Raw genomic sequence first — 56,923 nt, forward strand, 5'->3', positions numbered from 1 at the left:
GCAGACGACGTCATACGAGATCGCCTAGCGGCTCGTGGGCTCGGAGCTGTGTACCAGAGACTGCCCGTCGACAACGTCGTCGACGAGGCCGAGCAAATGCTCGACGACGCCGAGGACTGAGCACGCCTGGCCGCTCAGGGAAAATGAAAGGGCGCGGCCAACTGGCCGCGCCCTTTGCGTCACCGAGACTTACGCCTCAGAAGATCGGATCTTTTCTCAGGCGATGGTAATGCTGTCGTCGAGATACACATCCTGGATGGCGTTGAGCAGCTCGACGCCCTCGGCCATGGGCTTCTGGAAGGCCTTGCGGCCAGAAATCAGGCCCATGCCGCCAGCACGCTTGTTGATCACCGCGGTACGCACCGCCTCGCCGAGATCGGAATGGCCCTTGGAGCCGCCACCCGAGTTGATCAGGCCGATACGCCCCATGTAACAACTGGCCACCTGGTAGCGCGCCAGGTCGATGGGATGGTCGGAGGTCAGCTCGTCGTAGACCTTGTCGTGAGTATGGCCGAAGCCGACGGCCCGATAGCCACCGTTGTTCTCCGCCAGCTTCTGCTTGACGATGTCAGCCTTGATGGTCGCCGCCATATGGATGGCCTGGCCGGTAAGGTCGGAAGCGACATGATAGTCGCTGCCATCCTTCTTGAACTCGGGGTTGCGCAGGTATGCCCACAGCACCGTGACCATGCCCAGCTGATGAGCCCGTTCGAAGGCCTCACTGATCTCGGTAATCTGGCGGCGACTCTCGGGCGAGCCGAAGTAGATGGTCGCGCCCACCGCTGCGCAGCCCATGGCGTGCGCCTGCTCGACCTGACCGAACAGCGTCTGGTCGTAGACCGCCGGATAGGTCAGCGTCTCGTTGTGATTGAGCTTCACCATCATCGGAATCTTGTGGGCATAACGCCGCGCCACCGAGGCCAGGCCGCCGAGTGTCGAAGCCACGCAGTTGCAGCCCCCTTCGATCGCCAGCTCGACGATGTTGGCGGGGTCGAAGTAGAGCGGGTTGGGGGCGAACGAGGCACCCGCCGAATGCTCGATGCCCTGGTCGACCGGCAGGATGCTGACATAGCCGGTGCCACCCAGACGGCCATGGTTATAGATAGCCTGCAGGTTGCGCAGCACCTGAGGGCTGCGATCACTGTCCGCCATCACGCGATCGATGAAGTCCGGGCCCGGCTTGTGGATCGACTCGGCCGGCACGCCCCGGCACTCGTGATTCAGCAGGCTGTCCGCTTCATCGCCGAGCAGCCGTGTAATATCAGTCATTGTGCGTTTCCTCTCCTTGGTGGTTCGACGGATAACAGGGATGCACCATCTAGCCTAGGACTTGTACGAGAAGTCGACGAGTACAGGCATCGTTCGTGGCAGCCTCAGTGCCCCGTCCCAGGCCCGGCCATCGAATGCGGGTAGCCCGCCACAGACTGCCGAAGCCAGGCGAGCGCGTCCAGTCCCGGCTCCGGGACGCCCGACCGGATTTGCGCTAGAATCGCGAACTCGAGTTTTTCCGGCGCCAGCATATTCGAGGCTTTCCATGGCTCACCGCATCGCCATCAACGGTTACGGCCGCATCGGCCAGTGCGTACTGCGCGCGCTCATCGAGCGACGCGAGTCCGACCTCGAGGTGGTGGCCATCAATGAACTGTCGGGGCTGGACACCATTGCCTACCTGACGCGTTACGACACCACCCATGGCCGCTTCCCCGGCCAGGTCGAGGTCGATGGCGACCGCCTGATCATCGATGGCCACCCGATCCGGGTGCTGTCGGAACCCGATCCAGACCAACTGCCTTGGGACGCGCTCGACATCGATCTGGTACTCGAGTGCTCGGGCAGCTTCAAGGATCGCGCCACTGCCGAGCGCCACCTGAACGCCGGCGCCGGCCGACTGCTGTTCTCCCAGCCCGCCGAGAGCGATGTCGACGCCACCATCGTCACCGGTATCAACGATGCCGACCTGACGGCGACGTGCCGCATCGTCTCCGCCGCCTCCTGCACCACCAATTGCCTGGTGCCGGTACTGACCGAGCTCGACGCGGCGCTGGGCCTGGAACACGGCGTGACCACCACCATCCACTCGGCGATGAACGATCAGCCGGTGATCGACGCCTACCACCAGACCGATCTTCGCCTGACGCGTTCGGCCATGCAGTCCATCGTGCCCGTCGATACCGGGCTGGCCCGAGGCATCAACCGCCTGATGCCACACCTGGCCGAGCGCTTCGAATGCCTGCACGTGCGCGTGCCGACCATCAACGTCTCGGCCATGGACCTGTCGCTGTGCGTACGCACCGACACCACCGCCGAAGCAGTCAACGCCCTGCTCCGTGAGGCGAGCCACACCCGGCTGGCCGGGCTGCTCGGCTATACCGAGGAGCCCATGGCCTCGATCGACTTCAACCACGACCCACGCTCCGGTATCGTGGACGCCACCCAGACCCGAGTGGCCGGCGGCCGCTTGATCAAGATGCTGTGCTGGTTCGACAACGAGTGGGGGTTCGCCAACCGCATGCTCGATGTCGCCGGCCGGATCGCCAGGCTGGGCCCGGTGCCACCTCCCAACGCCTGACTCCCTTCGGCTTCCCAGACGAGGAATCTGCTTCCATGAACGTGCGCAAGATGACCGACCTCGACCTCCGCGGCAAGCGTGTCCTGATCCGCGAGGACCTGAACGTACCCGTCAAGCACGGCAAGGTGACCAGCGATGCCCGCCTGCGGGCCTGCCTGCCGACCATTCGGGCGGCCCTGGAAGCCGGTGCCCGGGTGATGCTGATGAGCCACCTGGGACGCCCCACCGAGGGCGAGCCCGCCGAGGAATTCTCGCTGGCCCCGGTGGCGGATCACCTCGGCGAGCTGCTCGAGCGTCGCGTGCGCCTGGTCAAGCACTACCTCGACACTGAGGTCGAGCTCGCCGACGGCGAAGTCGCGCTGCTCGAGAACGTCCGCTTCAACAGCGGCGAGAAGAAGGACGACGAGGCCTTGGCCAAGCGGTACGCGGCACTCTGCGACGTCTACGTGATGGACGCCTTCGGCACCGCTCACCGCGCCCAGGCATCTACCCATGGCGTGGCACGCTTCGCGCCCGAGGCCTGCGCCGGCCCCTTGCTGGCCGACGAGCTCAGCGCCCTCGAGAAGGCCCTGGCCACGCCGGCCCGCCCGATGACGGCCATCGTCGGCGGTTCCAAGGTCTCCACCAAGCTTGAGGTGCTGACCGCCCTGGCCGAGAAATGCGATCGCCTGATCGTCGGTGGCGGCATCGCCAACACCTTCATCGCCGCTGCCGGCTACAACGTCGGCAAGTCACTGCATGAAAGCGACCTGATCGAGCAGGCCAAGGCCCTGATGAACAAGGTCGAGATCCCGCTGCCCAGCGACGTGGTGGTGGCCACCGAGTTCTCCGAAAGCGCCACTGCCGAAATCAAGCCGGTGGATCAAGTGCAGGATGACGAGATGATCCTCGACATTGGCCCCGACACCGCCGGGCGCCTGGCCGAGCAGCTCAAGGCCGCCGGCACCATCCTGTGGAACGGCCCGGTCGGCGTGTTCGAGATCGACCAGTTCGGTCGCGGCACCGAGGCGCTGTCCCAGGCCATCGCCGAAAGCCCGGCCTTCTCCATCGCCGGCGGCGGGGACACCCTGGCCGCCATCGACAAGTACGGCATCGCCGACCGGGTTTCCTACATCTCCACCGGCGGCGGCGCCTTCCTTGAATACGTGGAAGGCAAGACACTGCCCGCCGTGGCTGCCCTGGAAGCCGCGGCCGACAAGGCCTGATACACTACGCGGATTCTAAACGATCGACTCTCGGTGCGGCGCCGTCCCAGGACGGCGCCGCCGTCACGCTAGACAGGTACGAAACATGGCACTGATCAGCATGCGCCAGATGCTGGACCACGCCGCCGAACACGGCTACGGCGTTCCGGCCTTCAACGTCAACAACCTCGAACAGATGCGCGCCATCATGGAAGCCGCCGACGAGACCGACTCTCCGGTGATCATCCAGGCCTCCGCCGGTGCCCGCAAGTACGCAGGCGCCCCCTTCCTGCGCCATCTCATCCTGGCCGCCATCGAGGAGTTTCCGCATATCCCGGTGGCCATGCACCAGGACCACGGTACCAGCCCCGCCGTGTGCCAGCGCTCCATCCAGCTCGGCTTCTCCTCGGTGATGATGGACGGCTCGCTGGGTGAGGACGGCAAGACGCCGACCAGCTACGACTACAACGTCGACGTCACCCGGCGCACCGTCGAGATGGCCCACGCCTGCGGCGTCTCCGTCGAGGGCGAGCTGGGCTGCCTGGGCAGCCTGGAAACCGGCATGGCCGGTGAAGAGGACGGCGTCGGCGCCGAGGGCAAGCTCGATCACGACCAGCTGCTCACCGACCCCGAAGAGGCCGCCGACTTCGTCAAGGCCACTCACGTGGATGCCCTGGCCATCGCCATCGGCACCAGCCACGGCGCCTACAAGTTCACCCGTCCGCCCACCGGCGACACCCTCTCCATCCAGCGCATCAAGGAGATTCATGCCCGCATCCCGGAGACGCACCTGGTGATGCACGGCTCCTCCTCCGTGCCCCAGGAATGGCTCGAGGTGATCAACGAGTTCGGCGGTGAGATCCCCGAGACCTACGGCGTCCCCGTCGAAGAGATCGTCGAAGGCATCAAGCACGGCGTGCGCAAGGTCAACATCGACACCGACCTGCGCCTGGCCTCCACTGGTGCGGTGCGCCGCTTCCTGGCCGAGAACCCTGCCGAGTTCGACCCGCGCAAGTTCCTCAAGGCCAGCACCGCGGCCATGAAGGACGTCTGCAAGGCCCGCTACGAGGCCTTTGGCACCGCCGGCAACGCCTCGAAGATCAAGCCGATCAACCTCGAAGAGATGTTCCTGCGCTACGAGCGCGGCGAACTGGACCCGCGGGTGAAGTGAGCCCCTCGACCCACCGGCCCCCGCGCCGGTGGGTCCTCCTCAGAGATCCACCATGCACAACCTATGGATTCCCGTCGTCGCCATCCTGCTCATCGCCGGCCTGATCTTCGGCAGCCAGGCAGTATCCGATGCCAAGCGCGACGCCCATATCGCCACCCGTATCGCCGAGCACCTCGAGACCCACGACAAGGGAGAGATCAGCCACCTGCGCACGGTGAACAAGGGCTACGGTCTTTGCGGCGATTACCTGAGAGACGACCGTCCCGCCATCGCCTTCTACTACCACACCGTCACCAAGAAGCTGGCAGTAGGCACCAATGCCACGCGCTACCGCGAGAACTGCGCACGCACCGCTCGCTGAGATACCGGCGAATCCTGCCCAGCGCCCACCATTCACCTCGGACATCGGCACGCTCGATTTCGAACACATGACCCTCACGCTGGACGAGGATCGTCATCTGCGTCTGGTCTATTACGCGGCCTGCGAGTCGCACTCCAGACCCTTCGAGGATTGGCTGAGGCTCCCCATCTCGCCAGGGTAGTGACGTTTCGCGAATCGGCGACACTCGGTGCAAGGATGATGAACAGTTGAAGAACACTGTTCACAAAGCGCGTCACATGGTCTTTAATTGACAGTGAGCACACTTTGACCCGCGAGGACAGCGTGTTCGCTTTCCAACATTCCCACAGAGGCTCGGTGACAATGCGTCCTCTCTGCCTGCTCTTCGATTGCGATGGCACCCTGGTCGACAGCGAACCCCTGCTGGCCGACGAGATGGCGACCAGCCTCAACGCCGTGGGCCTGCCCTTCCAGGCCAGCGATTACATCGGCGAGTTTCGCGGTGCGCGCTTCCGGCACATCGTCGCTGAACTCGAGCGTCGCCATGGCAACGTGGACGCGCAACGCCTCGAGCCCCTCGAGCGGGAAATGCGCGCCAACCTCAACCGTCGCCTGGCCACCGACCTCAAGCCGATCGACGGCGCCACCGAGGCGCTGGCGGTACTCGCGTCGATTCCCATGGGCGTGGTCTCCAATGGGCCGGAGAACAAGATTCGGACCTCCCTGAAAGCCACCGGACTGGACGAGCTTTTCGGCGACTACCTGTTCAGTGGCTATGACGCCCAATGCTGGAAGCCCGACCCCTGCCTCTATCTCCATGCCGCCAGCATGATGGGATTCGCCGCGGCAGACTGCGTGGCCATCGACGACTCCATCGTTGGCGTTCAGGCTGCACTGGCCGCCGGAATGACGGTCATTCACCTCAACCGTTTCCCGGATGTCGAAGAAACGCCCGAAGGCGCCATCTCCATCACCAGCATGTTCCAGTTACCCACCGTGATCTCGCGTCTGACCCAGGCGCAGGCCATGGCGAACTGATCGACGCGGAACCGCCGGTCTTGTGACGACCGCTCGCCCCGGGCCGCCCATGCTCGCGGGCACTACCCGCTTTCGTTTCCAATCAGCGCGTTACCCCGCCTTTCGACCTTTGTCTAGCACCGAGAACCTTGCCGCCAGCGGCACGCGCTGCCTACGATGGGAACGTTCCCATTCAATACGGAAACACCATGCCCGCGTCGTCACGCCCCGCCACCATCCTCGAAGTCGCCCGCGACGCCGGCGTCTCGAAGACCAGCGTATCCCGCTATTACAGTGGCGAGCGAGAGCGTCTCTCTGCCAGCATGCAGCAGCGAATCGCCCAGGCCGCCGAGCGCCTCGGCTACCAGCCCAACCCCATGGCCCGCGGCCTCAAGGGTGGCCCATCGGGCCTGGTCGGCATGCTGGTCGCCGATATCCGCAACCCCTTTTCGGTGGCTGTGATGCATGGCGTCGAACAGGCCTGTCGCCGACAAGGCTTGTCGCTGATGGTCTGCAACACCGATAACGATCCGACACTGGAACGCCAGAACCTGGCGTTGCTGACCTCATACCGGATCGAGGGACTGATCGTGAACGCCGCCGGTCGCCATGGCGAGGCCCTGGCCGAACTGGCCGGCGGCGGCCTGCCCCTGGTGCTGCTCGACCGCTCCCTGGAAGGCATTGATGCCGACGAGGTCGGGCTCGACAACGACCAGGCCATCGACATAGCCCTCGACCACCTGACCGAACGCGGCTACCGCCGGGTACTGTTCGTCACCGAACCGCCAGCCCGAGCCAGTTCACGCCAAGCGCGCTTGGCACGCTTCGAGTCAAATCGCGCCGCGCGAGGGCTTGAGGGCGACATCCTGCAAGCCGAACTCGACGACACGACCCGCCTCGACCATGGGCTGAGCGACTTCCTCGCTGCCTCGACCCGGCAACCCGCCGCCATTCTGTGCGGCAACGGCCAGGTCACGCTCGCGGTGACCCGAGCCCTCCAGGCCCGTCAAGTGCCGCTCGGCGAGATCGGCCTGATGGGCATCGATGAGCTCGACTGGTGCCAACTGGTCACGCCCGGCATCACCACGCTCGCTCAGCCGACCGATGCCATCGGCCAGGCCGCCGTCGATCGGCTGCGTGCCCGCCAGGCCGGACGCACCACGCCCGAGCCCCGACACGAGCGCTTCATCCCGACCCTGATACCCCGGGCCTCGACATGCCGCCCCGGCAACAAGGCCCCCGACGCCACTTGTGACGAGACACGACCATGACACGATCTTCCTCCCCTGAGCTTCTTTCCTTCGGCGAGGCCATGACCCTGTTCGTTGCCGAGACGACCGGCGACCTGGCCGAGGTGGAGCGCTTTCAGCGACGCATCGCCGGGGCCGACACCAACGTCGCCATCGGCTTGGCACGCCTGGGCTTTCATGTCGGCTGGCTGAGTCGCGTCGGCGACGACAGCTTCGGCCGCTACCTGCGTGCCACCCTGGAACACGAGGGCCTGGACTGCCGTCACCTGATCACCGATGCCGACCATGCCACCGGGCTTGTCTTCAAGGAACGCGCCCTGGACGGTGCCGATCCCCGCGTCGAATATCGCCGCCAGGGCAGCGCCGCCAGTCGGCTCTCTACCGCCGATGCCGGCGAGGTCGACTTCCCGGCCTTGCGGCACCTGCACGCCACCGGCATTCCGCCGGCGCTGTCGCCGAGCTGCCGCGAACTCTCCTGGCACCTGCTCGGCGAGGCACGTCGCCATGGCGCCAGCCTGTCCTTCGACCCCAACCTGCGCCCCAGCCTGTGGTCCAGCGAGCGCGAAATGCGCGAGACGCTCAACGACCTGGCCGCCCATACCGACTGGGTGCTACCGGGGCTCGCCGAGGGACGACTGTTGACGGGCCTGGAAACGCCCCATGACATCGCCGGCTTCTACCTCGACCGAGGTGCCGAGGCGATCTTCCTCAAGCTCGGCCCGGAAGGCGGCTACTATCGCGGTCGCCTCGGCGGCGAAGAGCAGGCCTTCAGCGTTCCCGGCATTCCGGTAGCCGAGGTGGTCGATACCGTCGGCGCAGGCGACGGCTTCGCGGTCGGTGTGATCAGCGCCCTGCTCGATGGCGGCGCGCCGCGCCAGGCCCTGCAGCGAGGCTGCTTGATCGGCGCCGAGGCCGTGCAGGTCCCGGGTGACATGGAGGGCCTGCCCCATCGCGACCGCCTTGCATACCTCGAAGCCGCCCTCGGCTAGATCTCCCGGAGGAATTCCCCATGACCAAGCGCATTCTGGTATATCGCCCGCTCAACGAGGACCAGCTCGCACGACTGGAGCGCGACTTCCGGGTCGACTACCTGCCGAAGATCGACAGCGCCGAGGATCCCGCCTTCCTCGATGCCCTGGTCAACGCTCACGGCCTGGTCGGCGCCAGCCTGCCGATCACCCCGGCGCTGCTCGACCGGGCACCGAATCTCGAGGCCATCGCCAGCATCTCGGTGGGCTACGACAACTATCCGGTGGACGAGCTGACCCGGCGCGGCATCCTGCTGTGCAATACGCCCGACGTGCTGACCGAGACCACTGCCGACACCGGTTTCCTGCTGATCATGTGCGCTGCCCGCCGCGCCATCGAACTGGCCGGGATGGTCCAGCGCGGCGAGTGGCACGAGAGCATCGGCAAGGAGTGGTTCGGCACCGACGTGCACGGCAAGACGCTCGGCATGGTCGGCTTCGGCCGCATCGGAGCCGCCATCGCGCGACGTGGTGCACTGGGCTTCGGCATGCGGGTGCTGTATTCGAACGCCTCGCCCAAGCCCGAACTCGAGGCCGAACTCGGTGCCCAGCACCGCGAACTCGATGCCCTGCTCGCCGAGGCCGACATCGTCTGCGTCACCGTGCCCCTCAACGCCGACACGCACCACCTGATCGGTGCCCGGGAATTCGCGCTGATGAAGCCCTCGGCGATCTTCGTCAACGTCGCCCGCGGCAAGGTGGTCGATGAAGCGGCGCTGATCGAAGCGCTGCGCACGGGCACGCCGCACGCCGCCGGCCTCGATGTCTTCGAGCGCGAGCCTCTGCCCGAGACGTCTCCGCTGCGCCACATGCCCAATGTCGTGGCGCTGCCGCACATCGGCTCGGCGACTCATGAAACGCGCACCGCCATGGCCGATCGCGCGGTCGCCAACATCCTCGCCGCCCTGAACGGCGAGCAACCGCCCAGTCCGGTCAACGAGGTTGGGCCGACGCACTCATGACATCGCCACGACGGCGCCCTGACCGGCCGGGCACCAGGGCGTCGCCACCGTCTTTCGGCCCGGCGGTATCCCATCAGGCAACACATAACAATCAAGAGGTAACGACATGCTCACGACACGCACACAGTCAAGACACGTCTTCAAGCACCTCATCACCGGCGCCACCCTGATCGCGGCACTCGGCGCAACGAGCCTCGCCCAGGCCGTGGAACTGCGCTTCGGCCACGGCGGTACCGAAGACACCGCCTACCATCTCGGCGCGACCCGCTTTCAGGAACTGGTCGAGGACAAGAGTGACGGTGACATCGGGGTCCAGATCATGGGCAACTCGGTACTCGGTCATGAAACCGAGATGTTCGAGCAGCAGATGGCCGGCGCGCTGGACCTGTCGATCATCAATCCCGGCCTGATCACCGACTTCTCGTCGACCGCCAATGTCTTTTCCATTCCCTTCCTGTATCGCGATCAGGAGCACTGGCAAGCCGTGCTCGATGGCGACGTGGGTCGCGAGATCGCCGACCGGATCACGGACGAAACCGGCGTGAAGGTGCTGGCCTTCTTCGGCGGCGGCAAGCGCCAGATCGTCAGCAGCCGTCCGCTCGAGAGCCTCGATGACCTGCAAGGCATGAAGCTGCGCACCAACCCGACCAAGCCCTTGATCGCCGCCTGGTCGGCCCTGGGCACCGAACCCACGGTCATGGCCTGGAAGGAGATCTACACGGGCCTGCAGCTCGGCGCCATCGATGGCTTGCTCAACGAGGCCGAGTGGATCCACCGCATGCGCTTCCATGAAGTCGCCCCGCATATCGGCCTTTCCGAGCACGACATCACGGTACGCCTGCTGACCATGTCGCAGATGTCCTGGGACCGCCTCGACGAGAGCCAGCAGCAGGCCGTGATGGAAGCCGCCCACGAGGCCGCGAGCTATGCACGTCAGGTCCAGCTAGAGCAGGATGCCGAGGCTCTGGAGCTGCTCGTCGAGGAAGGCGCCACCCTGCATGAACTGGACCGGGAACGCATGCAGGAGATCGTCAGTGAACCGCTCGCCGAAGTCGTCGAGGAAATGGGACTGACCGAGCTGCGCCAGAAGATCGCCAACGTCGAATGAGCCCTTGCCGGGGCGCCTGGTGCCCCGGATCACGCCTTCGGGAGACCCCACCATGAGACGCTTGTTGCACGGCCTGACCTGCCTCAATCGTGGCCTGGAGCGTTGCCTTCACTGGCTCCTGCTGGCCCTGCTGTTCGGCTTCATCGCCCTGATCGTCTACCAGATCGTCAGCCGCAACCTGCCGCTGATGCCCCGCCTGTACTGGACCGAGGAATTCAGTCGTTTTGCCTTCCAGTGGATGATCATGCTGGGCACCGCCATCGGCGTGCTGCATGCCGATCATTTCGTCCTGGAGGCCTTCCCCCGTGGCTCGCGGGCCAGCCTGGTGACACGCTGGATTCGCGACCTGGCCTGCCTGACCGTCGGCCTGCTCTTCGTCATCCATGGCAAGGAATTCGCCCTGTCCGGCCTGCGGCGTGAGGCCACCGCCTCTGGGCTGTCGATGATCTACGTCTATTCTGCCTTCAGCGTCAGCGGCCTGTTGATCATCCTGTTCAGCGCCCAGCGGCTGCTGCACGCCCTGCTCGATGGCATGCCCCGCATGGAGATCGACCTCGACACGCCCGACGCCGTCGAGGAAGCGCTTGAAGCGCACGCTGAACACGGCAACGAACTGGATGCCTCTCTCTCCTCCACCGACGGGAGAACGCCATGATTCCCATGGATGCCGTCTTCATCCTGCCCTGGCTGCTGTTCGGCCTGCTTGGTGTGCTGATCATCGCCGGAGTGCCGATCGCCATGGCCCTGGTCCTGACCGCCGCCGGCATGATCCTGCTCGACCCGCGCCTGACCTACTGGGTCATGTTTCAACGCATGTACAACGGCATGGACTCGTTCGTGCTGCTCGCCGTACCGTTGTTCCTGCTGGCAGGCAACCTGATGAACGCCGCCCGCATCACCGACCGGCTGATCACCCTGTGCATGCGCCTGGTGGGTCACTTCAAGGGCGCCCTGGCACATGTCAACGTGATGGTCAGCATGCTGTTCGCCGGCGTCTCCGGCTCTTCGACGGCCGACAGCGCCGGCGTGGGTACCGTGCTGATCCCGGCCATGCAGCGCGAGGGCTATCCGAGCCATTTCTCGGTAGCCGTGACTGCCGCCTCGTCGGTCATGGGCATCATCATTCCGCCCTCCATCAACATGATCGTCTGGGGTGCCCTGACCAACACCTCCATCGCCGGCCTGTTCCTCGGCGGCATCCTGCCCGGCGTGATGATCGGCATGGCCCAGCTGGCGCTCAACGTCGGCTATGTGCGTCGCTACCAGGTGCCGGTCCGCCGTCGCGCCTCGCTGATCGAACTGGCACGTTCGAGCAAGGACGGCCTGCTGGCCGCCGGCATCCCGGTGGTCATCATCGGCGGCATCACCCTGGGGCTGGTCACCCCCACCGAGGCGGCCGTGATCGCCGTCCTCTACGCCCTGGCGCTGGGCACCCTCGTCTATCGAGAACTCAACCTCGCCAAGGTGCTCGATGCCTCCACCGACACCGTGCGCCTGTGCTCACTGTCGCTGTTCAGCCTCGTCGGGGCGGCAATCTTCGGCTATCTGATCAGCTTCTACCAGATTCCCCCCAAGCTGATGGCCGGCGTCAACATCAGCGATCCCGTGATGCTCCTGCTGTTGATGACCGCCGTCATGCTGGTCATCGGCACCTTCATGGACTCCCTGCCGGCCATGGCCATCATGGCACCGATCTTCCAGCCCCTGGCCATGCAGGCCGGCGTCCATCCGGTACAGTTCGGTGTCATCGGCGTCATGGCACTGGGCCTGGGACTGATCACGCCGCCCTATGGGCTCTGCCTGATGATCTCGGCGAAGATCGGCGGCATCCCGCTGCTCAAGGCCCTCGGCACCACGCTGCTGTATCTGGCCGTCATGCTGGGCGTGATTCTGCTGCTGATCCTCTATCCGGACCTGGTCCTGATGCTGCCCAGGCTGATCGCCCCCGATTTCGTGTGAGCCTGCATCACGTCGCCTGGCCGGGTACACTGGCCGGCGGCGTCCATCCACGACCAACCCACGAGGCCCCAATGTCCGCGTCCTCGCCTTCTGCACGCCCCGCTTCGGCTCCCCTCTGCCTGCTGTTCGACTCCGACGGCACCCTGGTCGACAGTGAGATCCTGCTGGCCGAGGTCATGGGTGATGTCCTGCCCGAGTACGGGCTCCCCTTTACCGCCCGCCAGTACATGGAAGCCTTCCGGGGCGTGCGCTTCCACGATATCGTCGCCGCCCAGCAACGCCATCACGGCAACCTCACCGAAGACAGCCTGGCGCGTCTGGAAACTTCCATGCGCACCCGCATGCAGGCGCGCATGCGCGAGGAACTCATCGCCATCGACGGCATGCCCGACGCGCTCGACGCCCTGGCCTGCTACCCCAAGGCCGTCGTCTCCAACGGGCCCGACAGCAAGATCCGCTGCGCCATGGTCAGTGCCGGCCTGGCGCATCACTTCGGCGAGCACCTGTTCAGCGCCTACACCCTGGGGGTCTGGAAACCCGACCCCGGCCTCTACCTCAAGGCAGCCGAGGCCATGGGGTATCCGCCCGAGCGCTGCGTGGTCATCGACGATGCGGCAGTAGGCGTGGAAGCCGGGCTGGCCGCCGGCATGCAGGTGATTCACCTCAACCACTTCCCCGACGAGGAAACCACACCCGAGGGTGCCATCGCCATCTATCATGCCCGTGAGCTGCCCGCGGTCATTGAACGACTGGCCAGCACCGTGACCAACGCCGAGGAGGCCTGATTCATCCACAGCCCGTCGCGGGCCATGAGGCTGTGGATGAAACGGCGAAGCGGATGGCAGGAGAGATTCAGCGTGCCGGTGAGCCAAGATGCCGGACCGCCAGCTCCACGCCGCGCAGCTCGGCCAGCCCCTTGAGACGACCGTAGAGCGGGTATCCCGGTGCGGTATCACGATGCTGATCGTCGAGGATGTGGTGGCCGTGATCGGGGCGCAGCGGCAGTCGCGGGCCGCCTTCTCGCTCGCGTCGCCGTTCCTCGTCGACCAGCGCCTGGACGACACCGACCATGTCCAGGTCACCGCCCAGGTGAGGCGCTTCGTGAAAGGTCCTGGGTTCCGCCGCGTCGCGTTGCGTGGCGCGTAGATGGGCAAAATGGATCGACGGCCCGAAGCGACGCGCCATCTCCACCAGATCGAGGTCGGCACGAACGCCATAGGAGCCGGTGCACAAGGTCAGGCCATTGGCCGGGCTCGGCACTCGCTCGAGCAGCCACTGGGCATCCTCGGGACCGGACACTACCCGCGGCAGTCCGAGCAGCGGCCGCGGCGGATCGTCGGGATGAATGGCCATGCGCACGCCCGCCTCTTCGGCGACCGGGATGATCGCCTCGAGAAAGTGGCCGAGGTGCTCGCGGAGGACATCGGCATCGATCTCGGCATAATCGGCGATCACCTCGCGGAACCGCGTCAGCGTATAGTGCTCCTCGGCGCCGGGCAGCCCGGCGATGACGGTCTTCACCAGCCGCTCGCGACCGGCGTCGTCGAGGCCGTCGAGATAGTCCTTCGCCTGGGCTTTCTCGACCTCGGTGTACTCGGCCTCCGCGCCGGGACGTGCCAGAAGATAGAGGTCGAAGGCAGCAAAGGCGGTCTGGTCGAAACGCAGCGCCAGCCCCCCATCCGGCAGGCGCCAGGCCAGGTCGGTGCGTGTCCAGTCGAGCACCGGCATGAAGTTGTAGCAGACCACATCAATGCCACAGGCCGCCAGGTTGCGCAGCGTCTGCTGATAGGCGGCGAGATACCGCTCGCGCTCCGGCAGCCCCTTCTTGATCGCCTCGTGCACCGGCACGCTCTCCACCACCGACCAAGTGAGGCCGGCCGCCTCGATCATTCGCTGGCGTTCGGCGATGGCCTCGACCGGCCAGACCTCACCATTGGGGATCTCGTGCAGGGCGGTGACGATGCCGGTCGCCCCGGTCTGGCGGATCTCGTCGAGGGTGATGGGGTCGGCAGGGCCGAACCAGCGCCAGGTGTGTTCCATGTAAAAACCTCTCGATCAGGCTCGCCTGAGGGCGGCCAGCGCCCCGTCGAGCCCCTGTTTCGTCAGGGTGGTATAGGCATCGACGACCGCCTCGGTAAAGCGAGGCTCGGCTGCCAGCGCCGGCAGAAAGACGTCCTCGACGGCCAGGAAAGCCCGTACCAAGGACGCGACGTCATCGCCATGGCGAGCATGCAGGTCGGCCAGTCGTCCGGCCAGAGGATCGTCCACGGCATGGGGCTGACCGGCCAGGTCGTTGCCGGCTGTGTAGCGGATCCAGGCAGCCACGCCGAGGGCCGTGCAAGCTACGTCGCCATCGACCGCCAGACGCGCCTGGGCGCCGTGCAGCCAGCGCTGGGGAAGCTTCTGGGAGCCATCCATGGCGATCTGTTGCAGGCGATGGCGCAGGCTGTCATTGGCGAAACGCGCGAGCAGTTGCTCGGCGTAGGCGGTCAGATCGGTGCCTTCGGGCATGGCCAGCGTCGGGGCGGCCTCGTCGAGCATGTAGCGACGCAGCAAGGCCACCAGGTCGTCTCGGCCCACCGCCTCGGCCACCGTCTCGATGCCGTCCAGCGCGCCCAGGTAAGCCAGCAGCGAGTGGCTGCCATTGAGCATGCGCAGCTTCATGGTTTCGAAGGGCGCCACATCGGCGACCATCTCCACGCCATCGGCCTCCCAGGCCGGCCGCCCCAGAGGAAAGTCATCCTCGACCACCCACTGGCTGAAGGCCTCGCCGACCACGGCATTGGGGTCTTCGATACCCAGTTCGGCCAGTCGAGCGAAGTCTTCCTCGGTCATGGCTGGCACGATGCGGTCGACCATGCTGCACGGAAAGGCGACCTCGCGCTCGATCCAGGCCGCCAGTTCGGTGTCACGACGCGCGGCCAACTGGACCACGGCGTCGCGGGTGCGCTTGCCGTTGTCGGGCATGTTGTCGCAGCTCAGCACCGTGAACGGCGCCAGCTCGGCGCCACGACGCTGTCTCAAGGCCTCCACCAGCAGTCCCGGTGCCGTGCACGGCGTCTCGGGGCTCGCTATGTCAGCGGCGATCATCGGATCGTCGACAAGCAGCTCGCCACTGGCCGGGCTCAGGAAGTAGCCCTTCTCGGTCACCGTCAGGGTGACCAGGCACGTTTCGGGCGAGGCCAGGCGCGAGAGTAGCGCCTCGCGGTCGCGTCCCCATTGCCCGTCACCGTCGGTGCTCTTGTCCCGCCCCGTAAAATGCGTCTCCTCGATCACACCGATCTCGCGGATGGTGACATGCTCGCTGTCGGCGTACTCGGCCACATGATAGCGATGGCCGGCCTCGCGCAGGGCGTCCACCAGCGCCACGTTGGTCCGCAGGTTGGCGCTGCTCACGCCCCAGGCATCGTCACCGCTGCGTTGACGGTAGCGCTCCAGGTAGACCGCCTGGTGGGCGCGGTGGAAGGCGCCCAGCCCCAGGTGGACGATGCGGATCTGGCCGCTGCCGGCGCTCGCCGGCAGCCGTGTGACATTCTGCATCACGCTCTCCATGTCGGTAGGTATTTCCGCCTCACTGCCCCAGTATCAGGTTGGGCAGCCATAGCGATATGGACGGCACATAGGCCACCAGCAGCAACACCGCCAGGTTGCAGAGCAAGAACGGCAGGATGGCCCGGGCCACGGTCAGCATGGGCAGCTTGCCGATCCCCGAGACCACGAACAGGCAGACGCCCACCGGTGGAGTGGTCAGGCCGATCATCAGGTTGAGCACCGCCATGACGGCGAAATGCACCGGGTCCATGCCCACCCCGGTGGCCACGCCAAGCAGCGCCGGAAAGAGGATGATCAGCGCGGCGATGGTCTCCATGAAGGCGCCGACGAACAGCAGGATCAGATTGAGGATCAGGATGACGACGAGCGGGTTTTCGCTGATGGTCAGGATCAGGCCGGCAATCATCTGGGGAATCTGCTCGCTGGTCAGGATCCAGCCGAACAGATTGGCCAGTCCCACCATCAGCAGCAGCGCCGCGGAGGTGAAGACGGTATCGGTGAGGATCGCCGGCAGCTTGCGCCAGGTGAGCCCCTTGTAGACATACATGCCCACCACCAGGGCGTACAGGCTGGCAACGATGGACGCCTCGGTTGGTGTGAAGAAGCCACCGATGATGCCGTAGAGGATGATCGCCGTCATCAGCAGCGCCCAGAAGGCGGTCCTGGCCTCACGCAGCAACTGCAGGAAGGGCACGCGGGCTTCCTTGGGATAGCCACGCCGCACGGCGAGGATATACACCGTGATCATCATCGCCAGGCCCAGCAGCAAGCCGGGAATGGCACCGGCCAGGAACATTCGTCCCACTGACACGCCGGAGAGCGAGCCGGCGATGATCATCGGCACGCTGGGCGGAATGATCGGCCCCACGGTGGAAGAAGCGGCCGTGACCGCCGCGGCGAACGGCTTGTCGTAGCCGGACCGGGCCATGCCAGGAATCATCACCGAGCCGATGCTGGCCGAGTCCGCCACGGCCGTGCCGGAGATGCCGCCGAAGATCATCGAGCCGCCGACGTTGGCCAGGCCCAGCCCGCCGCGGATATGGCCGAGCAGCGCATTGGAGAAGCGCACGATGTTCTCGGTGATGTTACCGACGTTCATCAGGTTGCCGGCCAGCACGAAGCCGGGGATGCACAGCAGCACGAAGGTATCGATGCCCGCGTACAGGCGCTGCGGCACGACGGTCAGCGAGATGCCTTCCAGCAACAGGTAGGCCAGCGAGGCGATGCCCAGGGAGAAGGCGATAGGCATGCCGATCAGCAGCAGGACCAGGAAGGTGCTGAACAGGATGATGACTTCCATCACGGCTTCTCCGTATCGGGACGCTCAGGCGAGCGGAAGATGGCAACGAGGCCCTCCAGGAAGCCAATGGCGCCGTAGGCCAGCAACAGCACGAACATCACCACCGTGGAGAAGAAGATATAGAGCATGGGAACCCTGAGGGTCGGGGACGTCTGCCAGGCGCCATTCATGGCGTACTGCCAGGCGTGAGGCAGCACCATCCAGGCGAAGCCGGCAATCAACAGGCAGATCAACGCCTGGAAGGCCGCCCTGGCGCGGAGTCCCAGCGTATGATGAAAGAGTTCCACACTGACGTTGCGGTGCTGGCGCAGCACCACCCCCACCGACATGGCCACCATGTAGATGAACAGGTAGCGCGACAGCTCCTCGGTCCAGGAGACACTGAATGGCAGGAAGAGACGCGCCGAAATCTGCAGCAGCACCGTGCCGGCAATCGCCACCAGCGCCAGGACAGCCAGCACGGTGAACAGGGTATCGATTCCCCCGATCAGCCGCCCCAAGGCGCCCTGAAAGGTGGGAACCGAGGCAAGTGGGTCCAACTGCTCGAGCGCCTCCTGCTCGGCCACCTTCTGATTGGGGTCCATACGTCCTCCTCATGATGCCTGGGCGGCACCCATCAGCAAGCGGGCGAGCCCCGAAAGGACTCGCCCGTAAGCGGCATCACAGATCCTGGATAGCTTCGTACAGCTCGCGCTGCTCGTCGGTGAGCGCCTCCAGCACGGCCGGGCGGGCCTTTTCGGCGAACGCTTCGGTGTCGACCTCGACGAATTCCATGCCACGTTCCTTCAGGCTCTCTTGCAGTCGCTTCTGATCCGCCTCGAACAGCTCGGCCTCGTAGGACTGCATCTCCTGGGCGGCATCACGAACCACCTGCTGCAGTTCCTCGGGCATGGCCTCGAGCTGGTTCTTGCCGATCACGACATAGATCCAGCTACGCACGTGGTTGGTGAGGTTCACGTAGTCCTGGACCTCATTGAAGCTGGCACTCTCGATCAGGCTCAGCGGGTTCTCCTGGCCTTCGATGGTGTTCTGCTGCAGGGAGGTGAAGACCTCGCTGAAGGCCATGGGCGTGGGACGGGCGCCCAGCGCCTCCCAGGTGTCCACGAACAGCGGCACGTTGGGCACACGCAGGCGAAGGCCATCCAGTTCGTCGGGCGAGGTGATCGGCCGGTTGCTGGTCAATTGACGCGGCCCCCGCTCGAACCAGGCCAGCGGCACCAGGTTGGCACGCTCGGTGATCTGCGCCTCGATCTGGTCACCGATCTCGCCTTCCACGGCCTGTTGCATGTGGGCAGAATCGCGGAAGGCATAAGGCACGGCCATCAATGCCGCCTTGGGTGCCCAGTTCTGCAGGCTCTCGCCAGTGATGGTCATGTCGGCGGTACCCAGCTGAATGCTGTTGATGACATCCATCTCGGCACCGAGCTGCTCGTTGGGAAACAGCTGAACTTCGATCCGCCCGTCGGACTCGGCCTCGACCACTTCCTTGAACTTGGCGGCGGCCTGATGCCAGACGTGCTCCTCGTTGGCCAGGTGGCCGAATTTCAGGGTGAAGTCAGCAGCGAGGCTGGCCTGGCTGGCGAGCATGGCAGCCCCCAGAACGGCACTGGTCAAAAGTCGTTTCATCATGGCGTTGTCTCCTGGCACTTGCTGTTGTGGTTTTGCTTGATGTGCGATTTGCGAGCGAGCATGAATGGCCGTCAAGAACCGATCTGAATCAGTACTTTGCGGGCCCTTTCGGGATGATTGTCGAGCATTTCGATGGCACCGGGCATGTCGTCGAAGGGCAAGCGATGACTGATCAGCGCCAGCGGATCGAGACGCCCGGATGCCATCAGGTCAATCACCTCCGGAAACTTGCGGTTATTGAGCCGTGAGCCGACCAGCGTCAGTTCCTTCTTGATGACCTCCAGCTGAGCCAGATCGCTGGGCGTGGGCGTGAACCCGAGCAGGCCGATGCGTCCTGCCGGCGAGGCCATGCGCAACATCTGCGGCAACAGGGCCGGCACGCAGGCGGCATCGGCGATCAGTGGCATGCCTTCACCATCGGTCAGCGCCTGGACTTCGGCCTCGACGTCCTGTTCAGCACCGTTGAGGGTCCGGGTAGCGCCCAGCTCTCTGGCGGTTTCCAGGCGGGCATCGATCACGTCGCTGACGGTGACATCCTCGATGCCCAGGGCTCGGGCCACCTGCAGAATGGTCAGGCCGATCACCCCGGCACCCAGGATCAGCAGGCGATCGCCTGGATGCGGCTGCATGCGATCGAGAACATTGGCGGCAATGGTATAGGGCTCCACCAACGCGGCGGCGTCCAGTCCCAGGCCCTCGGGCAGTCGATGGACATTGCCTGCCGGCACGTTGACCCGCTCCTCGAAGCCCCCATTGCGATGCACCCCGATCACCTCCAGGGCGGTGCAGACATTGGGGCGTCCGATACGGCAGGGATAGCAGTGGCCACAGTTGATCACCGGGTCGATACACACGCGATCACCGATGGCAACGTCCTCGACGCCCTCGCCCACCGCCTCGACCACACCGGCAAACTCATGGCCGGTGATGCGCGGAAAACGCACGAAGGCGTTATCGCCATGAATGATGTGCATGTCCGAGCCGCAGATACCGGCGAAGGCGACGCTGACCAGCACCTCGCCGGGGGCAGCGTCGGGAACCTCTGTCTCGACCAGACGATAGTCCTGGGGAGCGTTTACCTGAAAGGCTTGCATCGGCTTACCTCGTTACCAGTGCCACAGAGTGCCGTCCTCCAGCCGATTGACCGGCAGGCTGGCACGACGATAGGGATACTTGGCGGCGGCCGCTTCGTCGATGTCGACGCCGTGTCCGGGCGTCTCGCCGACCAGGAAGTGGCCATCTTCGAAGCGGTAGTCGTGGGGAAAGACCTCGTCGGTGATGGTCTCGTGGGGCATGTACTCCTGAATGCCGAAATTGGGCACCCAGGTGTCGAAGTGGATCGCCGCCCCCAGGCACACCGGCGACAGGTCGGTGGGACCATGGAAGCCGGTACGTACGTGATAAAGGCCTGCCAGATCAGCGACACGCCGCATGTGGGTAATGCCGCCACCGTGAGCAAGCGGCGTGCGGATATAATCGATCCACTGGTTTTCGAGCAGCTCCCGGTAATCGTGGATCGAGTTGAACACCTCGCCTACCGCCAGCGGGGTGGTGGTGTGCTGGCGAATCAGGCGGAAACTTTCCTGATTCTCGGCCGGCACGCAGTCCTCCAGCCAGAACAGGTGGTAGGGCTCCACCGCCTTGCCCAGCCGCGCCGCCTCGATGGGCGTCAGGCGGTGGTGGACATCGTGCAGCACATGCAGGTCGTCGCCGAAGCGTTCGCGTACCGCAGCGAACAGTTTGGGCACATGATTCAGATACTTCTCGGTGCTCCATACATGTTCGGCAGGCAGGTCGGAATCCGCCGGCTCATAGCGCTCGCCCTCCTTCTTGGCAACCCCATAAATGGTGGGGATGCCAGGCACACCGGCCTGCACACGCACCGCGCGATAGCCCTGCTTGACGTGCGCTTCGACCTCCTCGAGACAGGCATCGATGTCCTTGCCGGTACAGTGGGCATAGGTCATCACGCGCTCGCGGCTCTTGCCGCCCAGCAACTGGTACAGCGGCATACCAGCGGCCTTGGCCTTGATGTCCCACAGCGCCAGGTCCACCGCGCCGATGGCGCTCATGGTCACCGGCCCCCGCCGCCAGTAGGCACCGCGATACAGGTAATGCCAGATATCCTCGATGCGCTGGGGATCACGGCCGATCAAGGCCGGAATCACATGCTCCTCGAGGTAGGCCACCACCGCCATCTCGCGACCATTGAGGGTGGCATCGCCGATACCGTAGACCCCCTCGTCGGTGACGATCTTGAGAGTGACGAAGTTGCGCCCCGGCGCGGTGACGATGGTATAGGCCTTCTCGATCTTCATGCCTGGCTCTCCTCGGCGAACGCTGGTGTCTGGGTGGGCTGGAACATCTCGGGGAAGCGGCGCACCAGGTCGGGCAAGGACTGCAGGATCTCGGACTGGTGAATGTGCATGGCCTCCGCCGCCGCTTCGGCATCGCGCCACTCGATGGCATCGATGATGGCCGCATGCTGTTCGACGAGCTTGTCGATGGGCGTGCTCTCGGGAACGCTCAGGTAGCGCACGCGATCGAGCTGCGCCTTGACCTCTTCGGTCACCTTCCAGGCGGCCTGCTGGCCGATGCCCAGCGAAAGGGTGCGATGAAAGCCCTCGTCGAGCTGAAAGAAACGATCGTGATCGGCCGGCTCGATGCAGCGACGCTGGCGCTCGATCAGTTCGCGCAACTCTGCGAGTACCGGCCGATCCAGTCCTCGGCTGGCGGCCTCGCGGGCCACGGCCACTTCCACCGCCTCGCGCACGAAGCGCGCCTCGAGCACCGCCTGCTGCGAGATCTTGACCACGAAGGTGCCCCGCTGCGGACGCACCTCGACCAACCCGGCTTCCGAGAGTCGAATGAAGGCCTCGCGGACCGGCTGGCGGCTCACCGAGAACGTCTCGGCGAGCTCCTTTTCCGACAGCGCCTGCCCCGGCGCCAGCTCCATGCGAATGATCGACTGGCGCAGCACCTCATGGAGGCGTTGGCGAACCGAGTCGCTGTCGCGGGTGTCCTGCCATAGCGCTTGCAATGTCGAATTCATGCGTTTTGTCCCGATTCCCTCGGCGCGGATGCAACACCACGCCTATCTGATCTAACTAGTATGGTAGTATGGTGAAAAGATCGAAAGCACTCCCGACCTAGACCTTAGTATGACTATCGATCGCTGGAGGAGCCCGTGAAACGCCGTCCCTACCCCGGTACCGACTACCGTCGGGCACTCAACATCGCCGACCTGGAGCGAATCGCACAGCGGCGGCTGCCCAACTTCGTGTTCGAGTACCTGCAAGGCGGTGCCGATGACGAGCGGACGCTACATCGCAACCGCACAGTATTCCGCGATTACCTGTTTCATCCCCGGACCCTGACTCGGGTCGACGCCCGACACCTGTCGACGACGATACTCGGCCAGCGCCATGCCATGCCTCTGGTCATCGGGCCTACCGGTTACAACGGCATGCTGACGCGCGATGGGGATCTCAAGCTGGCAGCGGCGGCATCCCGGCAGGACATTCCCTTCGTGCTGAGCAACGTCGCCACGACCTCGCTGGAAGAGATTGCCACCGTCGAGGGGCTCCGGGCCTGGATGCAGATCTACTTCTACCGCGATCGCGACTATGTCAGAAAGCTGGTCGAGCGCTGCCATGCAGCGGGCTACGAGACCATCGTGATCACCACGGACAGCGCGATCTATGGCAACCGCGAATGGGACCTGCGCAACTTTCGCCGGCCCATGCAGCCCGACTGGCGTAACCTTCTTCACCTCTGCTCGCGTCCGCGCTGGATCGCCGACGTCCTGATCCCGGATGGCCCGCCCACCTTCAAGAACCTCGACGACCTGCTGCCTCCTGGCCAGCAGTCCGTGCAGGGCGCCTCGGCCATCATCGGCCAGCAGCTGGACCCGACCCTGAACTGGGACGACATCGCCTGGCTGCGCGATATCTGGCAGGGCAAGCTGATCATCAAGGGCCTCCTGTCGCCGGAGGAAGCAGCCCAGGCCGCCGCCTCGGGCATCGACGGCATCGTGCTCTCCAACCACGGGGGACGACAGCTCGATCACGCCCTCTCGCCACTGGACATCCTCGCCGACACCCGAAAGCGCGTTGGCCAACGCTGCCAGCTGTTCGTCGACAGCGGCTTTCGGCGAGGCACGGATATCGTCAAGGCACTGGCGCTCGGCGCGGATGCGGTCTGGCTGGGTCGCGCCACCCTGTATGGCCTGGCAGCGGGCGGACAGCCTGGCGTCGAGCACGCCCTGGACATCCTTCGCCGAGAAATCGACCGGACGCTCGGCCTGCTGGGCGAGACACGGCTCGCCGATCTCGACGCGTCCCACCTCGTGAAGTGCCACGCCCCGAATGGCGAGACAGGAGAGTCCGATTGACCCGCCGCGCTTGAGATACCATGGTTCGTGAGTTTCGTTCCAGACAAGGAGCCCGACATGGCATCCCTTCAGGACCAGCTGCGCGGCCTGGTATATTCCACCGAACACGGCGATACCTGTCCCGAGTGCCGACAGCCGCTGGATAACTGCCGCTGCGCCGAGGCGGCCGAGGAAGAACGCCTGGCGACGCTCGACGGCATCATCCGTCTGCGCCGCGAGACCAAGGGCCGCAAGGGCAAGGGCGTGACGCTGGTCGAAGGCGTACCGCTCAAGAGCGCCGACCTCAAGGCGCTGGCCAAGGACCTCAAGAAGCGCTGCGGCACTGGCGGGGCACTCAAGGATGGCGTGATCGAGATCCAGGGCGATCAGCGCGAAGTGCTCAAGGGAGAACTGGAGAAGCGCGGCTACAAGGTCAAGCTGGCCGGCGGCTAGTGGGAAACGTGTCGGGGTCGTCGACTTTCCGAATCAAGCCCGATCGGCTGGGCGAAGCGCCTTTTCCTCCAGCACCTCTAACAGCGCCGTCAGCCCGGTTTCGGCACTGGTGGTCACCTTGAGGTCGAACAGCGCGTCGGCCCGGGTTCGGCCCAGATTGAGGCAGGCCATCGGTTTGCCGTCCCGAGCCGCTCGCCGAGCGAAGCGGTACCCGGAATAGACCATCAGCGAGGAACCCACCACCAGCAGGCCCCGGCATTCGTCCAGCAGGGAGAATGCCTCTTCCACGGTGTCTCGGGGCACGCTGTCACCGAAAAACACCACGTCCGGCTTCCAGATGCCATCGCCGCACCGTCCGCATGAAGGGACGCGAAAATCGGCGAAATCGCGCTCCAGGTCGGCGTCTCCATCCGGGGCGACGTTGGCGCCCAGCTCGAGCCAGTCGGGATTGAGCTCGCCCAGCTCGTCATGCAGGTCATGGCGCCTGCGAAGCGCGCCGCAGCCCATGCAACGTACCACATCGGCCCGGCCATGCAGGTCGATCACCCGCTGGGAGCCGGCTTGCCGGTGCAAACCATCGACATTCTGGGTGATCACGCCCGCCACATGCCCTCTTGCCTCGAGTTCGGCCAGCGCGTGGTGCGCCGGGTTGGCGCTCGCCTCGCGCAGGGTGCGGAACCCGACCAGGGCCCGCGCCCAGTAGCGCTGGCGGGCGGCATGGCTTTCCATGAATGTCTGGTGCTGCATGGGCGGCGAACGCTTCCAATCGCCGCTGTCGTCACGGTAGTCGGGAATGCCGCTAGCCGTGCTGACACCGGCACCGGTCAGTACCGCCAGCCCTGGCATGCGCGCCATGAACGCTGCCAGTGCCTTGATGTCTTCATGCACCATGCTGTCCTCCAGTTGTCCTGCGAGCCGGGCTGCCGCCGTTGCGCCCGGCGAGGGACGCCGCGCCATGCGACGCTCGATCATCATCCGCCCCATCGAGCCCCGAGCATGGCCTTGGAGGGGCAAGGTTGTCTAGAATGGCCGAATCTCCCCACGGGCAAGGACTCCCGATGGCCTGGCTGGAATACCTGCTTCCACTGATTTTCCTGTTCCCCCTGGCGGCGACCGCGGTGATCGTGGTGGCCCTGCGCAACCTGCACGACGCCCGGGTCAGCTCGCCTTTCGACGCCCATCGCCTGCGCGAACCGGGCCAGTCACTGCGCGACCGCCTCGACCGTGCCTTCGCCAGCCTCTTTCTCAACGGCGCCCTGGGCCCCATCATCACCTTGGTACCGATGGTCTACGGCATGGGCCGCATGCTCTTCGCCAGCCGCCAGAACTGGCTGGAGTGGGGACTTTACGGCGCACTTTCCACCCTGCTGGTGCTGGTCTTCTGCCTGCGCCTGATCCGCGATTTCCAGCGCATCCGTCGCCTCAAGCTGGGCCTGGCCTGCGAGCTGGCCGTGGGCCAGGAACTATCGCGCCTGATCCGTCCCGAAGCCCACCCCTACTATGTGTTCCATGACGTTCCGGGGGGCGACGGTACGCTGGATCACGTGGCGGTCACGCCCCATGGCGTCTTCGCTATCGAGACGCGTGCCCGCACGCCGGCCGTGCTGCCCTCGGGAGAGGAACGCAATGTCGTCGTCGTGGAAAGCGAGCGGCTGCGCTTTCCCGGCTGGAAGGAGCGCCGCCCCCTGCGAGAGACCCGACGCGCCGCGCGCTGGCTGGCGACCTGGCTGGAACGGGAAGTGGGCCGGACGGTGCCAGTGCAGGGCGTTCTGGTGTTGCCGGGCTGGCGCATCGAGGACGCCGCTGCCAGCGACCTGCTGGTGGTCAGCGGCGACGGTCTGGCGGATCAACTGCCGCTGCAACACCCCGGCGAGCTCGACACCGCGACCCACGATGCCGTGATTCGCGCCCTGCGCCAGCGCGTTGCCAGGATGGCGCTCAATCGAACGTCGCTATCCTGACACGAGAGGCACAATCGCCGCGTCCTAGCCTCACCAGGCTGCCCGAGTCGGGAAACTCCGCCAACGACCGGGCATCGATGCCGATTCGCACCTCGGTCAGCAGACGATTGCCACGCCCAGCGCACTCCAGGCGCAAGGCCCGGCCAGTGCCCGGCCCGAAGGCTCCCTCGAAGGCCTCGATCAGGGCGTTACGCGCCACCTCGCCGCCGCGATGAATCACCAGGAAATCGGTGAAGGCACTGGCATTGACGGCCTCCACCAAGGCCACCGAGGTGTCGAACAGATCTTCCGCCGTCACATCCAGACAGGCCGCATGCTTGGCGTATTGATAGCGCCCCAGGCAACTGGCCCGCCCCGGCATGACGTCGCCCAGATCCTTCGCCAGGCCCTCGGACAGTTCGAGATCAGGATGGCGACAGAAGCCACCGTCGGGCCGCGGGCGCTCGATGAAGCACCCCTGGCGCCACCAGCGTCGACGTTCGACACCACGTTCGCTCAGCCGATGTGGCAACGAGGGCCAGAGCCCGTGAAGCACGAAGCCCGCCTCAGTGCCGCGCCGCAACACCGGCTCGCGACACTCCCGGGGTAGTCGGGAACGACTGGCGCAGAAGCCGGGATGCCAGGTCAGCGCCAGGGTGTAGTGGTCGAAGCCACTCGCCTCGATCGACGGCACCTCGGCCCTGGCCTGGGAGGCGCCGGCCCAGGCCATGCCCAGCAGCAGTATCGTCAGCAGCACTTGCCAGAACCGGCCCCGCGGATAATAATCCGCCCGCTTCAAAGGAGATAATGACATTGCATCCATGAAACTCATCACATTCGATGTTTTTCGAACCCTGGGCATTCCCGGCGTGCGCTACATCAAGCCCGAGCGCATGTTCGACCATATCGAGGAAATCCGCCAGGCCGACTGGTTGTTGTTTCCCGAGTACTGGCAGGTCAACAGTCTGCTCTATGGCCTCGGCGCGCGCCTCTTCCCGAGCCCGGCCAGCTATCATCTGGGTCACGACAAGGTCGAGCAGACCCGCGCCTTCCTGGCGCTGGCTCCCGAGCATGTGCCGGCCACCGAGATCCTCGGCACCTCGCCGGCCTCCCTGGCACGGGTCGAGGCCCGCTTCGGTTATCCCTTCATCGCCAAGCGCATCAAGAGCTCGATGGGCGAAGGCGTGCGTCTGATCGCGTCCCGCCAGGACCTGCTGACCCATGTCGCCGAGGAAACGGTACTCTACGCCCAGCAGCGCCTGCCCATCGACCGCGACCTGCGCATCGTGCTCGTCGGCGGCGAGCTGATCGCCGCCTACTGGCGCGTGACGCCCCTCGGAGGATACCGCGCCAACGTCAGCCAGGGCGGCCACATCGACCACACGGCCATCCCCGAGGCCGCCATCGCCCTGGCCCGGCGCCTCGCCAGGGAACTGGATATCGACCATGCCGGCTTCGATATCGCCATGGTCGACGGGCATCCTTATGTGCTCGAGTTCAACCGGCTGTTCGGCAACCAGGGCATCGCCGACAGCAGCAAGCGTATCGGCGCGGCCATCCAGCGCGTGCTGGGCATCCATGACGATGACCGCGATCCGGACGGCGAGCCGCCGCTTTGCCTCACGGCATGAGACTCAATCGCCCTTGAGGCGCCCGCCCATCTCCTGCGCCAGGTCGACGGCGAAGTGATCGGTCATGCCGCCGATGAAATCCAGCATGCGCCGATAGCTGTCGTAGAGCGACCATGACGGCAGGGGCGTGTTCTCGCCGATCAGCGCCAGCACCCGCTGGTGCTTGAAGTCGGAATGACCAGTGTGGTGAAGCTCGTGGGCGGCACCGATGAAGGCCTCGAGCAGGATACCCAGCGTGGTGTAGGCGCCGATCTCCAGCTTGGCCTTGCGCTCGTTGCGAAAGATGCGCTTGCGCGCCAGATCCTTGGCCGACTTGACGCCCCAGTCCAGGTCCGGATGGCAGAGCTCCAGCAGGTCATGCCGCAGCGTGCCGTCGAGCAGTTCGCCCTCGTGCTGGACGAAGACCTTGGCCACCTCGTTGACCGCCTGCTCCATGGCAGCCCCGCGCAGGGCGGCGATCCGCCGGCGCTGGGAGACGCCCTCGCTCTGCATGGTGGCGTAGTCCGGGGGTTCCCCGCCGGCGATCTGGATCAGCACCTCGGCCACTTCCTCGAAGCGCAGGATGCCCATCTCCAGGCCATCCTCGAGATCGAGCAGGGCATAACAGATATCGTCGGCGGCCTCCACCAGCCAGGCCAGCGGATGCCGGCACCAGCGATTCTCGCCCTGGGGCAGCAACCCCAGGCGCTCGGCCACCTGCTGCAACAGCGGCAACTCGCTCTGATAACAACCGAACTTGCCGGCAGTCCCGCCGTGGGCCACTGTCCAGGGGTACTTGAGCAGCGTGCCCAGGGTCGCACCGGTCAGCCGCATGCCGCCGCGAAACTGGTTGTACTCGATCTGGGTGACGATGCGAAAGCCCTGGGCATTGCCCTCGTAGGTCAGCAGATCTTCCCGCTCCATCTCGGAGAGACCATCGAGCAGGCCGCTACCATCGGCCTCGGCACGCTTGAACCAGTCGCGAATGGCATATTCGCCGGCATGGCCGAAGGGCGGATTGCCGATATCGTGCCCCAGGCAGGCGGCCTGGACGATGACGCCGAGATCCGCCGGCGTGATACCCGCCGGCAGGCGATGACGCAGCTCCTCGCCGACGCTCATGCCGAGCGAGCGGCCCACGCAGCCGACTTCCAGGGAGTGCGTCAGACGAGTGTGAATATGGTCGTTGTCGGTCAGGGGATGCACCTGGGTCTTGCGACCCAGGCGGCGAAAGGAACCAGCGAAGACAATGCGATCGTGATCCTTGTGAAACGGGCTGCGACCGATCTCGCCCCGTGCCGTGCCGCGCTCGTCGTGCAGCCGGGCCGGGTCGAGCAGGCGCTCCCAGGTCATCTGCGTCATGGGCGACCTCCTTGAGGCTCCCATTCTGGCACCGGGAGCGCGACTCGCCCAGTCATCCGCCGCGCTTTTTCGCTTATTCCAGCCGTTTGCGGATCAACAGTGCGTAGACCAGCCCGGCGAGCAGCAAGGCGATGGCGAACAGATAGATGCCGATCGAGATGCCGCTGCTCCACAGGATGCTCCAGTCGCCCCCGGAGATGGACATGGCGCGCCGCAGGTTGAACTCCATCTGGCCGCCCAGCAGCAGGCCGAGCACCACCGGCACCGTGGGGATATCGAGCTTGCGCAGCACATAGCCGAGCACGCCGAAGGCCAGCATCATGTAGAGATCGAAGGGGCTGTTGTTGAGCGAATAGATGCCGACGAACGCCACCAGCGTCACCATCGGCATCAAGAACCAGGATGGTGCCTGGAGCACCTTGGCGAAGAAGCCCACCAATGGGATGTTCAGCACCAGCAGCATGACGTTGCCGATGAACAGCGCCGCCACCAGCCCCCAGACCATGTCCGGTTGCTGCTCGAAGAGCAGCGGGCCCGGCGTGATGTTCATCGACAGCAGCAGCGCCAGCAGGATCGCTGTGGTGCCGCTGCCGGGAATGCCCAGCGAGAGCATGGGAATCAGTGCGCCCCCGGCGGCGGCATTGTTGCCCGCCTCCGGTGCCGCCACACCCCGTGGGTCGCCCTCGCCGAACTTGCCCTTGGCGCCCCACCAGCGCTTCTCCAGCACGTAGGAGAGAAAGCTGCCGAGCGAGGCCCCGGCGCCAGGCAGCACGCCCGAGATGAAGCCGATCACCGAGCCCCGCCCGATGGTCGGGGCACAGGCAAACGACCGTCGCATGCCCGGAATGGCCGAACCGATCCGCATCGCGGCGGTCGCCTTGTCGCGGTCGCGCTCCAGGAACAACAGGCACTCGGAGACCGCGAACAGGCCGACCAGGGCAACGATGTAGTCGATACCGTCGTAAAGCTCGTACCAGCCGAAGGTGTAGCGAGCCACGCTCGACACCGGATCGATGCCCACGGTACCCAGCAGCAGGCCCAGGCAGGCGGCGATGAAGCTCTTGGTGAAGCTTCCGCTGGTCACCCCACCGATGGTGGCGAAGGCCAGCACGAACAGGGCGAAGTACTCAGCGGGGCCAAAGCGGATCGCCACCTTCACCAGCAGGGGCGCGAACAGCGTCAGGCCGATGGTAGCCACGGTCGCGCCGACGAAGGACGCCACGGCGGAGAGCCCCAGCGCCTCGCCGCCACGACCGGCGCGGGCCATCGGATAGCCATCCAGCGTCGTCATCATCGCCGGCTCGTCGCCGGGAATATTGAGCACGATGGAACTGATCCGCCCACCGTACATGCAGCCATAGTAGACACTGACCAGCAGGATCAGCGCCGCGGTGGGAGCCAGGCCGAAGTTGAAGGCCAGCGGAATCAGCAGCGCCACGCCGTTGACCGGTCCGAGTCCCGGCAGGGCGCCGATCAGGGTGCCGATGGTGCAGCCGATCAACGCCAGCAGCAGATGCTCGGGTTGCAGCGCCACCGCAAAACCATGGGCAAGAAACGCGAGAATTTCCATATCGGAACGCTACACACTCAAGCCGGGTATGTTGGGCAAGGGAATCCCCAGGGCGAATTCGAACAGGGCATAGAGCGCCAGCGCCAGCAGCACGCCGTACGGCAGGGCCTGGCGCCAGCTCGCCCCGAACAGGCGCATCAGCACCACGGTGGCCACCAGGGTCGAAGGCAAGAAGCCCCAGGATTCGAGGAAGGCGGCATACCCGCCCAGCAACAGCAGCACGCCGAGCTGGCGACACAGCGCCGCCGCGCCCGGCCAGCGATGATCGAGGCCGGGACGAACGATCAGGTAGACCGCCAGCAGCCCCAGCGGCACGCTGACCAATCGTGGGAAGACGCCCGGCCCCACCGGCTGCATGAAGCCGGTAACGAAGGTCTGCGCATGCCACCAGGCGCCTGCCGCCAGCACGGCGAGCACCACTCCGGCGATGCGGTCGCCGTGGGCAGTCGATGTGGCCGACACCTCATCACTCACTGAATGACTCCGATCTCTCGGGAAATGGCCTCGACATCGTCGATCGATTCACGCACGAAGTCGTTGAATTCCTCACCACCCCGCCACAGCGGCACCAGGCCGTTCTGCGCCGCGACGTCCTTCCATTCGTCGCTCTCGTAGAGGGTCTCGAGGGTCTCGACCATGGCGGCGTAGTCTTCGTCCGACACCTCGCCGCCGGTATAGAAGCCGCGCCAGTTGTAGCCGGTCACGTCATAGCCCTGAGACACGGCCGTCGGCAGCGTCTCGAAGGGCTCGGGCAGCGGCTCCTCGGAAAGCACGGCCAGGGCACGGACATCACCGGACTCGATGAAGCCGGCGATCTCGCCGAGATCGGTGGACACGGCATCCACGTGTCCGCCCATCATCTGGGTCACGGCCGGCCCTCCGCCATCGAACTGCACCCAGCGCAGCGCCCCGATCTGGTCACCGGGCAGCCCGGCCGCCTTGGCCAGCCGCAAGGCGCGAATGTGGTCCCAACCACCAGCACCGCTGGAGCCGGCCATGGCCACCGAGGCCGGATCCTCGACGATGGCCTCGAGCAACTGGTCGAGGGTCTCGTAGGGGCTCTCGTCATCGACCAGGATGACGCCCACGTCGGTTCCCAGCATGGCCAGCCAGCGCATGGTGTCGGCGCCACCTGGATAACGCCCCTGGGCGATCTGGGTCACCCCGACGGTACTGGTGGCGACCATCAGGTTGCTGTCGTCGGCCCGCTTGCCGGCCACGTTGGAAAACGCCACGGCGCCGACCCCGCCCGGCATATTGGTGACCTGGACATTGCCGTCCACCAGGTCCAGTTCGCGCATCAGCTTGCCTACCGAACGGCAGGTGAAGTCCCAGCCGCCACCCGGATCGGCAGGTGCGATGCATTCGTCGATGGGCAGCGCCTGGCTCGGCAGGCTGACCGCCAGGCCAAGCCCCAGCAAAGCCGAGGCGCCAAGGCTTCGCAACGTCTTCTGGGTCGAAATCGGCATATCGTCGCTCCTTCTTGTTGTATCGATCGTGACTTGAGCTGCTAGGTGACGCCCTTTTTCCGTAACTCCGCGAGTTCCGCGTCGCTCAGCCCCAGTTCGGCGAGAATGGCCTCGGAATGCTCGCCAAGCCCCGGCACGGGGTGATGCAACGCCGCCGGGGCCTCGCTCATCTTCACCGGGAAGCCGGTCGTGGGTACCTTGCCATGTGCGCCCTGGTCGAGCTCCAGGGTCATCTGCTGAGCCTGGACCTGGGGATCCTCGAAGGTGTCGCGCAGGTCGTGGACACGCCCGCAAGGCACACCGGCCTCGTTGAGATGCTCGATCCATTCCGCCACGCTGCGCCGCTCGATCACCCGGTTCAGGATCTCGCGCAACGCCTCGCGGTTGGCCATGCGCCGCCGATTGTCAGCAAAGCGCTCGTCTTCCAGCAGCGAGCGCATGTCCAGGGCACCGAGGAATCGCTCGACCATGATGTCGTTGCTAGGCGCGATGGCCACCTCGCCGTCGCTGGCCTGGAACAGACCGTAAGGATAGAGCATGGGATGGTCGTTGCCGGTGCGCCGGGGCACCTCGCCGGTGGCGAAGTACTCCGCCGCCAGGTAGCCCATCATGCTGATCAGACCGTTGGTCAACGCTGTCTCGACGATGTCGCCCTGCCCGGTGCGTTCGCGCCGCACCAGCGCCGCGCTGATGCCAAAGGCCAGATTCTGACTGGACACCATGTCGCTGATCGGCGGCGCGGCACGCATCGGCTCGCCATCAGCCGGCCCGTTGACGCCCATGAAACCGCTCATCGCCTGGGCGATGAAATCGTAGGCGGGGCGGTCCCGATAGGGACCGGTGGAACCGAAGCCATTGATGCGCCCGACCACCAGGTGCGGGAAGCGTTCGCGCAGCGTGGCATCGTCGAGCCCCATCTTGCCCATGACGCCGGGACGAAAGTTTTCCACCAGCACGTCGGCATCTTCCAGCAGGCGTATCAGAATCGCCCTGCCTTCTTCCTGGCGCAGGTCCAGCGTCAGCGAGCGCTTGTTGCGGTTGAACTGGGCGAAATACCAGCTAAAGCCGTTCACCATGTTGCCCTGGGAACGCACGATGTCACCGCGCCCGGGCGGCTCGATCTTGATCACCTCGGCCCCGTGGTCGCCGAGCATCTGAGTGCAGAACGGCCCGGAGATCACCCGGGTCAGGTCGATGACACGAATGCCCTGCAGGGCGCCCTCGGCGTGGGGCAGCGTATCCGACATCTTCATCCTCTTGCGGTAGGAACAGCAGAACAGTCACTGAGCGCCAGGCGTGGCCCGGCCCTGGACACCTGAGCCGGCAAGGGGCGCCCCATCAGGCGCGAGGCGGCCCCGGCGGCCTCGATCATGCCCTCGAGGTCGAGGCCCGTTTCGATGCCCATCTCGTCGAGCAGGTAGAGCAGGTCCTCACTGGCAATGTTGCCCGAGGCACCGGGCGCGAAGGGACAACCGCCCAGTCCGCCGATGGCGCTTTCATAGCGATCCACGCCCAGCGCCAGCCCCTGCATGACATTGGCCAGCCCGATGCCCCGGGTATTGTGGAAATGCAACGTCGGCACGATCTCCGGCGCAACCTCGCGCAAATGCCGTATGCGCTCGGTAACCAGCGGCGGCGTGGCCATGCCGGTGGTGTCGCCGAGCGAGACATGACGAACGCCGAGCGCGGCGAAGCGCCGGGCGATGCGTCCGACATCGCTCACCGCCACCTCGCCCTCGAAGGGGCAGCCGAAGCTGGTCGCGATCGCACCGCGCAGCTCGATGCCGCTGCCTTCCAGCGCCCTGGCCACCGCCTCGAAGCCTTCCAGCGACGCCGCCACCGAGCGGTTGACGTTCTTGGCGTTGTGCGTCTCCGATGCCGAGACGAACAACACCACAGCATCCACACCGGCTGCCAGCGCCCGCTCAGCACCACGTGGATTGGGCACCAGTGCAGAAAGATGCACGTCTCGGCGCTCGCGCAGTGCGGCCGCCAGTTCATCGGCATCGGCCAGCGCCGGCACCGCCCTGGGACTGACGAAGGAAGTCAGCTCGAAGGCTCTAACGCCGGCATCCAGCAAGGCATGGATCAGCTCGAGCTTCTCGGCGGTGCTCAAGATCACCGGCTCGTTCTGCAGCCCATCGCGTGGCCCGACCTCGGTGACCTGCACCCGTCGCGGCGGACACTCGGTGCTGGCGGTGGCGAACATGACGGGCTCCTGTCGGCGAATGCCCCGCAGGGCTCAACGCCCCCACTATAGGCACCGGATCAGCCGGCTCACATTCGCCTTTTGTTGATGAACCGCCAACCCGCATGCCCATTCCACTGGCCCGGGTTTTCCTTACAGGATCGCGTCACCTTTTGACGTATCGCCACCGGAGCATTTCGCTCGCTAAGCATCTGCCATAGAATTCCCTGCCAAAGGCGACATCGACAGAATAAATCATCAATGTCGTGCGCCCATCGACGTTTCCTTATCTAAGCGAACACCGTTCTCCGCCAGTGGCGGCGATGAACGCATCGCCGCTCGGCCTCCTGCGCTCGGCACCTGGAACGGTTCGCTCATCATCACAAGGCACGGTCTCATGCATTCAACCTCCCCGACGCCGGACAGCGCGTCCCGACGCGACAACGGCTTCTTCGGCCATCCCAGAGCCCTGGGATCGCTCTTCTTCACCGAGATGTGGGAGCGCTTCTCCTACTACGGCATCCGCCCGCTGCTGGTGCTGTTCATGGCGGCCAGCCTCTACGACGGCGGTCTGGGCTTCAGTCGCGCGGATGCCTCCGCCATCGTCGGCATCTACGCCGGGGCGATCTATCTCTCGGCGCTGCCCGGTGGCTGGCTTGCCGACAACTGGCTCGGCCAGCAGCGCGCCGTCTGGTACGGCTCCATCCTGATCGCTCTGGGCCACCTGGCCATCGCGCTTTCCGCCCTGTGGGGCGCCACGATGTTCTTCATCGGCCTGCTGCTGATCGTGCTCGGCTCGGGGCTTTTCAAGACCTGCATCACGGTGATGGTGGGTAGCCTCTACGACGAGGGCGATGCGCGCCGCGACGGCGGTTTCGCGATCTTCTACATGGGCATCAACATCGGCGGGCTGCTCGCGCCGCTGTTCACCGGCCTGCTGATGCACGAACACGGCTGGCACTGGGGCTTTGGCCTCGGCGGGCTCGGCATGCTGGCGGCATTGCTGATCTTCCGGCTATGGGCGATTCCCGCCATGCGCCGCTCCGACAGCCTGCGCGATCGCAAGGCCAGCTGGGATGCACCGGCCGTGCGCCGCCGCGGCGTGGGTCTGGCCGTCTCCGTGCTGTCTGCCCTGACGGCACTGTTCGTGGCCCTGGTCGCCACCGGCGCGATTACCCTGGACCCCGTCGCCATCGCCGAGGGCATGACCAGCGTGATCATCGTCTGCGCGCTGGCCTTCTTTCTCTACCTGCTATGCTTCGCCGGCCTCGACAATCGCGAGCGCGCCCGCGTGGTCGTGGCCTTCCTGCTGATCGTGGCCTCGGCCTTCTTCTGGGCCTCCTTCGAGCAACAGCCCACCTCCTACAACCTGTTCGCCCACGACTATACCGACCGCGCCCTGTTCGGCTGGGAGATCCCCACCGTCTGGTTCCAGTCGCTCAATTCGATCTTCATCGTTCTGCTCGGCCCGCTGTTCGGCTGGCTGTGGCCGGCACTGGGGCGTCGTGGCCTGGAGCCGAGCAGTGCGGCCAAGTTCACCCTCGGCCTATTGTTCGCCGCTGCCGGCTTCGGCCTGATGATGCTGGCCGCCCAGCAGGTAATCAGCGGCGACACCCGAGTCTCGCCACTGTGGATCACCACCAGCTTCCTGCTGCTGACCCTCGGCGAAATGTGCCTGAGCCCGGTGGGTCTCTCGACCATGAGCGAGCTGGCGCCGATGCGCTTGCGCGGCCAGTTGATGGGCCTGTGGTTCACGTCCCTGGCACTCGGTAATCTGGTGGCCGGCTTGATCGGCGGGCATGTCAACGGCGAGGAGCTCCAGCAGTTGCCCGACCTGTTCGGCCGCTCAGCCATCGCCCTGGTGCTGTGCGCCATCGTTCTGGCACTGCTGACACCGCTCATCAAGCGTATGCTCAAGGGCGAAACGAACGCCGAGCCGACATCTCCCACTCATTCAACCGGAGCCTGACCATGTCCAGTGAAGCCCCTTCCACCCCGGCGGCACGCCTGGCGGCCCTGCGCGACGCCATGCGCGAACACGGCATCGACGCCTGGTGGTTGCCCTCGTCCGATCCGCACAATTCCGAGTACCTGCCGGAACACTGGGCCGGCCGGGCCTGGCTGTCCGGTTTCGATGGCTCGGTGGGCACCCTGGTGGTTACTGAACACGCCGCCGGCGTCTGGGTCGACAGCCGCTACTGGGTACAGGCCGAGGAGCAACTGGCCGGCAGCGGTATCGAGCTGATGAAGCTGCATCCCGGCCAAGGCGATGCCCCCATGCAATGGCTGGCCGACAACCTCGAATCCGGCGCCACTCTGGGCTTCGATGCCGATGTCGTCGCCCTGGCCAGCGCCCGGCGCCTGGAAGAGACGCTGTCGCCGGCCGGTATTCGGCTGCGCGGCGACCTGGACCTGCTCGATGCCATCTGGCCGGATCGCCCGTCGCTGCCCGAGGCACCGCTCTATGCCCACGACAGCGCCTACCTGAACGAGAGCCGCGCCGAGCGCCTGGCCCGAGTGCGCGAGGCCATGGCCGAGCACGGAGCCGACTGGCACCCGATCTCGACCCTCGACGACATCGCCTGGCTGACCCAGTTACGCGGTGCCGATGTGGACTTCAATCCGGTCTTCCTCGCCCACCTGCTGGTCGGGCGCGAGACGGCCACGCTGTTCGTCGCTCCCGGCAAGCTCGACGCCACCCTGCGCGAATCGCTCGCCGCCGACGGTATCCAGGTCGCGCCCTATGCCGACTGGGCCTCACGGCTGGCCGAACTGCCCGAAGGGTCACGGGTGTTGATCGATCCGGCACGCCTGACCCTCGGCACCCGCCAGGCCCTGCCGGACGGCGCCCCCCTGATCGAGGCCTTCCAGCCCAGCACCCTGGCCAAGGGCCGCAAGAGCGACGCCGACCTGGAGCACGTGCGCCAGGCCATGGAAGAAGACGGCGCGGCGCTGTGCGAGTTCTTCGCCTGGCTGGAAGATGCCCTGGCACGGGGCGAGACCGTCACCGAGCTGACCGTCGACGACAAGCTGACCGCTGCCCGTGCGGCACGCCCAGGCTTCGTCAGCCGCAGCTTCTCCACCATCGCCGCCTTCAACGCCAATGGCGCCCTTCCGCACTACCACGCCACGCCGGCGGCACATGCCACCATCGAAGGCAACGGCCTGCTGCTGATCGACTCCGGCGCCCAGTACCCGGGCGGCACCACCGACATCACCCGCGTGGTCCCGGTGGGCAAGATCAATGACGCGCATCGCGAGGACTACACCCTGGTGCTCAAGGGCACCATCGCGCTGTCGCGGGCGCACTTTCCGCGCGGCATTCCCTCGGCGCAGCTCGATGCCATCGCTCGTGCGCCGCTGTGGACCAGCGGCCGCGACTACGGCCACGGCACCGGCCATGGTGTGGGCTACTTCCTCAACGTCCACGAAGGCCCCCAGGTGATCGCCTGGCATGCGCCAGTGGCGCCGCATACCGCCATGCAACCTGGCATGATCACCTCCATCGAACCCGGCGTGTACCGCCCCGGCAAGTGGGGCATCCGCATCGAGAACCTGGTCGCCAATCGCCCCGCCGCGGAGAGCGAGTTCGGCGACTTCCTGCGCTTTGAGACGCTGACGTTGTGCCCCATCGACACCCGCTGCATCGAGCCCGCCCTGCTCGACGACAGTGAGATCGAGTGGCTCGACGCCTACCACGCCGAAGTACGTGAGCGCCTCGCACCCAAGCTCGAGGGCGAGGCGCTGGCCTGGCTCGAGAAACGCACTCAACCGCTCGCCCGCGGCTGACCAGGTGCTGCTCAGCCAGTGAGCGATTCTGAAACGACGAGGGGCGCCGATCGACTCGGCGCCTCTCGCTCGTCGCTCAATCCTCCGCCATTTCCGGCATCAGCGTCTTGAGCTTGCGAGTCAGCGTATTGCGCCCCCACCCCAGCAGTTCGGCGGCCTCGCCCTTGCGTCCGCCGGTATGCTTGAGCGCGGTCTCGATGAGGATCTTCTCGAAGTCCGGCACCGCCTCTTCCAGCAGGTGGGTATGGCCGGCGGCCAGGGCACGATCCGCCCAGTCGCGGAAGGCCGTCCGCCAGTCGCCGGAGGCCCCGCCTCCCTCTCCGTCGCGCAACTCGGGCGGCAGGTCCTCCACCAGCACTTCGCGCCCGGAGGCCATCACCGTCAACCAGCGGCAGGTGTTCTCGAGCTGGCGCACGTTGCCCGGCCAGGCCAGGCGTGTCAGGTGCTCCTCGGCTTCCTCGGTCAGCACCTTGACGTCGGTGGCCAGTTCCTTGGCGGCCTCGGCGAGGAAGTGGCGTGCCAGGCGGGGAATATCCTCGCGACGATCGGCGAGCTTCGGCAGGTGAATGCGGATCACGTTGAGGCGATGGAAGAGATCCTCGCGAAAGCGCCCGTCGTCCACCAGCTCCTCGAGATGCTGATGGGTAGCGGCGATGATGCGCACATCCACCTTGACCGGCGTATGACCGCCGACCCGGTAGAACTCGCCGTCGGCCAGCACCCGCAGCAAGCGGGTCTGGGTCTCGGCGGGCATGTCACCGATCTCGTCGAGGAACAGGGTACCGCCATCAGCCTGCTCGAAACGTCCCTGTCGCTGAGCCGTGGCGCCGGTGAAGGCCCCCTTTTCATGGCCGAACAGCTCGGATTCGATCAGATCGCGGGGGATCGCCGCCATGTTCAGGGCGATGAAGGGACGGCCGCCCCGAGGGCTGTGCTGGTGCAGCGCCTGGGCCACGCGCTCCTTGCCGGTGCCCGACTCGCCGTTGATCAGCACCGTGATGTGCGACTGAGCGAGCCGGCCGATGGCGCGAAACACCTCCTGCATGGCCGGCGCCTCGCCGATGATCTCGGTCTCGAGGCCCTCCGGGGGCGTGACCGGCCGCTGGCGCTCCCGAGCATGGGCCACGGCGCGGCGCACCAGGGCCAGCGCCTCGTCGACGTCGAAGGGCTTGGGCAGGTATTCGAAGGCGCCGCCCTGATAGGAGGCCACGGCGCTGTCGAGATCCGAATGCGCGGTCATCACGATCACCGGCAGGTCGGGATGCGCTTCGCGCACCCGGGCCATCAGGTCCAGGCCATCGATACCCGGCATGCGAATATCGGTGACCAGTACATCGGGCGGCTCCTCGAGCAGACGCGGCAACACCCGGTCGGCGCGCTCGACGCATTCGACCTCCAGATCGGGCTGGGCCAGGGCTCGCTCCAGCACCCAGCGAATGGCGCGATCGTCGTCGACGATCATGACGCGAGCGGCTTCACTCATGAGTATTCTCCAGCGGTATCAGCAGGCGGAATTCGGTGTGGCCAGGCGCGGAGTCGCATTCGATCAGCCCCTGGTGCTGATGGAGGATCGACTGGGCGATGGACAGCCCCAGCCCACTGCCCTCGGCACGTCCCGAGACCATCGGATAAAACAGGGTTTCGCGCAGTCGCTCGGGAATGCCCGGCCCGTTGTCGATGATCGACACCTCGCAGACCAGCCGATGCCGCTCGGCTCCCAGGGTGAACTGCCGCCGGGCGCGCGTCCGCAACATCAGGCTGGGGGCCGGCACATCGGATTCCGTCATGGCTTCGACGGCATTGCGTGCGACATTGAGCATGGCCTGGATCATCTGCGATTCGTCGCCGATGAGATCCGGCAGGCTGGGATCGTAATCGCGGATGATGGTTACGCTGGGATGCTCGACGGCCAGCAGCGAACGTACCCGTTCGAGCACCTTATGGATGTTCAGCGGCTCATGGCGCTCGACCTGATTGGGCCCGAGCATCGCATCCACCATATCGCGCAGGCGGTCGACCTCTTCGATGATGATCCGTGTGAATTCGGTAAGCTGCGGACTGTCGAGATCGCGCTCCAGCAACTGGGCCGCGCCGCGAATGCCTCCGAGGGGGTTCTTGACTTCATGGGCCAACCCTCGCGCCAGTACCTTGATGGTTTCCTGGCGCGTCTGCAGCGCCTCCTCCCGGGAAATGCGCAGCAGGCGGTCGCGCGGCTCCACTTCCAGCAGGAGCTCGTCCCGGGTCAGGGGCGTGACGGTATAGTCCACGGTCAGCACGTCGCCGGTGACCAGTGTCAGGCGTGCCTCGCGCTGGGTGAAGGGATGGAACTCGTCTCGCGCCTTGGCCAGCAGCTCACCGATGTCCTCCTCGCCCACCACCAGCTCCGGCAGGGGCTGGCCCGCCACCCGCGACCGGCTGAGCGCCAGCAGCGCCTCGGCCGCCGGATTCATCCACTGCAGCCGCAGCCGGCCATCCAGCAACAGGACGGCTGTGGTGAGGTGTTCCATCAAGCGTTGATACATGAACGATCCCGCGATGCACGAAGAAGTTTCCAACTGGAGTAGTCCGGTGCAAGAAGCGCGCCACTTCGGCACGGCCGGCATATGGGCACGAGCCGACAGCAGGCACCGGCACTGTGCACCATCCTAGTGCACTACTATGGTGCATGCACGATCCTGGGCCATCCCGTGCACCCTCAGCGGACGGCCTGAGGGCGGGAGTGGACATGATGGGGATTCCGCAGCATGTTGACGCTGGCCCGCTGCACATAGAGCGTCACCGCCGACGTACGCTGCAACACCTGCCCTCGAGCATCGAGCAGTTCCGCCCGCAAATGATGCTCGCCACGCGACAGATTGGTGAGCTCGATGACAGGCTGGCGCGCTGCGGGCCGCACGATGTTTCCATCGAGCCGCAGTCGCAGCAGGTGACCCTCACGCAGCGCCGGCCGCAGTTCGAGCCGCACCCGCACATCGCCCGCGGCCCCGGTCGGCAAGGTGGCCCCATCGGCAGGCGCCGCAATTGCGAAGGCATCGTATATCCGGGAAGGTGTATCCATGCCGTCGCGGCCCGAAGCGGTGCTCGTCGATGCCGGTGGCGGTGGCGGTGGCAGCGACGGCACCACGCTGATCGGCGCAAGCTCGACCGGCTCGCCACCTCTCGAGGGGTCATCACTGAAGGACACATGCCCTCGCGCATCGGTGGTGCGATAGAGCGTCTGGTCCCCCGCAGCCTGGGTCATCATCAAGAGATACAGCAGCAACACGATCATCGGCCTGTCCATGGACCCTCCCAAGTATCGGGTATCGGGCATCCTGCCCTCGAGTTGAAGACTAGGCGCTGCCCGATCGGGTCGCGAGCCCCGATATGCCCGGCGATACTCCACAGATATGTTGCATGAATCGGTTGCTGCAAATCGGCCAGCAAAAGAATTCGGCTGGCACAAGTATGCGGCTGGCACAAAAAAAGAGGCACGCCCCTAGGCGTGCCTCTATCTCGCTATCGCGTGGCGGCGTCGCGCCGGCGATCAGCAGCTGTAGTACATATCGAACTCGACCGGGTGCGTCGTCATGCGCAGACGCTCGATGTCCTCGGACTTGAGCTCGATGTAGGCATCGATCATCTCGTCGGTGAAGACGCCGCCCTCGGTGAGGAAGCTGCGATCGGCATCCAGGGCTTCCAGCGCCTGATCGAGGCTCTCGGCCACGGTCGGGATGGCCTTGCCTTCTTCCGGCGGCAGGTCATAGAGGTTCTTGTCCATGGCATCGCCGGGATGGATCTTGTTCTTGATGCCGTCGATGCCGGCCATCAGCATCGCCGCAAAGCACAGGTAGGGGTTGGCGGTCGGGTCCGGGAAGCGGGCCTCAATGCGCTTGCCCTTCGGGCTCGCGGTGTAGGGGATGCGGATGGACGCAGAACGGTTACGCGCGCTGTAGGCCAGCATCACCGGCGCCTCGAAACCCGGCACCAGGCGCTTGTAGGAGTTGGTCGACGCGTTGGTGAAGGCGTTCAGGGCACGGGCATGCTTGATGATGCCGCCGATGTAGTACAGCGCCATCTCGGAGAGACCGGCGTACTCGTCACCGGCGAACTGGTTCTGGCCGTCCTTCCAGAAGGACTGGTGGACATGCATGCCGGAACCGTTATCACCGACTATCGGCTTGGGCATGAAGGTTGCGGTCTTGCCGTAGGCATGCGCCACGTTGTGCACCACGTACTTCATTTCCTGCAGCTCGTCGGCCTTCTTCACCAGGGTGTTGAACTTGACGCCGATCTCGTTCTGGCCGGCGTTGGACACCTCGTGGTGATGCACCTCGACGGTCTGGCCGATGGCTTCCAGGGTGTTGCACATCGCGCCACGGATATCGTGGAAGCTGTCCACCGGCGGCACCGGGAAGTAACCGCCCTTGACCCGCGGACGGTGACCCAGGTTGCCACCTTCGACGTGGCGGTCGGTGGCCCAGGCCCCCTCTTCGGAGGTGATCTTGTACATGGCGCCTTCGGCGTCGGCCTTCCAGTGCACTTCGTCGAAGACGAAGAACTCGGGCTCCGGACCGAAGAAGGCGGTATCGCCCAGGCCGGAGGACTGCAGGTACGCCTCGGCGCGCTTGGCGATGGAACGCGGGTCGCGCTCATAGCCCTGCATGGTGGCCGGCTCGATGATGTCGCAGCGCAACACCAGGGTGGCGTCTTCGGTGAAGGGGTCGAGGAAGCCGGTGCCGTCCTCCGGACGCAGGATCATGTCCGACTCGTTGATCCCCTTCCAGCCATTGATGGAGGAGCCGTCGAACATCTGGCCGTTCTCGAAGAACTCCTCGTCCACATCGCGAGCCGGAATGGTGACGTGCTGTTCCTTGCCTTTGGTGTCGGTGAAGCGCAGGTCGACCCACTTCACATCATGTTCTTCGATCAGGGCGAGCGTCTTGTCAGACATGAGGTCCTCCACAGTGAGCTTGGCTCGTTAACTTGGAAACGTATTCAAAGCATCGTTGATCGCTGGTCGAGTGCTGCGAACGTTGTAGCATGCCGTAAGCCGGCTGCCCACGACGCCCGAGGCGACCATGGCGTTTGCTACGATGAAGCAGGAAGTGTGCCAAGATGGCGCATCCATTTTTTCGCCCTTCATAGCATGCTGATCTCGCAGAGGAAAATTGTCTCTCGCGTTTCTCCCCGGCCTGATTCGTCCGTCGGACGCCCGATATTGAGGCGGCACGAATGCCTCGCAATGAACCAAAATGAAGCGTAATAACGAGCAAAGCACCAAATCAGTGCACGCATGCTGGAATCCCTGTCGCAGCGGCTTCAACATCGTTCGGAAACGGATTTCCCACCACAAGGCTGGTAGCGTCACGGCCCTGACCCTATAATGCGGCCCCACTTTTCCCAGCAGGATCCCGTCGTGATCGAGAATCTTCGCAACATCGCCATCATCGCTCACGTCGACCACGGCAAGACCACCCTGGTCGACAAGCTCCTCCAGCAGTCCGGCACCCTGGACCGCAAGGCTGAGGGCCAGGAACGCATCATGGACTCCAACGACCAGGAGAAGGAGCGCGGCATCACCATCCTGGCCAAGAACACGGCGATCCGCTGGGAGGGACCCGACGAGCGCGAGTACCACATCAACATCGTCGACACGCCCGGACACGCCGACTTCGGCGGCGAGGTCGAGCGTGTGATGTCGATGGTCGACTCGGTCCTGCTGATGGTGGACGCCGTCGATGGCCCCATGCCGCAGACCCGCTTCGTCACCCAGAAGGCCTTCGATCAGGGCCTCAAGCCGATCGTGGTGGTCAACAAGATCGACCGCCCGGGTGCTCGCCCGGACTGGGTCATCGACCAGATCTTCGACTTGTTCGACAACCTCGGCGCCAGCGACGAGCAGCTCGACTTCCCGATCATCTACTGCTCGGCGCTCAACGGCGTGGCCGGTCCCGAGCCGGATCAGCTCACCGATGACATGACGCCGATGTTCCAGGCCATCGTCGACATCGTCGAGCCGCCCAAGGTCGAACTGGAAGCGCCCTTCCAGATGCAGATCTCGGCGCTGGACTACAACAGCTATGTCGGCGTCATCGGCCTGGGCCGCATCACCCGCGGCAGCGTCAAGCCGAACCAGCAGGTCACGATCGTCTCCAAGGAGGGCAACACCCGGCGCGGCAAGATCGGCCAGGTGATGACCCACCTCGGCCTGGAGCGGGTGCAGACCGAAGAGGCCACCGCCGGCGATATCGTCTGCATCACCGGCATCGAGAACCTGGCCATCTCCGATACGCTGTGCGACCCGGCCGACGTCGAGGCCCTGCCGGCGCTGACCGTCGACGAGCCCACAGTGTCCATGACCTTCCAGGTCAATGATTCGCCCTTTGCCGGCAAGGACGGCAAGTTCGTCACCAGCCGCAACATCCGAGACCGTCTCGAGCAGGAGCTGATCCACAACGTGGCGCTGCGCGTCGAGCAGGGCGACAGCCCCGAGAAGTTCAAGGTCTCCGGTCGTGGCGAGCTGCACCTTTCGGTGCTGATCGAGAGCATGCGCCGCGAAGGCTTCGAGCTGGCGGTGGGGCGTCCCGAGGTCATCATCCGCGAGATCGACGGCGTTTCGCAGGAGCCCTACGAAGAAGTCATCATCGACTGCGAGGAGGAGCACCAGGGCGCCATCATGGAAGAGCTCGGCTATCGCAAGGGCGAGCTCAAGAACATGAACCCCGACGGCAAGGGCCGGGTGCGCCTGGACTTCATCATCCCAGCGCGGGGCCTGATCGGCTTCCGGGGCCAGTTCCTGACCCTGACGTCGGGCACCGGCATCCTGACCAGCCGCTTCGACCACTATGGTCCGCTCAAACCCGACGCCTCCGTCGAACGGCGCAACGGCGTGCTGGTGTCGATGGTCAGCGGCAAGGCCCTGGCCTATGCGCTGTTCGCCCTGCAGGATCGCGGCAAGCTGATCATCGAGCACGGCACCGAGGTCTACGAGGGCATGCTGGTCGGCATCAACAACCGCGCCGAGGACATGGTGGTCAATCCCACCAAGGCCAAGAAGCTCGACAACATGCGCTCCTCGGGCAGCGACGAGGCCCTGGTGCTGACACCGCCGGTGCGCTTCACCCTGGAGCAGGCCATCGAGTTCCTCGATGACGATGAACTGGTGGAGGTCACTCCCCACCACATTCGCCTGCGCAAGAAGCTGCTCAGCGAAAACGAGCGCAAGCGCGCCAAGAAGAAGTAACGGCGCAACGCCTGGCGCCAACTGGACGAGCCGGAGGGGATGCCCTCCGGCTCGTCTGCGTTTCCACGTTATTGTAGCGGGCCGGCTCGACCACCGAGCCGGTACGGCAACAGAAGCCGTCAACTACGGCGTCGAGGGCGTATCACGCCTCCCTTCCCCGGCAAGGACGGCCCCTATCCGCAGCGGATGGCGCGAATCACGCCGGCATCGTCCAGATTCACATCGAGGCGATCCGCGCGAAATTCCATCGTATAGGCCTGGCCCGGTCGCTTCGCTCTCACATCACCCGCTCCGCTTTCCTGTTCCAGGCGTTCCCCCAGGGCCTCCGTATAGACTTCGCCCACATGATCCTGTACCTGTCGGGCCCCGCAGGCATCCTCGGCCTGGCTCATGGTCGGCGGCTTGGGCGCCTCGGTCCGAGGCGGGGCGGTCGATGCCGATCCTGCGCATCCCGTGAGCATGAGCGCCACGGTCGTGGCGATGATGGTTCGATGCAGCATGCTGACTCCTTTCCATGACGGCCGACGTTCCACCCAGCGTATGGCCGCCGCGCCGGCACGTCCATCAAGGATTCCTCCTCATGGCCGGAGCGACGCCCTTTTGTCCCCCGCCCGACAACGGCTAATCTAAGAGAACATTCCTGCAGCCTGAGGCAACGCCATGCACAAGCACATCGACTGGGATGCCCCCGGTGACGACAGCGTGATGCAATACTTCGCCAAGAACCCCAGCCATCACACCGACCCCGGTCCTGGCGATATCCTTTCGGCACGCCACCAGGGCACGATCGTCCGGATCAAGGTAGAAGCCTACGTGGACGGCACCAGCATTGGCGAGGTCGTGGCGCTGATCGCGCCGGACAACGGCCGCCGCCTGCAGAGCGCCGGCAAGCTCGAGCTGGGCGATACCGTACGCCTCGCCGATAGCGACCGTGCCATGGAGCCGAACCATCCCCACGAGGACGATGCAGAGGAACAGGACTGATTCCGAGCGCGGTTACCATCCACCGCCGCCAACGACGCCTAAACGCTCGCCCTCTAGCCAAGGACCACCCCGGTGACGCAAAGTTGACGGCGATTCGGCAGACGCCCCCCTGCGCGGGATTCTTCCAGCCCTGGGCAATCGCAGGACCTCGATGAGTACGCACAACATCTGGACGCACAAGGGAACCTTCCTGTTGGCTGCCGTCGGCTCTGCGGTAGGGCTCGGCAACCTCTGGCGCTTTCCCTACCTGGCCGGCGAGAATGGCGGTGGTGCCTTCCTGCTGATCTATGCCGTGACGCTCTTCGCCGTCGGCGTCCCCATCCTGATTGCCGAGATCCTGCTCGGACGCAGCAGCCGCCGCAGTCCGATCATGGGCATGCGCTTTCTGAGCCGCACCCACGACACCTCGCGCGCCTGGGAGTCGATCGGCTGGCTGGGCGCCGCCTCGGCATTCATCATTCTCAGCTTCTATTCAGTGATCGCCGGCTGGGCCTTGCATTACACCTGGCGCATGATCACCGGCTCACTGGCCGGAGCCGATGCCGCGACCATCGCCAGCGGCTTCGATGCCCTGCTGGCATCACCGGCCCTGCTGACGCTCTACCACACGCTCTTCATCGCGGCCTCAGGCCTGATCGTCGGACTCGGCATCCACCGTGGCATCGAGAACGGCCTGCGCGTGCTGATGCCGGCCCTTCTCGCGCTCCTGCTGGTCATCCTGGCGTACAGCGCCATGAACGGCGACATGCGAGCCGCGACGCACTTCCTGTTCACCCTGCAGCTCGGCGACCTCAGCCTCGAAGGCTGGCTGGCCGCCATGGGACAGTCCTTCTTCACCTTGAGCCTCGGTATGGGGGCGATCATGGCCTACGGCGCCTACATGCCCGGTGAGGCCTCTCTGAGCCGCACAGCCCTGGCCATTGTCGTGATCGACACCGCCGTGGCACTGATTGCGGGGTTGGCGATCTTCGCGCTGGTCTTCGGTGCCGGCCTCAACCCCGCCGAGGGGCCAGGGCTGATGTTCGTCACGCTGCCGCTGGCCTTCGCCGAGATGCCCGGCGGCCCGCTGGTAGGCGCCGTCTTCTTCATCCTGGTGCTCGGTGCGTCCATCAGCTCGGCGATCTCCATGATCGAGCCGGTCGCCGCTTTCCTGGTGGAGCGCTTCGACCTCAATCGTGCCCAGGCAGTGGCCATGATGGCCATCGCCAGCTGGGCACTGGGCCTGCTCATCGTCTTCAGCTTCAATGTCTGGGCCGACGACAGCCCCTTCCACGAACTCCTCGGGCTCAGCGCCTTCCGGCTGCTGGAGCTGTTGACCCATGTCCTCATGCCCCTCGGCGGCCTGCTGATCGCCCTGTTCGCCGGCTGGGCCCTGACCCATGGCGAAGTCATGAAAGAACTGCGCACCAGCGAGGGTTGGCTGCATACCTGGCGCTTCTTGGTGCGCTTCGTTTCCCCGGCGGCGGTGGCCTTCGTGTTCCTGCGGGCCATCCCGCAGGTAGAGGGCTATCTGTTGCCCCTGATCGGCGCCGTGGTGATCGTGGGCGCCTTCGCCGCCAGCCGCACCTTCCTGACGGAGAAGCATCAAGGCCCCTGAGGAGACGACCGACGCAACACGCCGGGCCAGCAGGCTCGGCCCTCGGGACATAACAACGAACAACACCGACGGAACCACCATCATGTCTGCCATCATCGATGTAAAAAACGTCAACAAGGCCTTCGGCGGCCTGAAGGTGATCGACGACTGCTCGATTCAGGTCGAGCAGGGCTCGGTGACCGGCCTGATCGGCCCCAATGGCGCGGGCAAGTCAACCCTGTTCAACATCATCGCCGGCGCCCTGCCGCTGGACAGCGGTCGCGTCTGGCTCGACGGCGAGGACATCACCAACTGCCCATCCAACGAGCTTTTCCACAAGGGCCTGCTGCGCACCTTTCAGATCGCCCATGAGTTCACCAACCTGACGGCACTGGAAAACCTGATGATGGTGCCACCCCGCCAGGCCGGTGAACACCTGTTCAGCACCTGGCTAAAACCCGGCCGCGTGGGACGCGAGGAGGCCGAAGTCCGCCGACGCGCCCTGGAGGTCATCGACTTCATCGGTTTGCACCATGTCCGCAACGAGCTGGCCGGCAACCTCTCCGGCGGCCAGAAGAAGCTCCTCGAGCTCGGCCGCACCATGATGACCGACGCGCGGGTCGTGCTGCTCGATGAAATCGCCGCCGGCGTCAACCGCACCCTGCTCGGTGACTTGATGGGCAACATCGAGCGCCTCAACCGGGAAATGGGTTACACCTTCCTGGTCATCGAGCACGACATGGACATGATCGCTCGTCTCTGCGATCCGGTGATCGTTCTGGCCCAAGGCAGCGTGATGGTGGAAGGCAGCATCGAGGAAATACGCAACGACAAGCGGGTGATCGAGGCCTACTTCGGTGCCGACGTTGCCTGAGGGCAGCGCGCCCGTTTCGGACGACGCCTGAATAACAACAAAGCGGCCACCACCGAGATGGCGCCGCTAACGCAGAGACTCCTTTCCTATGCCTCTACTCGACGCACGCGATGTGCACAGCGGCTATGGCGGCATGAACATCCTCAACGGGGTGAACATAACCATCGAGGCCAACGAGGTCGGCGTCATCGTCGGCCCCAACGGCGCCGGCAAGTCGACCATGCTCAAGGCGATCTTCGGCCTGCTCAACGTCAACCAGGGCGAGATCCTGCTGAATGGCGACCCCATCCAGAACCAGCCGCCCAACAGGCTGGTACGACGCGGCATGGGCTTCGTGCCCCAGGAACACAACGTCTTCCCGAGCCTGACGGTGAAGGAAAACCTGCAGATGGGCGCCTACCTCAAGCCCGACAGTGTCAAGCGCATGCTCGCGCATATCTATGACATCTTCCCGCCACTCTACGACAAGCGCCACCAGCCCGCCGGCGAGCTGTCCGGCGGCCAGCGCCAGATGGTCGCCATGGGCCGCGCCCTGATGCCCGAACCCGACCTGCTGCTGCTCGACGAGCCCACCGCCGGGCTCTCGCCACGCTACATGAACGAGATATTCGCCCGGGTAAAGGAGATCAACGCCACCGGCGTGGGCATCCTGATGGTCGAGCAGAACGCCAGGCAGGCGCTTGGCATCGCCGACCGGGGCTTCGTGCTGGCCGCCGGCCAGAACCGTTTCACCGACACCGGCGCGGCCCTGCTGGCCGACCCGGACGTCGCCAAGAGTTTTCTGGGCGGCTGAGCCTCGCTCAACGTCGACGGAATCATCTGGAGGCTGTGCCTTGAACGAACTCGTCTTCTTCATCAACAACGTGATGATCGCCGGTGCGGTCTCCGGCTCGATCTATGCCATGGGAGCCGTGGGCGTGACGCTGATCTTCAGCATCATGCGCTTCGCCCATTTCGCCCATGGCGACATGATGACCTTCGGCGCCTTCATGGTGCTGTTGCTCACGACGCTTTTCCCGAGCGCGGGAAGTGCCATCGGCGTGCCGACACCGATCCTCATGATGCCCCTGGCCATGGCGCTGACCGCGTGCCTGGCCGTGGGCATCGACCGCACCTTCTACAAGCCGCTGCGCGCCCATGGCGTCAAGCCCATCGTCATGGTGATCGCCTCGCTGGGCGTGACCCTGATGCTGCAAGGGCTGATCCGGTTGTTCGCCGGTACCGGCGGCTCCAGTCTCTACGTGGACGACCGCAAGGAGATCTTCCGCCTGCCCCTTCCCATCGAAGGCGTGCGGGTGCCGGTGGTGATCACCGAGCCACAGCTCTACCTGTTCGCGCTGACGATCATCTGCGTGGTGGCCCTGCACCTCTTTCTCAGTCGCTCGCGGCTGGGCAAGGCCATGCGCGCCATGTCCGACAATCCCGACCTGGCTCAGGCCTCGGGCATCAACACCAATACCATCGTGGCGGTGACCTGGGTGCTCGCCGGTGGGCTGGCCGCCATCGCCGGCACCCTGCTATCGATGGACGTGACCTTCAAGCCTGATCTCAGCTTCTTCCTGCTACTGCCGATCTTCGCCGCCGCCATCGTCGGCGGCGTAGGCCATCCCTTCGGCGCCATCGCCGGCGGCTTCATGGTCGGCTTCGCCGAAGCCCTGGCAGTCTTCAACTGGAGCCTGCTGCTGCGCCCCTTCCGCGACAGCCTACCCGAGTGGCTGTCGCTGCCGAGCAACCTGGCCTTCGTCGGCACCGAATACAAGATCGTGGTGCCCTTCTTCATCCTCGTCGCCATCCTGGTGTGGCGCCCCACGGGCATCTTCAAGGGCAAGGTGATCACATGACCCAGTCACATCCTCCGAGCCAACAACGCGCCGATACCGTCGCGGCGCCACGCCGCTTTCCCTTGCGCGAACTGCTTCTCTTCCTGGGATTGCTGGCCGTGGTGCTGGTCGTCTACGCCGCCATGGGGCCCGCCTACGGCACCCGCATGCTGGTGGAATCGGCCTGCTACGCCATCCTGGCCCTGGGCCTGACCATTCAATGGGGCTACGCCGGGCAGTTCAACGCCGGTGTCATGGGCTTCGTCGCCTTGGGTGGCTTCTGCGCCATGTTTTTCAGCATTCCCGTCAACGATGCCTTCTGGAACAGCGAACTGCCCGGCGAGCTGGGGATGGCCCTGCTGTACATGGTCGGCGCCATCGCGCTGGTCATCGCCGCCTCACGACTCGACCGCATCGGCGTGCCCAGGACACTGCGCACCGGCATCGCCGTGATCCTCGGCATGGTGCTCTACATGGTGGTGATCAGCAACTTTCGTGAGATCGCCGGCCAGATCGAATCACAGGCCGGCTTCATCGGCGGCATGGCGCTTCCCGTGTGGTTCGGCTGGATCGTCGGTGGCGCCCTGGCCGGCGGGATCGGCTATTTCATCGGCCACGTCTGCCTGGGGTTGCGCAGCGACTATCTGGCCATTGCCACCATCGGCATCGCCGAGATCATCAAGGCCTTTCTCAAGAATGCGGACTGGCTGACCCGAGGTACCGCCACCGTCTCCCCGCTGCCCTGGCCGATTCCAGGCCCTTCCGAGGTCGGCTTCACCCTGGCCCGGGCGTTGTACCTCTCGGTCACCGCCGTGATCATCGCGGTGATCTTCTTTCTGCTGCACCGAGCCTACAATGCCCCCTGGGGGCGCATGATACGCGCCATTCGCGACAACGAAGTCTCGGCTGCCGCCATGGGCAAGAACATCAACAAGCGCCGCCTGGAGATCTTCGTGCTGGGCTGCATCCTGATGGGCATCGGTGGGGCCGTGCTGGCCAGCTTCAACAGCATCTTCGACCCCCAGGGCTATCTGCCCCTGAACCACACCTTCCTGGTACTGGTGATGGTGATCCTCGGCGGTCCGGGCAACAACCTGGGCACCATCTTCGGTGCCGTGGCGGTCTACATCATCTGGATCATGTCGGGACCGCTGGCCCTCTCCGTGCTGGAGTGGGCGGCCCATTTCGGTGCCGACACCTTCGGCTGGGACGTACCTACCAACCTCGACAGTCGCGCCCTGCAGGCCAGGGTCTTCGTGATCGGCTTGTTGATCAGCCTGGTGCTGCGCTTCGCGCCCAAGGGCATGCTGCCGGAGAAGGTTCGCCATCACGGCTGACCCCGGCAGGCCACAGGCGAAAAGGCCCCGCCGAGATGACTCGGCGGGGCCTGCGGGCTTGGAGATGGCTCGACGATGAGCCTACCGAATTATCTCAGGAGTCGCTGTCCTCGCTCGATTCGCTGTCATCCGTCGCGTTGTCCTCGCTGACAAATCCCTGACTGGTGAAGGCGCCGTCCTCGACCACCATTTCCAGCACCACGCCCGGCACGTCACCGTTCTCGTCGAACTCGTGGGTCCCCGAGGCACCCTCGTAGTTGATCTCGGTGCCGGCCGCGATCAGCTCCTTGGCCTTCTCCCATTCTCCCGGCAGGATGACCTCGCCCGGCGCCGAAGCGACGCTGCGTAGAGCTTCCGAGAGCCCCTCGCGCTCGGCATTGCCGTTCTGTTCGATCGCCAGGCCCAGCAGGAAGGCCGCGTCGTAGGCCTGGGCAGCGAACACCGCACTGGGATCGATCTCGGCCGCCTTGGCCGCTTCGTTGAAGATCTCGGTGCCGGGAAGGTCCGGGCTGCCCGGCCGCGTGGCGATCATGCCGTCGAGCACATCGGCACCGATGGCATTGACCAGGCTGTCGCCGACCATGCCGTCGGCCCCGATGTACTGGGTGAACATGCCGCTCTCATAGGCCTGGCGCACGACCGTCTGGCCCGAGGTATCGGCATAGGCCAGCACCACCAGGTTCGGCACGCCGGTGGCGGAGAGGCGACCCAGCTCCGCCCGGTAGTCGGAGCGATTGTCCTCGTGGGGCAGGTTCTCGGCCACCGTGCCGCCACCTGCCTCGAAGGCCTTCGTGAAGGCCTCGTCCAGGCCGCTGCCATAGTCATTATTGACGTAGGTAACCACGACTTCCTCGATGCCCTTGTCCAGCAGCAGCTTGGCCAGCATCTTGCCCTGGAAGGCATCCGAAGGCACCGTGCGGAACACGAGGTCGTTGTCGTCGATATCGGTCACTGCCGGTGCCGTGGAGGCCGGCGAGACCATGGTCACGCCACCGGGAACCGCCGCGTTGTTGGCCGCGGCGACGGTGGCCCCGGTGCACAGGGCACCGACGATGGCCGTGACCTGCTCGGTGTTGACCATGCGGTCGGCCGCGTTGGATGCCGCCGAGGCATCGGAACAGGTCGTATCACCGGTGGGCATGACGATGTCCTGGCCATCCAGCAGGCCGCCCTGTTCGTTGATCTGCTTCACCGCCAGCTGAGCGCCGTCATAGATCGGCGGCGTCAGGCTCTCGATGCCCCCGGTGAAGCCACCGAGGAACCCTATCTTCACCTCGGCCTGGGCCAGGCCGGCAAATGCTACGGAGGACGCCGCCACCGCCATCGCTAGAATGCGCTTGTTCATGATTGTTCGTCTCGCGTCTGGTTACACAGGATCACACCTCCACAATCTGGAAGGGGAGACGACAAAACACAAGCTGACACTGCCAACGCTCGGCGCCGTGCGGGGTTGTCGTCCTATACTGAGGTCTCACGCCCTCAAGGGGCGCCGCAACGCTTGATCATCCACCCCGGATGGGAGCCCGACGATGAGACGCATCGCGACACTGCCGCTTGCCGGCCTGTTCGCCAGCCTGCTGCTCGGCGGATTCACCGGCACCGCCCTCGCCGAGAAACCCGACGGCCAGCGCATCGACTACCAGGTAGGCGACGAGACCTTCAGCGGTTATCTAGCCAGCGCCCCCGACGAGGCCCGGGGCACCGTGCTGATCATCCACGACTGGGACGGCCTGACCGACTACGAGCGCCAACGCGCCGACATGCTCGCCGCCCAGGGCTACGACGCCTTCGCCATCGATCTCTACGGCAAGGGCAATCGCCCCGTGGAAACCGATGCCCGGAAGGCCGAGACCGCGCGGCTCTACGACGATCGCGAGCGCATGCGCCGATTGACCCAGGCCGGCCTGGAGGAGGCGCGCCGCCAGGGCGTCGCCCAGCCAACCGTGGTCATGGGGTATTGCTTCGGTGGCGCCGTGGTGCTGGAAATGGCCCGTTCCGGGCAAGCCGAGGACGTACGCGGCTTCGCCACCTTCCATGGCGGCCTCGACACGCCGGAGGGCCAGTCGTATTCCGCCGACACGCCGCCCATCCTGATCGCCCACGGCGGTGCCGATACCTCCATCGGCATGTCGGATGTCGCCACCCTCGCCGAGGAGCTGGAAGCCGCCGGCGCCCCCTACGAGATCGAGATCTACTCCGGCGCGCCTCATGCCTTCACCGTCATCGGCAGCGATCGCTACCAGGCTCGCGCCGACGAGAAATCCTGGGCCGCTTTCCACGCCCTGCTCGACGAGGTGCTGTAACGACGGACCGACATCCAAGGGGACGCATTTCTGCAAGTCCCGCGAGACGCCTTTCTGTAGAATCGCCTGCCGACATCCGAATTTATCGACTGACCACGATTCTTTAGAAAGGAGCTCCCCTTGACCGATCAACCTCCTGCGGCCAGCCCCAACCTCTGGCAGCGCATCCCTCTGTGGCAGAAAATCCTCGCCGGCCTGGTGCTCGGTGTGCTGGTCGGCGCCCTGATGGGCGAACAGGCCAGCCTCTTCAAGCCCCTCGGCGATATCTTCATCAACGCCATCAAGATGCTGATCGTGCCACTGGTGTTCTCGACCCTGGTGGTCGGCATCACCGCCATGCGCGATCCACAGAAGATGGGGCGCATCGGCCTGCGCACCATTGCGCTTTACCTGCTGACCACGGCCTTTGCCATCGCCATCGGCCTGTTCGCCTCCTGGCTGTTCCAGCCCGGCGTGGGCCTGGAGATGAGCTTCGACTCCGGAGTCGAGGCCAAGGAAGCGCCGAGCCTGCGCGAGATTCTGGTCGGTCTGGTCCCCCAGAACCCGATCGACGCCCTGGCCAGCGGCAACATCCTGCAGATCATCGTCTTCGCCATCGGACTCGGCATCTCGCTGACGCTGATCGGCGAGAAGGGCGAACCCGTGGTGAAGGTCTTCGAAAGCTTCGCCGAAGCGATGGTCAAGCTGACCAATATCGTCATGAGCTTCGCGCCCTTCGGGGTCTTCGGGCTGATCGCCCACGTGGCAGGCAGCTATGGACTGGAGGTGCTGCTGCCATTGGCCAAGGTGATCGGCGTGGCCTACCTGGCCAGCGTCCTGCACGTGCTGCTGGTCTATTCCGGGCTGCTGGCCCTGCTCGGCCGCCTCAACCCGCTGCGCTACCTGCGCGGCATCCTCGATGCCCTGGTGGTGGCCTATTCCTCGGCCTCATCCTCCGGCACCCTGCCAGTCTCGCTGCGATGCGCCCGGAACAACCTCGGTGTCTCGGAAGGTGTCGCCGGTTTCGTGCTGCCGGTGGGCGCGACCATCAACATGGACGGCACCGCCATCTACCAGGGCGTGGTCGCTGTATTCATCGCCCAGTTGCTGGGCGTGGACCTGAGCATGGCGGACTATGGCATGATCATCGTCACCGGCACCCTGGCCTCGATCGGCACTGCCGGCGTGCCCGGCGCAGGCCTGGTCATGCTATCGATCGTCATGGCCCAGATCGGCCTGCCACTGGAAGCCATCGCTGTGATCGCCGGTATCGACCGTATCCTCGACATGGCCCGTACCTGCGTGAACGTGGCCGGTGACCTGATGGTCACGACCCTGGTCGGCAAGAGCGAAGGCGAGCTGGACGAGAGCGTCTACAACGCCAAGACCTCGCGCTGAGCCCTCCCCGCCAGCGTGAAGCCAGCAGGCCGCCACCCGCCCCGGCAGGTGGCGGCCGCCCCACGACCGAACGATCACTCCGCACGGGGCCGAGATGCGCGACGCCAGGCGCCCAGCCGAGGCATGGGTTCCAGCTCGCCCTTGAGATACTGCTCGGTGGTCAGCAGGAACAAGCGCCGGAAGAGATCATGAATGGCCTCTTCCCGGCGCATTGCCAGCAGCTCCGGGTCCTCGTCGCGTTCCAGGTCTTCCCTGGGATATTCCCAGGCCATGCGTACCGAGCCCGAGCTGACATCGCAGATCTGCAGGATGGGATTCGTACCGCGAAACGCCGTCTTGATGTGATAGGCCATGTCACTCTCCCTCGCGTTGCTCGCTCGCCGGGCCGATCCCGATCGGCCCATAGATGATAACAATTATCATTTTTAAGCTTGGCCAGGGGACGACAATCTGTCAAGGCGATCAAGTACGGAGCGCGGCCTCCACGATCTCCCTGGCCTCATCGCTCATCGGCAGCCCCAGGGCCAGCTCGCGCGCCTGCGGCGACATCTTGCCCCACGTCTTGCGCACGATGCGGATCAGGTGGTCGCGCTCCACCTGACGCGAGAAATCCGCGAAGTAGTTCTCCAGGAACACCAGGCAAGCGCAGTCCTCCACCGCCTGGGTGCCGGCATCACGCCCCAGGCCCTGCTTGCGGATCATGCGCGCCACGCGCTCGGCATCCTCCTCGTCGAAGCCCGCCTCGCGCATCAGCGTCGCCGTGGTCTCGCCGGCACGCTGCCCCTGGTCGCGACGCCAGGTGAGATACCCTACGCGGCCCTCGGGATAAGCGTCGCGCGGTATCTGCCAGCGCTGCAGGTGCTGGCCGCGTACCGCCAGGCGAACGAGTTCGTCGGGAGAGGCCTCGAGGCGCTCCAGCCAGGCGCTCATGCGGCCGGCGTGCCACAATTCCTTGGGCAGGGACTGGCCCTCGACCTCTACCCGGCGCGGGTCTTCCGCGTGCAGGGTATCCAGGGCGTCAAGCGCCCGCTGATAGGCAGACGATGCTGACATGATGTTCTCCTCCTCGAGGGCGTTGTCGACGGTCGCCTCCATGTAAACACGCCAGGCTGGCCAGAACACCGATTTGCAGGAAGCACCATGGCCCGGCTAGGTTATTGCACGAATGTTCAATAAAAGGATAGCCATGTTTACCCACCGCTCCGTGTTCTCGTCCACGCTCGCCCTGCTGGGTGGCGCCACTCTCCTGGCCCCAGTGGCCACCCAGGCCGACGCGCTCGAACAGCAGCGCCAGGACCTCGAAGACTTTCAGGTGATCGCCCATCGCGGCGCCAGCGGCCACGCTCCCGAGCACACCTGGCCGGCCTACGACCAGGCACTGGCCATGGGCGCCGACTACCTCGAGCTGGACGTGCACATGAGCGCCGATGGGCAACTGGTCGCCATTCACGACACCACTCTTGACCGCACTACCGATGGCCAGGGGCCAGTGAAGGCGCACAGCCTCGACGAGCTCAAGTCGCTGGACGCCGGCAGCTGGTTCAACGCGGCCCACCCGGAACACGCCGATGATGCCTACGCCGGTGCCGAGCTCCTCACCCTGGA

At 65.3% G+C, this 56,923-nt stretch carries 53 protein-coding genes (1 of these 53 cut by a window edge); 28 read left to right on the top strand and 25 right to left on the bottom strand.

What is annotated here, in order from left to right; translation table 11 throughout:
• Nucleotides 1–216: 216 nt before the first annotated feature.
• A complete protein-coding gene (locus HSDC_RS15695) occupies nt 217–1,269 on the bottom strand; it encodes a class I fructose-bisphosphate aldolase (protein ID WP_064700900.1) in 1,053 nt (350 codons plus the stop codon).
• Between the two features lie 265 nt (nt 1,270–1,534).
• Between HSDC_RS15695 and HSDC_RS15700 the strand changes: the two genes are divergently transcribed.
• From HSDC_RS15700 to HSDC_RS15755, 12 genes are all read left to right on the top strand, one after another.
• Nucleotides 1,535–2,569 carry a type I glyceraldehyde-3-phosphate dehydrogenase gene (locus HSDC_RS15700; RefSeq protein ID WP_064700901.1) on the top strand — a complete coding sequence of 345 codons (1,035 nt, stop codon included), beginning with the start codon at nt 1,535–1,537 and terminating at the stop codon, nt 2,567–2,569.
• A 35-nt stretch (nt 2,570–2,604) separates the two neighbouring features.
• Nucleotides 2,605–3,774: a phosphoglycerate kinase gene (locus HSDC_RS15705; protein WP_064700902.1), complete on the top strand. Its 1,170-nt coding sequence runs from the start codon at nt 2,605–2,607 to the stop codon at nt 3,772–3,774.
• A gap of 85 nt (nt 3,775–3,859) precedes the next feature.
• Entirely contained in the window at nt 3,860–4,924 is a 1,065-nt protein-coding gene (gene fba, locus HSDC_RS15710) for a class II fructose-bisphosphate aldolase (RefSeq protein ID WP_064700903.1), read from the top strand.
• Between the two features lie 52 nt (nt 4,925–4,976).
• Nucleotides 4,977–5,285, top strand: coding sequence for a hypothetical protein (locus HSDC_RS15715; protein ID WP_064700904.1), 309 nt, complete (start codon nt 4,977–4,979; stop codon nt 5,283–5,285).
• A gap of 342 nt (nt 5,286–5,627) precedes the next feature.
• Nucleotides 5,628–6,302, top strand: coding sequence for an HAD family hydrolase (locus tag HSDC_RS15720; RefSeq protein ID WP_064700905.1), 675 nt, complete (start codon nt 5,628–5,630; stop codon nt 6,300–6,302).
• 188 nt (nt 6,303–6,490) lie between these two features.
• Nucleotides 6,491–7,552: a LacI family DNA-binding transcriptional regulator gene (locus HSDC_RS15725; RefSeq protein WP_064700906.1), complete on the top strand. Its 1,062-nt coding sequence runs from the start codon at nt 6,491–6,493 to the stop codon at nt 7,550–7,552.
• The gene (locus tag HSDC_RS15730) at nt 7,549–8,520 is read left to right on the top strand and encodes a sugar kinase (protein WP_064700907.1); all 972 of its coding nucleotides are present in this window, start codon (nt 7,549–7,551) and stop codon (nt 8,518–8,520) included. The genes HSDC_RS15725 and HSDC_RS15730 overlap by 4 nt, the downstream gene beginning before the upstream one ends.
• 20 nt (nt 8,521–8,540) lie before the next feature.
• The gene (locus HSDC_RS15735; protein WP_064700908.1) at nt 8,541–9,521 is read left to right on the top strand and encodes a 2-hydroxyacid dehydrogenase; all 981 of its coding nucleotides are present in this window, start codon (nt 8,541–8,543) and stop codon (nt 9,519–9,521) included.
• A gap of 106 nt (nt 9,522–9,627) precedes the next feature.
• Nucleotides 9,628–10,629: a TRAP transporter substrate-binding protein gene (locus tag HSDC_RS15740; protein WP_064700909.1), complete on the top strand. Its 1,002-nt coding sequence runs from the start codon at nt 9,628–9,630 to the stop codon at nt 10,627–10,629.
• Nucleotides 10,630–10,681: 52 nt separating this feature from the next.
• Nucleotides 10,682–11,284 carry a TRAP transporter small permease gene (locus HSDC_RS15745; RefSeq protein WP_064700910.1) on the top strand — a complete coding sequence of 201 codons (603 nt, stop codon included), beginning with the start codon at nt 10,682–10,684 and terminating at the stop codon, nt 11,282–11,284.
• Nucleotides 11,281–12,588 (top strand): TRAP transporter large permease, encoded by a 1,308-nt coding sequence (locus HSDC_RS15750; RefSeq protein WP_064700911.1) that lies wholly within the window; start codon nt 11,281–11,283, stop codon nt 12,586–12,588. The genes HSDC_RS15745 and HSDC_RS15750 overlap by 4 nt, the downstream gene beginning before the upstream one ends.
• Before the next feature lie 71 nt (nt 12,589–12,659).
• Nucleotides 12,660–13,373, top strand: a complete 714-nt coding sequence (locus HSDC_RS15755; RefSeq protein WP_064700912.1) for an HAD family hydrolase — start codon at nt 12,660–12,662, stop codon at nt 13,371–13,373.
• Nucleotides 13,374–13,440: 67 nt separating this feature from the next.
• On the opposite strand, the gene uxuA is transcribed toward HSDC_RS15755, so the two are convergent.
• The 8 genes from uxuA to HSDC_RS15795 form a co-directional block, all read right to left on the bottom strand.
• On the bottom strand, nt 13,441–14,628 hold the full coding sequence (gene uxuA, locus HSDC_RS15760) for a mannonate dehydratase (RefSeq protein WP_064700913.1): 1,188 nt from the start codon (nt 14,626–14,628) through the stop codon (nt 13,441–13,443).
• Nucleotides 14,629–14,643: 15 nt separating this feature from the next.
• A complete protein-coding gene (locus HSDC_RS15765; protein ID WP_064700914.1) occupies nt 14,644–16,128 on the bottom strand; it encodes a mannitol dehydrogenase family protein in 1,485 nt (494 codons plus the stop codon).
• A gap of 31 nt (nt 16,129–16,159) precedes the next feature.
• Entirely contained in the window at nt 16,160–17,440 is a 1,281-nt protein-coding gene (locus HSDC_RS15770) for a TRAP transporter large permease (protein WP_064700915.1), read from the bottom strand.
• Entirely contained in the window at nt 17,440–18,024 is a 585-nt protein-coding gene (locus tag HSDC_RS15775) for a TRAP transporter small permease (RefSeq protein WP_064700916.1), read from the bottom strand. Before HSDC_RS15775 ends, HSDC_RS15770 begins: the two co-directional genes overlap by 1 nt.
• 76 nt (nt 18,025–18,100) lie before the next feature.
• Nucleotides 18,101–19,069 carry a TRAP transporter substrate-binding protein gene (locus HSDC_RS15780; protein WP_064700917.1) on the bottom strand — a complete coding sequence of 323 codons (969 nt, stop codon included), beginning with the start codon at nt 19,067–19,069 and terminating at the stop codon, nt 18,101–18,103.
• Between the two features lie 71 nt (nt 19,070–19,140).
• Nucleotides 19,141–20,163, bottom strand: a complete 1,023-nt coding sequence (locus HSDC_RS15785) for a Zn-dependent oxidoreductase (protein ID WP_064700918.1) — start codon at nt 20,161–20,163, stop codon at nt 19,141–19,143.
• Nucleotides 20,164–20,175: 12 nt separating this feature from the next.
• A complete protein-coding gene (manD, locus tag HSDC_RS15790) occupies nt 20,176–21,387 on the bottom strand; it encodes a D-mannonate dehydratase ManD (protein WP_064700919.1) in 1,212 nt (403 codons plus the stop codon).
• Complete coding sequence (locus HSDC_RS15795) at nt 21,384–22,121, bottom strand: GntR family transcriptional regulator (protein WP_064700920.1); 738 nt, start codon at nt 22,119–22,121, stop codon at nt 21,384–21,386. Before HSDC_RS15795 ends, manD begins: the two co-directional genes overlap by 4 nt.
• A 135-nt stretch (nt 22,122–22,256) precedes the next feature.
• On the opposite strand from HSDC_RS15795, the gene HSDC_RS15800 reads away from it, so the two are divergent.
• Together HSDC_RS15800 and HSDC_RS15805 are read left to right on the top strand one after the other, a co-directional pair.
• Nucleotides 22,257–23,462, top strand: a complete 1,206-nt coding sequence (locus HSDC_RS15800; protein WP_064700921.1) for an alpha-hydroxy acid oxidase — start codon at nt 22,257–22,259, stop codon at nt 23,460–23,462.
• Nucleotides 23,463–23,519: 57 nt separating this feature from the next.
• Complete coding sequence (locus HSDC_RS15805; RefSeq protein ID WP_064700922.1) at nt 23,520–23,894, top strand: translation initiation factor Sui1; 375 nt, start codon at nt 23,520–23,522, stop codon at nt 23,892–23,894.
• 33 nt (nt 23,895–23,927) lie between these two features.
• On the opposite strand, the gene HSDC_RS15810 is transcribed toward HSDC_RS15805, so the two are convergent.
• Nucleotides 23,928–24,785, bottom strand: a complete 858-nt coding sequence (locus HSDC_RS15810) for an NAD-dependent protein deacetylase (protein WP_064700971.1) — start codon at nt 24,783–24,785, stop codon at nt 23,928–23,930.
• A 167-nt stretch (nt 24,786–24,952) separates the two neighbouring features.
• On the opposite strand from HSDC_RS15810, the gene HSDC_RS15815 reads away from it, so the two are divergent.
• Complete coding sequence (locus tag HSDC_RS15815) at nt 24,953–25,855, top strand: nuclease-related domain-containing protein (RefSeq protein ID WP_064700923.1); 903 nt, start codon at nt 24,953–24,955, stop codon at nt 25,853–25,855.
• On the opposite strand, the gene HSDC_RS15820 is transcribed toward HSDC_RS15815, so the two are convergent.
• Complete coding sequence (locus tag HSDC_RS15820; protein WP_244534500.1) at nt 25,833–26,648, bottom strand: ribonuclease T2 family protein; 816 nt, start codon at nt 26,646–26,648, stop codon at nt 25,833–25,835. The two genes, HSDC_RS15815 and HSDC_RS15820, sit on opposite strands and share 23 nt — an antisense overlap.
• 7 nt (nt 26,649–26,655) lie before the next feature.
• On the opposite strand from HSDC_RS15820, the gene HSDC_RS15825 reads away from it, so the two are divergent.
• Nucleotides 26,656–27,465, top strand: a complete 810-nt coding sequence (locus HSDC_RS15825) for an ATP-grasp domain-containing protein (RefSeq protein ID WP_064700925.1) — start codon at nt 26,656–26,658, stop codon at nt 27,463–27,465.
• Nucleotides 27,466–27,468: 3 nt separating this feature from the next.
• Here HSDC_RS15825 and HSDC_RS15830 read toward each other — a convergent pair whose 3' ends face one another.
• The 6 genes from HSDC_RS15830 to HSDC_RS15855 form a co-directional block, all read right to left on the bottom strand.
• Nucleotides 27,469–28,806 (bottom strand): deoxyguanosinetriphosphate triphosphohydrolase, encoded by a 1,338-nt coding sequence (locus tag HSDC_RS15830; protein WP_064700926.1) that lies wholly within the window; start codon nt 28,804–28,806, stop codon nt 27,469–27,471.
• 73 nt (nt 28,807–28,879) lie between these two features.
• Nucleotides 28,880–30,376: a tripartite tricarboxylate transporter permease gene (locus HSDC_RS15835; RefSeq protein WP_064700927.1), complete on the bottom strand. Its 1,497-nt coding sequence runs from the start codon at nt 30,374–30,376 to the stop codon at nt 28,880–28,882.
• Nucleotides 30,377–30,385: 9 nt separating this feature from the next.
• On the bottom strand, nt 30,386–30,850 hold the full coding sequence (locus HSDC_RS15840) for a tripartite tricarboxylate transporter TctB family protein (protein ID WP_170862800.1): 465 nt from the start codon (nt 30,848–30,850) through the stop codon (nt 30,386–30,388).
• Nucleotides 30,847–31,845, bottom strand: a complete 999-nt coding sequence (locus HSDC_RS15845) for a Bug family tripartite tricarboxylate transporter substrate binding protein (RefSeq protein ID WP_064700928.1) — start codon at nt 31,843–31,845, stop codon at nt 30,847–30,849. Before HSDC_RS15845 ends, HSDC_RS15840 begins: the two co-directional genes overlap by 4 nt.
• A gap of 41 nt (nt 31,846–31,886) precedes the next feature.
• On the bottom strand, nt 31,887–33,092 hold the full coding sequence (locus HSDC_RS15850; protein ID WP_064700929.1) for a CaiB/BaiF CoA transferase family protein: 1,206 nt from the start codon (nt 33,090–33,092) through the stop codon (nt 31,887–31,889).
• Between the two features lie 2 nt (nt 33,093–33,094).
• Entirely contained in the window at nt 33,095–34,054 is a 960-nt protein-coding gene (locus HSDC_RS15855) for a hydroxymethylglutaryl-CoA lyase (RefSeq protein WP_064700930.1), read from the bottom strand.
• A 376-nt stretch (nt 34,055–34,430) separates the two neighbouring features.
• Here HSDC_RS15855 and HSDC_RS15860 point away from each other — a divergent pair, with 376 nt between their 5' ends.
• Entirely contained in the window at nt 34,431–36,002 is a 1,572-nt protein-coding gene (locus HSDC_RS15860) for a peptide MFS transporter (protein WP_064700931.1), read from the top strand.
• A 2-nt stretch (nt 36,003–36,004) separates the two neighbouring features.
• On the top strand, nt 36,005–37,822 hold the full coding sequence (locus HSDC_RS15865) for an aminopeptidase P family protein (RefSeq protein WP_064700932.1): 1,818 nt from the start codon (nt 36,005–36,007) through the stop codon (nt 37,820–37,822).
• 76 nt (nt 37,823–37,898) lie between these two features.
• Here HSDC_RS15865 and ntrC read toward each other — a convergent pair whose 3' ends face one another.
• The 4 genes from ntrC to glnA all read right to left on the bottom strand — a co-directional run bounded on the left by ntrC (nt 37,899) and on the right by glnA (nt 42,755).
• Complete coding sequence (ntrC, locus tag HSDC_RS15870; protein WP_064700933.1) at nt 37,899–39,305, bottom strand: nitrogen regulation protein NR(I); 1,407 nt, start codon at nt 39,303–39,305, stop codon at nt 37,899–37,901.
• On the bottom strand, nt 39,298–40,344 hold the full coding sequence (gene glnL, locus HSDC_RS15875) for a nitrogen regulation protein NR(II) (RefSeq protein ID WP_064700934.1): 1,047 nt from the start codon (nt 40,342–40,344) through the stop codon (nt 39,298–39,300). The genes ntrC and glnL overlap by 8 nt, the downstream gene beginning before the upstream one ends.
• Before the next feature lie 173 nt (nt 40,345–40,517).
• Nucleotides 40,518–41,105, bottom strand: a complete 588-nt coding sequence (locus HSDC_RS15880; protein ID WP_064700935.1) for a DUF4124 domain-containing protein — start codon at nt 41,103–41,105, stop codon at nt 40,518–40,520.
• A 243-nt stretch (nt 41,106–41,348) separates the two neighbouring features.
• Nucleotides 41,349–42,755, bottom strand: a complete 1,407-nt coding sequence (gene glnA / locus HSDC_RS15885) for a glutamate--ammonia ligase (RefSeq protein WP_064700936.1) — start codon at nt 42,753–42,755, stop codon at nt 41,349–41,351.
• Between the two features lie 465 nt (nt 42,756–43,220).
• On the opposite strand from glnA, the gene typA reads away from it, so the two are divergent.
• A complete protein-coding gene (typA, locus tag HSDC_RS15890) occupies nt 43,221–45,047 on the top strand; it encodes a translational GTPase TypA (protein ID WP_064700937.1) in 1,827 nt (608 codons plus the stop codon).
• A gap of 173 nt (nt 45,048–45,220) precedes the next feature.
• Here the strand turns inward: typA and HSDC_RS15895 are convergent, their stop codons facing one another.
• Nucleotides 45,221–45,547, bottom strand: a complete 327-nt coding sequence (locus tag HSDC_RS15895; RefSeq protein ID WP_064700938.1) for an I78 family peptidase inhibitor — start codon at nt 45,545–45,547, stop codon at nt 45,221–45,223.
• Between the two features lie 160 nt (nt 45,548–45,707).
• Between HSDC_RS15895 and HSDC_RS15900 the strand changes: the two genes are divergently transcribed.
• The 6 genes from HSDC_RS15900 (at nt 45,708) to HSDC_RS15925 (ending at nt 51,638) form a co-directional block, all read left to right on the top strand.
• The gene (locus HSDC_RS15900; RefSeq protein ID WP_064700939.1) at nt 45,708–46,031 is read left to right on the top strand and encodes a hypothetical protein; all 324 of its coding nucleotides are present in this window, start codon (nt 45,708–45,710) and stop codon (nt 46,029–46,031) included.
• Nucleotides 46,032–46,182: 151 nt separating this feature from the next.
• Nucleotides 46,183–47,628: a sodium-dependent transporter gene (locus HSDC_RS15905; RefSeq protein ID WP_064700940.1), complete on the top strand. Its 1,446-nt coding sequence runs from the start codon at nt 46,183–46,185 to the stop codon at nt 47,626–47,628.
• Nucleotides 47,629–47,710: 82 nt separating this feature from the next.
• Complete coding sequence (locus HSDC_RS15910) at nt 47,711–48,481, top strand: ABC transporter ATP-binding protein (RefSeq protein ID WP_064700941.1); 771 nt, start codon at nt 47,711–47,713, stop codon at nt 48,479–48,481.
• Nucleotides 48,482–48,569: 88 nt separating this feature from the next.
• Nucleotides 48,570–49,274: an ABC transporter ATP-binding protein gene (locus tag HSDC_RS15915; protein ID WP_064700942.1), complete on the top strand. Its 705-nt coding sequence runs from the start codon at nt 48,570–48,572 to the stop codon at nt 49,272–49,274.
• Between the two features lie 40 nt (nt 49,275–49,314).
• Entirely contained in the window at nt 49,315–50,322 is a 1,008-nt protein-coding gene (locus HSDC_RS15920; protein WP_064700943.1) for a branched-chain amino acid ABC transporter permease, read from the top strand.
• A complete protein-coding gene (locus HSDC_RS15925) occupies nt 50,319–51,638 on the top strand; it encodes a branched-chain amino acid ABC transporter permease (protein WP_064700944.1) in 1,320 nt (439 codons plus the stop codon). Before HSDC_RS15920 ends, HSDC_RS15925 begins: the two co-directional genes overlap by 4 nt.
• A 94-nt stretch (nt 51,639–51,732) precedes the next feature.
• Here the strand turns inward: HSDC_RS15925 and HSDC_RS15930 are convergent, their stop codons facing one another.
• A complete protein-coding gene (locus HSDC_RS15930) occupies nt 51,733–52,986 on the bottom strand; it encodes an ABC transporter substrate-binding protein (protein ID WP_064700945.1) in 1,254 nt (417 codons plus the stop codon).
• 181 nt (nt 52,987–53,167) lie between these two features.
• Here HSDC_RS15930 and HSDC_RS15935 point away from each other — a divergent pair, with 181 nt between their 5' ends.
• Both HSDC_RS15935 and HSDC_RS15940 read left to right on the top strand, forming a co-directional pair.
• Nucleotides 53,168–53,941, top strand: a complete 774-nt coding sequence (locus HSDC_RS15935; protein WP_064700946.1) for a dienelactone hydrolase family protein — start codon at nt 53,168–53,170, stop codon at nt 53,939–53,941.
• A 120-nt stretch (nt 53,942–54,061) separates the two neighbouring features.
• Complete coding sequence (locus tag HSDC_RS15940) at nt 54,062–55,318, top strand: dicarboxylate/amino acid:cation symporter (RefSeq protein ID WP_064700947.1); 1,257 nt, start codon at nt 54,062–54,064, stop codon at nt 55,316–55,318.
• A gap of 74 nt (nt 55,319–55,392) precedes the next feature.
• On the opposite strand, the gene HSDC_RS15945 is transcribed toward HSDC_RS15940, so the two are convergent.
• Complete coding sequence (locus HSDC_RS15945; RefSeq protein ID WP_064700948.1) at nt 55,393–55,671, bottom strand: hypothetical protein; 279 nt, start codon at nt 55,669–55,671, stop codon at nt 55,393–55,395.
• Between the two features lie 109 nt (nt 55,672–55,780).
• Nucleotides 55,781–56,371, bottom strand: a complete 591-nt coding sequence (locus HSDC_RS15950; protein WP_064700973.1) for a DUF4202 domain-containing protein — start codon at nt 56,369–56,371, stop codon at nt 55,781–55,783.
• Between the two features lie 133 nt (nt 56,372–56,504).
• On the opposite strand from HSDC_RS15950, the gene HSDC_RS15955 reads away from it, so the two are divergent.
• Nucleotides 56,505–56,923, top strand: the beginning of a protein-coding gene (locus tag HSDC_RS15955) for a glycerophosphodiester phosphodiesterase (RefSeq protein WP_064700949.1). Its footprint extends 520 nt past the window's final position; the window shows 419 of its 939 coding nt (coding positions 1–419); its start codon is at nt 56,505–56,507; its stop codon lies beyond the right edge, outside the window.

Origin of the sequence: Halomonas caseinilytica (assembly GCF_001662285.1) — a bacterium.
GTDB lineage: Bacteria > Pseudomonadota > Gammaproteobacteria > Pseudomonadales > Halomonadaceae > Halomonas > Halomonas caseinilytica.

Excerpts from the sequence above, each read along its gene's own strand:
- HSDC_RS15695 (WP_064700900.1), bottom strand. The coding sequence starts at position 1,269 with ATGACTGATATTACACGGCTGCTCGGCGATGAAGCGGACAGCCTGCTG.
- HSDC_RS15700 (WP_064700901.1), top strand. The coding sequence starts at position 1,535 with ATGGCTCACCGCATCGCCATCAACGGTTACGGCCGCATCGGCCAGTGC.
- HSDC_RS15705 (WP_064700902.1), top strand. The coding sequence starts at position 2,605 with ATGAACGTGCGCAAGATGACCGACCTCGACCTCCGCGGCAAGCGTGTC.
- fba (WP_064700903.1), top strand. The coding sequence starts at position 3,860 with ATGGCACTGATCAGCATGCGCCAGATGCTGGACCACGCCGCCGAACAC.
- HSDC_RS15715 (WP_064700904.1), top strand. The coding sequence starts at position 4,977 with ATGCACAACCTATGGATTCCCGTCGTCGCCATCCTGCTCATCGCCGGC.
- HSDC_RS15720 (WP_064700905.1), top strand. The coding sequence starts at position 5,628 with ATGCGTCCTCTCTGCCTGCTCTTCGATTGCGATGGCACCCTGGTCGAC.
- HSDC_RS15725 (WP_064700906.1), top strand. The coding sequence starts at position 6,491 with ATGCCCGCGTCGTCACGCCCCGCCACCATCCTCGAAGTCGCCCGCGAC.
- HSDC_RS15730 (WP_064700907.1), top strand. The coding sequence starts at position 7,549 with ATGACACGATCTTCCTCCCCTGAGCTTCTTTCCTTCGGCGAGGCCATG.
- HSDC_RS15735 (WP_064700908.1), top strand. The coding sequence starts at position 8,541 with ATGACCAAGCGCATTCTGGTATATCGCCCGCTCAACGAGGACCAGCTC.
- HSDC_RS15740 (WP_064700909.1), top strand. The coding sequence starts at position 9,628 with ATGCTCACGACACGCACACAGTCAAGACACGTCTTCAAGCACCTCATC.
- HSDC_RS15745 (WP_064700910.1), top strand. The coding sequence starts at position 10,682 with ATGAGACGCTTGTTGCACGGCCTGACCTGCCTCAATCGTGGCCTGGAG.
- HSDC_RS15750 (WP_064700911.1), top strand. The coding sequence starts at position 11,281 with ATGATTCCCATGGATGCCGTCTTCATCCTGCCCTGGCTGCTGTTCGGC.
- HSDC_RS15755 (WP_064700912.1), top strand. The coding sequence starts at position 12,660 with ATGTCCGCGTCCTCGCCTTCTGCACGCCCCGCTTCGGCTCCCCTCTGC.
- uxuA (WP_064700913.1), bottom strand. The coding sequence starts at position 14,628 with ATGGAACACACCTGGCGCTGGTTCGGCCCTGCCGACCCCATCACCCTC.
- HSDC_RS15765 (WP_064700914.1), bottom strand. The coding sequence starts at position 16,128 with ATGCAGAATGTCACACGGCTGCCGGCGAGCGCCGGCAGCGGCCAGATC.
- HSDC_RS15770 (WP_064700915.1), bottom strand. The coding sequence starts at position 17,440 with ATGGAAGTCATCATCCTGTTCAGCACCTTCCTGGTCCTGCTGCTGATC.
- HSDC_RS15775 (WP_064700916.1), bottom strand. The coding sequence starts at position 18,024 with ATGGACCCCAATCAGAAGGTGGCCGAGCAGGAGGCGCTCGAGCAGTTG.
- HSDC_RS15780 (WP_064700917.1), bottom strand. The coding sequence starts at position 19,069 with ATGATGAAACGACTTTTGACCAGTGCCGTTCTGGGGGCTGCCATGCTC.
- HSDC_RS15785 (WP_064700918.1), bottom strand. The coding sequence starts at position 20,163 with ATGCAAGCCTTTCAGGTAAACGCTCCCCAGGACTATCGTCTGGTCGAG.
- manD (WP_064700919.1), bottom strand. The coding sequence starts at position 21,387 with ATGAAGATCGAGAAGGCCTATACCATCGTCACCGCGCCGGGGCGCAAC.
- HSDC_RS15795 (WP_064700920.1), bottom strand. The coding sequence starts at position 22,121 with ATGAATTCGACATTGCAAGCGCTATGGCAGGACACCCGCGACAGCGAC.
- HSDC_RS15805 (WP_064700922.1), top strand. The coding sequence starts at position 23,520 with ATGGCATCCCTTCAGGACCAGCTGCGCGGCCTGGTATATTCCACCGAA.
- HSDC_RS15810 (WP_064700971.1), bottom strand. The coding sequence starts at position 24,785 with ATGGTGCATGAAGACATCAAGGCACTGGCAGCGTTCATGGCGCGCATG.
- HSDC_RS15815 (WP_064700923.1), top strand. The coding sequence starts at position 24,953 with ATGGCCTGGCTGGAATACCTGCTTCCACTGATTTTCCTGTTCCCCCTG.
- HSDC_RS15820 (WP_244534500.1), bottom strand. The coding sequence starts at position 26,648 with ATGTCATTATCTCCTTTGAAGCGGGCGGATTATTATCCGCGGGGCCGG.
- HSDC_RS15825 (WP_064700925.1), top strand. The coding sequence starts at position 26,656 with ATGAAACTCATCACATTCGATGTTTTTCGAACCCTGGGCATTCCCGGC.
- HSDC_RS15830 (WP_064700926.1), bottom strand. The coding sequence starts at position 28,806 with ATGACGCAGATGACCTGGGAGCGCCTGCTCGACCCGGCCCGGCTGCAC.
- HSDC_RS15835 (WP_064700927.1), bottom strand. The coding sequence starts at position 30,376 with ATGGAAATTCTCGCGTTTCTTGCCCATGGTTTTGCGGTGGCGCTGCAA.
- HSDC_RS15845 (WP_064700928.1), bottom strand. The coding sequence starts at position 31,845 with ATGCCGATTTCGACCCAGAAGACGTTGCGAAGCCTTGGCGCCTCGGCT.
- HSDC_RS15850 (WP_064700929.1), bottom strand. The coding sequence starts at position 33,092 with ATGTCGGATACGCTGCCCCACGCCGAGGGCGCCCTGCAGGGCATTCGT.
- HSDC_RS15855 (WP_064700930.1), bottom strand. The coding sequence starts at position 34,054 with ATGTTCGCCACCGCCAGCACCGAGTGTCCGCCGCGACGGGTGCAGGTC.
- HSDC_RS15860 (WP_064700931.1), top strand. The coding sequence starts at position 34,431 with ATGCATTCAACCTCCCCGACGCCGGACAGCGCGTCCCGACGCGACAAC.
- HSDC_RS15865 (WP_064700932.1), top strand. The coding sequence starts at position 36,005 with ATGTCCAGTGAAGCCCCTTCCACCCCGGCGGCACGCCTGGCGGCCCTG.
- ntrC (WP_064700933.1), bottom strand. The coding sequence starts at position 39,305 with ATGAGTGAAGCCGCTCGCGTCATGATCGTCGACGACGATCGCGCCATT.
- glnL (WP_064700934.1), bottom strand. The coding sequence starts at position 40,344 with ATGTATCAACGCTTGATGGAACACCTCACCACAGCCGTCCTGTTGCTG.
- HSDC_RS15880 (WP_064700935.1), bottom strand. The coding sequence starts at position 41,105 with ATGGACAGGCCGATGATCGTGTTGCTGCTGTATCTCTTGATGATGACC.
- glnA (WP_064700936.1), bottom strand. The coding sequence starts at position 42,755 with ATGTCTGACAAGACGCTCGCCCTGATCGAAGAACATGATGTGAAGTGG.
- HSDC_RS15895 (WP_064700938.1), bottom strand. The coding sequence starts at position 45,547 with ATGCTGCATCGAACCATCATCGCCACGACCGTGGCGCTCATGCTCACG.
- HSDC_RS15900 (WP_064700939.1), top strand. The coding sequence starts at position 45,708 with ATGCACAAGCACATCGACTGGGATGCCCCCGGTGACGACAGCGTGATG.
- HSDC_RS15905 (WP_064700940.1), top strand. The coding sequence starts at position 46,183 with ATGAGTACGCACAACATCTGGACGCACAAGGGAACCTTCCTGTTGGCT.
- HSDC_RS15910 (WP_064700941.1), top strand. The coding sequence starts at position 47,711 with ATGTCTGCCATCATCGATGTAAAAAACGTCAACAAGGCCTTCGGCGGC.
- HSDC_RS15915 (WP_064700942.1), top strand. The coding sequence starts at position 48,570 with ATGCCTCTACTCGACGCACGCGATGTGCACAGCGGCTATGGCGGCATG.
- HSDC_RS15925 (WP_064700944.1), top strand. The coding sequence starts at position 50,319 with ATGACCCAGTCACATCCTCCGAGCCAACAACGCGCCGATACCGTCGCG.
- HSDC_RS15935 (WP_064700946.1), top strand. The coding sequence starts at position 53,168 with ATGAGACGCATCGCGACACTGCCGCTTGCCGGCCTGTTCGCCAGCCTG.
- HSDC_RS15945 (WP_064700948.1), bottom strand. The coding sequence starts at position 55,671 with ATGGCCTATCACATCAAGACGGCGTTTCGCGGTACGAATCCCATCCTG.
- HSDC_RS15950 (WP_064700973.1), bottom strand. The coding sequence starts at position 56,371 with ATGTCAGCATCGTCTGCCTATCAGCGGGCGCTTGACGCCCTGGATACC.